Here is a 57,671-nt window from a genome sequence, read left to right on the forward strand (position 1 = left end):
CAGCCTTTCCCTGCCGTTGTCTCGCCGTAACAGCGAGCAGCGGCATCCCGTGCACGGCCAGTTCTGGATCGTTTCTCGACGTCCTTCTCATCGACGCTGAACCAAGCGTGATGGCGACCTCAGTCGTCATCGCAGCCTATCGACACGCCTGTCATTCCCGACGGGCGCGCTACGCCTTGCCGTGCCGGTTGTCCCGGTGCCAGGGCGCGGCGGTACCTGCTCGACGGTTTCCCGGCTGACCACAGGGGACACAGCCATGAAACTCACGCTCAAGGAATTTTTCGCAGGCTTTCTGCGCAGCCGCCACATCGCCCGGCACTTCCGTCGTCTGGCGCTGCTGGATTCGATCAATGACACATTGGTCAGCCGTGAAGTGCCGCCGACGCTGGCCAACACGCTGGTCGCTGCCGCCCATGAAGACAGCGCTGCGTTGCTGTCAGCGCTGGGCACGCACGGCGAGGGGCTTACCGAAGTCGAGGCCGATGCACTGCGCGCGCAACATGGCCTCAACGAGGTCGAACACGAGCAGCCGCTGCCGTGGTGGACCCATCTGTGGCACTGCTACAAAAACCCGTTCAACCTGCTGCTGACCTTACTCGCGGTGATCTCCTGGCTGACCGAAGACCTCAAGGCGGCCGTGGTGATTTTCTCCATGGTGGTGCTGTCGACGCTGCTGCGCTTCTGGCAGGAGAGCAAATCCAATCAGGCCGCCGATGCGCTCAAAGCCATGGTCAGCAACACCGCCACGGTGCTGCGCCGCGATGGCCCACGCCGGGAGCTGCCGATCAAGCAACTGGTGCCCGGCGATCTCATCGTGCTCTCGGCCGGCGACATGATTCCCGCCGATTGCCGCGTGCTCAGCGCCAAGGATCTGTTCGTCAGCCAGGCAGCGATGACCGGTGAATCGATGCCGGTGGAGAAATTCACCCGGCACACCGATCGCGACACGCGTAACCCGCTGGAGCTGGACAATATTCTGTTCATGGGCACCAACGTTGTCTCCGGCAGCGCGATTGCACTGATTCTCACCACCGGCAACAGCACCTATTTCGGTGCGTTGGCGCAACGGGTCGGCGCGACGGACCGGGCGGTGACCTCGTTTCAGCAGGGGGTCAACAAGGTCAGTTGGCTGCTGATCCGCTTCATGTTCGTCATGGCGCCGCTGGTGCTGTTCATCAACGGTTTCACCAAGGGCGACTGGACCGAAGCGCTGCTCTTCGCGCTGTCGATTGCCGTCGGCCTGACCCCGGAAATGCTGCCGATGATAGTCACCTCGACCCTGGCCAAAGGCGCCGTGTTCCTGTCGCGCAAAAAAGTCATCGTCAAACGCCTCGACGCGATCCAGAACTTCGGCGCCATGGACGTGCTGTGCACCGACAAGACCGGCACCCTGACTCAGGACAAGATCTTTCTCGCGCGTAATGTCGACGTCTGGGGTGAGGATTCTGACGCTGTGCTGGAACTGGCCTACCTCAACAGCTACTACCAGACCGGCCTGAAAAACCTGCTGGATGTGGCGGTGCTGGAACACGTGGAAATCCATCGCGAATTGAAAGTCGGCAGTGCGTTTCGCAAGGTCGATGAAATCCCGTTTGATTTCAATCGCCGGCGCATGTCGGTGGTCGTGGAGGGCCGCGCTCAGCCCCACCAATTGATCTGCAAAGGCGCGGTGGAAGAAGTGCTGGCGGTGTGCAGCCGGGTGCGTCACGGCGAAGTTGATGAGGCATTGAGCGATGAATTGCTGGCGCGGATTCGCCAGGTCACCGGCGCTTTCAATGCCGAAGGTCTGCGCGTGGTGGCGGTCGCGGCTCGCTCAATGCCAGCAGGCCGCGAGATTTACAGCCTGGCCGATGAGCAGGAACTGACGCTGATCGGTTACGTGGCGTTCCTCGATCCGCCGAAGGAAAGCACCGCGCCAGCGCTCAAGGCCTTGGCCGAGCACGGCGTGGCGGTGAAGGTGTTGACCGGTGACAACGAGCTGGTCACAGCAAAGATCTGCCGCGAGGTCGGCCTCGCGCAACAGGGTTTGCTGCTGGGCAATGACATTGAGCGCATGGGCGATGCTGAGCTTGCGGTGGCGGTCGAGACGACCAACGTCTTCGCCAGACTCACGCCGTCGCACAAGGAGCGCATCGTCCGTGTGCTCAAGGGCAACGGCCATGTGGTCGGGTTCATGGGCGATGGCATCAACGACGCGCCGGCGCTGCGCAGCGCCGACATCGGCATTTCCGTGGACAGCGCGGTGGACATCGCCAAGGAAGCGGCGGACATCATCCTGTTGGAAAAAAGCCTGATGGTGCTGGAGGAGGGCGTGCTCGAAGGGCGGCGTACCTTCGCCAACATGCTCAAGTACATCAAGATGACTGCCAGCTCCAACTTCGGCAATGTGTTCTCGGTGCTGGTGGCCAGTGCATTCATCCCGTTCCTGCCGATGCTGCCGATGCACCTGCTGGTGCAAAACCTGCTGTACGACATTTCGCAGATTGCCATTCCGTTCGATAACGTCGACGACGAGATGCTGAAACAGCCGCAGCGCTGGCAGCCGGCTGACGTCGGGCGCTTCATGCTGTTCTTTGGCCCGATCAGCTCGATCTTCGACATCACCACCTTCGCCTTGATGTGGTACGTGTTCGACGCCAATACCCCGGATCACCAGACGCTGTTCCAGTCCGGCTGGTTCGTGGTCGGGTTGCTGACCCAGACGCTGATCGTGCACATGATCCGTACGCCGAAGATTCCGTTCCTGCAAAGCCGTGCAGCCATGCCGCTGATGGTGATGACGGCGATTATCATGGCAGTCGGCATCTTCCTGCCCATGGGCCCGCTGGCGCATTACTTCAAGTTGCAGGCATTGCCGTCGCTGTATTTCGCGTTTCTGCCAATGATTCTGCTCGCGTACATGGCTTTGACCCAAGCGGTGAAAGGCTTCTACATCCGTCGATTCGGCTGGCAATAGCAGCCATGGAATGCTCTCCCCTGTGGGAGCGAGCCTGCTCGCGAAGGCGCCGTGTCAGTCAATACGTCTCTGACTGGTATAGCCCCTTCGCGAGCAGGCTCGCTCCCACAGGGGATATTGGTGCGTCTGGGGCGCCGGATGAATGGCCTGCTTTTTAGGAAAAGTCCTACAGAGCTATCCCCGACGCTTGCGTAGTCTTGCCCTCCCCAAACCTCACCGGGAGAATGACCATGAGCAACAAAGCGTTGCGCATCCTGATCGCCGACCCGCAGCATTTTCATCGCATGAAAATCGAGCGCCTGTTCAACTCGCTCGGCTACTACCGCGTCGCCCCGGTGCAGAATCTCGGCGAACTGTTGACGCTGGTCGACTACGGCTGCGAGCCGTTCGATGTATTGGTGATCAATGCCGAGCTGGCGGCAGGCTCCCTCGATCTGTCGGGCTTTCTGCTCGATCACCCACAGGTTCGCCACGCTCTGATCTACAACGAACCGTCGGCGCCCTTGCTGGCGGTTGCGGGGTTTGCTCAGGAAAACGCGCAGATCAGCCCGACGCCATTGCCCAATTCACAGCTCATCGGGCAGGTGATGGCGAGAGTCGAAGCTTGCGACGAACGCCAGGCACCGCCCGACTCTCACGCGTCGTTGCGCCATGCCAATGCATAAAAAACCACTCTGCACAACTGTCAGACCTGACAGGTGATTCTCTTGCTCATCCATGTAACAGTGCCGGCGCGGCCACCGACTCCGGGACAGACTGTTGCGGTGTCTTCGATTTTGCAGGAGTACCAATGAAGTCAGCGCTGATCGTCGATGATCACCCAGTCGTGCGCGCGGCCATTCGAATTGTCCTGCAGGCTCAAGGCTTCACGCAGATTCATGAAGCGTCCAATGGCAATGAAGTCGTGCCGTTGATTTGCGCGCATGATCCACACCTGGTCGTGCTCGATCTCGGCTTGGGGTCCATGGACGGGCTGGAAGTGCTGACGCGAATCCAGATCAAAGCGCCGACGGCACGCTGCCGGATCCTGGTGTTCAGCATGCATGAGCCCACGCATTACCAGGAGCGCTGTTTGCGCGCGGGCGCGCGGGGTTACGTGACCAAGAGCAATCATCTGACGCTGCTGCACGATGCTATCAAGGCGCTGATGTCCGGCCACACCTATTTCTCTGCGTTGCCCAATACCAGCGGTCTGTACAACGCGGTGCAACGCACTGAACAGGAGCTGATCGCTCAGCTGTCCGATCGAGAGTTATGCATTTTCGTGAACCTGGCGTTGGGCAAACCAAACAAAGCCATCGCCCAGGAGATGCACCTGAGTCACAAGACCGTCAGCACCTACAAGACCCGCATGATGGCGAAACTTGGCCTGGGTTCGCTGGTGCTTCTGCGTGAGTTCGCCAAGCGCAATCACTTGATCTGAGTACCTCGACATGACGCAGGGACTGCGGGTTTTAGGACTGTGGCTGGGGCTTGTTGCCTCGGTCGGGGCGAATGACCAACCGCAGACACTGGAGGTGCTGGCGCGCCTCGAACCTGGGTGTATCCAGGTCCGCCTCGATGATCGGGAGCGCCAGTGGCTGCGTGAGCATCCAGTTTTGCGCATGGGCATCTCCGGCCCGGATTACCCGCCCTTCGAAATCACCCGCCAACAGCATGAGCTGGAAGGGCTGACCGCCGATTACGCCGATCTGCTGGCGCAACTGCTCGGCATCAGGATCGAAGTGCGGCGTTTCGCCGATCGGCCGGCACTGATGGCCGCACTCAAGCGCGCTGACGTTGATCTCTTGGGCACCTCGAACAGTTTCGAAGCGGCGGATCCGGCCTTTGTTCTGTCGCGGCCGTATGCTGAAGATCAGCCTATGCTGGTCACGCGTCACGACGAGAAGCTGACCGCCGACCTGACGGCCAAACGCATCGCCATGGTCGAGGATTACCTGCCACTGGCCCATGTTCAGGCGTTCTACCCCGGCGCCCACGTGCAGCTTTATGCTTCGGCCATGGATGCACTCGGCGCGGTCGCCTTCGGTGCCGACGACGTGTACCTGGGCGACTTCATCAGCGCCAATTATCTGATCAACACCAACTATCGCAACGACCTGCAATTGGCCGGGCCGTCGGGGCTTGATGCCAATCCGTTCGCCTTTGCGTTGTTGCGCAGCGATGTGGTGCTCAAACGCATCGTCGACAAGGCCTTGCTGGCCGTGCCCATGGAACGTCGGCATCTGATCGAACAGCGCTGGAGCGTTGGCCTCGCCGAGATGGCCGAACAGTCGCGGGTACAGCTCAGCGCCGCTGAACAGCAGTGGCTTGATCTGCACCCGGTGGTGCGGGTGGGCGCGGTCGAAGACTTCGCGCCGTTGGCGTTTTTCGATGCCGATGGACGCTTCAACGGCCTGGCAGCGCAGTTGTTGAGCCTCATCGCTCAGCGCAGCGGGCTGAATTTCGAGATCGTGCGTGGCACCTCGTTGAACGATCAGTTCGAGCAGCTCCAGGCGGGTGAACTTGATGTCCTGCCGGTAGTGACGCCGAGCACCGAGCGGGAAGCGCAACTGCAATTCACCCGCGCCTATCTGAACAATCCGTTCGTGCTGGTCAGTGCGGCGAACGGGCCACATCCATTGCCGCTCGACGACCTGGCGGGCAAACGCCTGGCCATCTATCGCGGCCACCCGTTGCGCGAATACCTGTTGCAACGCGTGCCCGGACTACGTCTGGTCGAAGTGAAAAGCCCCGCCGAAGGCATGGCGCTGATTGCCCGAGGACAGGTCGACGTAACGGTGAGCTCGTTGCTGGTGGCGCGTTTTCTGATTGCCCGGCAGTACCGCGATCGCCTGCGAATTACCGGCACCGTTGGCGATCAGCCGGCGCGCATCGCATTGGCCACGGCGCCGCAATCGGCATTGCTGCACTCGATCCTGAACAAGGCGTTACTGAGCATTGCGCCGCAGCAAATGGATGAACTGGTGGAGCGCTGGAGCCACGATGTAGTGGTCGAGAACAGCTACTGGCTGCGCCACCGTCAGGAGATTCTGCTGGGTTTCGCCAGCGCAGCTGCCTTGCTTCTGTTGGCACTGCTGTGGATTGGCTGGCAGCGCCGGCAGATCCACCAGCGTCAGCAATGGTTGCTGCAACTGCAACAGGCCAAGGACGCGGCGGACGAAGCCAGTCGGGCCAAGAGCACTTTTCTGGCGACCATGAGCCACGAGATCCGCACGCCGATGAACGCCCTGATCGGCATGCTCGAACTGGCCCTCAAGCGCGCAGAGGAGGGCGTGACCGATCGACTCGCAATTCAGGTGGCGTCGAATGCCGGCCAGCAATTATTGGCGTTGATTGGCGACATTCTCGATATCGCTCGTATCGAATCGGGGCATTTGTCCCTCGCGCCCGAGCGGGCCAACCTGCGGGAGACGGTGTCGTCGGTATGTCGGGTGTTCGAAGGGCTGGCGCGGCAGAAACGGCTCTTGTGGCGCATCGAACTTGATCCGCGCGCCGACGTGGATGTGCTGGTCGATCCGACGTGCTTCAAACAAGTGCTGTCCAACCTGTTGAGCAATGCGATCAAATTCACCCAGTCAGGTGACGTCAGCCTGCGACTGCAGATCGTTGCGATATCGCACGAGCAAGTGAGTGTGCAAGTGCTGATCGAAGACAGCGGCATCGGTATAAGTGCTGAAGATCAAAAGCGCCTGTTCAGCCCGTTCGTTCAAGCGAGTAATAGCCTTCAAGCGGCGCGCAGCGGTTCCGGCCTGGGGTTGGTGATCAGCCGTAATCTCTGCGAAATGATGGGCGGCACGCTGGGTCTCGATAGTGATCTCGGGCAAGGCACGCGAGTAAAAATCAATATCCAGTTGTCGCTGCTGACGTCGGTGACGACCACACTGGCAACGCCCGAGGCGGCAGCCGCGACCTGTGTATTAAGCGTGTTGGTGGTGGACGATCACCCGGTCAACCGCTTGCTGATGTGCTGGCAATTGAGCGAACTCGGGCATCGCACGGTAGATGTGGGCGATGGCGAACAGGGGCTGGACCGCTGGCGAACCCAGGCCTTCGATGTGGTGATCACCGACTGCAACATGCCGCGACGCAATGGCTATGAACTGGCACAGGCGATTCGCAACGAAGAAGCCGCCAGCGGCCGCAGGCCCTGTCTGATCCTCGGCTTTACGGCCAACGCGCAGATCGAAGAGCGCCTGCGTTGTCTGGATGCCGGCATGGACGGCTGCCTGTTCAAACCGATTCGCTTGCACGATCTGGCTGAAGCCATGAACGGCGCCCGCCGTTGCGAGCTTCACGAAGATGAACCGCCTGGCGCCGAGTCGGTCGAGATTGACCTGAGTGCCTTGCAGCAGATGGCCGGGACCGATCACTCGTTGATCGAGCGTTTGCGCAACGAAGTCGGCAACAGCCTGCGCGATGATCTCCAGGCTCTGGATCATATCCACGTCGGCGACCGCAACGGCCTGCGTGAGCTGGCCCATCGCATCAGGGGCGGCGCGCAAATGGTCGGCGCTGCGCGGGTTGTTGCGGCGTGTGCAGATCTGGACACGGCGTGCCGAGACGGTGATAACGCGTTTATCGAGCGTGCCATCGGCAAGCTGCGCGACGCCATGCACGGCCTCGCACGGTGCCTCTGAACCGATGCAGTCTGCTGTGGGAGCGAGCCTGCTCGCGAATAGCGCATCACCAAATCAATTGTTCTGCCTATGGAACACTCAAGCCGATTTCCGCCATCTAGTCGAATATTCGATATGCCTTTAGGCTTAATCCAGTGCATTTACACATTGGAGACCCCATGAAAAATATCATCGGCATTTACACCAGCCCGCGCGGCCATTGGGTCGGCGATGGTTTTCCGGTGCGCACACTTTTCTCTTACGACAACCTGGGCAAGCACATCAGCCCGTTTCTGCTGCTCGATCACGCCGGTCCCGCCGAATTCACCCCGACCACCGAACAGCGTGGCGTCGGCCAGCACCCGCACCGTGGTTTTGAAACCGTGACCATCGTTTACGACGGCGAAGTGCAACACCGCGACTCCACCGGCAGCGGCGGCACCATCGGCCCGGGCGACGTGCAGTGGATGACCGCAGCGTCCGGCATCCTCCATGAAGAGTTTCATTCGGAGAATTTCGCCAGAACCGGCGGCAAGCTGGAAATGGTCCAGCTGTGGGTCAACCTGCCGGCCAAGGACAAAATGGCCGCGCCGGGTTACCAGACCATTCTCGACCGCGACATTCCGAACATCGCGCTCAAGGACAACGCCGGCAGCCTGCGTCTGATCGCCGGTGAATTCGACGGGCACACCGGACCTTCGCGCACCTTCACGCCGATCGACGTCTGGGATCTGCGCCTCAATGCCGGCAAGCTGCTGACGCTTGATCTGCACGAAGGACGCAACACCGCACTGGTGGTGTTGAAGGGTTCGGTGCAGGTCAACGGCGCGGAATCGGTAGGGGTCGGGCAGTTGGCGCTGTTCGAACGCGACGGTGATCGACTCACTCTCCAGGCCAGCGAAGACGCGGTGGTATTGCTGCTCAGCGGCGAGCCGATCGACGAACCGATCGTCGGCCATGGCCCGTTTGTGATGAACACCGAGCAGGAAATTCATCAGGCCTTCGCCGACTTCCAGTCCGGGCGTTTTGGCCGGATGCACGCCTGACCCCGAGCTTTACTGGCAACTGAAACTCCCCTGTGGGAGCGAGCCTGCTCGCGAATGCTCTGATTCAGTCGAAGAGGTAGTGACTGACAGGACGCCTTCGCGAGCAGGCTCGCTCCCACAGGTTTTTCAGCGTCTGATCGTTCCCACGCTCTGCGTGGGAATGCAGCCGGGGACGCTCCGCGTCCCACATCTTCAAGATCGCAGCCTTCGTCAGCTCCTACAGGGTTTCGCAGTGTTTTCAAGCGGCGGTTCATCCACCGAAATCAATTGCTCCTACACTGTGCCAATCTGTGCGATCTTCTCGCGATTGGCCTTTGTCGGAGTTGTTTGATGCTGTCTCTGCTGACCGAACACCCGTTGTTTAGCGCGTTGATCCTGATCCTGCTCGATCTTGGCCTGTGGCGGCTGATCAGCTCTCGCGGCAGCGAATGGAAGCTGCTGGTGCGGGTGCTGATTTTCGCCCTGTTCAGCATGGTGCTGTTCAACGAAGGTCTCAACCCGATGGAACCGGCGCCGTGGGCCGACAACGTGCCGCTGCATCTGGCGGCAACCGGGCTGCAGATCGGCTGGTGGCTGTTTGGTGCGCGCACCCTGACGGTGCTGATCGGCGCGGTGATGATGCAGCGGGTCGGCCATACCGGCCGGCTGTTGCAGGACTTGCTCGGCGCGGTGATTTTCCTCATCGCGATCATTGCGGCGCTGGCGTACGTGCTCGATCTGCCGGTCAAAGGCGTGCTGGCGACGTCCGGCGCGTTGGCGATCATCGTCGGTCTGGCCTTGCAGAGCACGTTGAGCGACGTGTTCTCCGGCATCGTCCTCAACACCACCAAGCCCTATCAACTCGATGACTGGATCTCCATCGACGGCACCGAGGGCCGCGTCACCGACATCGACTGGCGCGCCACGCGTCTGCAAACCAGCCAGGGCAGCATGGCCGTGATACCCAACTCGCTGGCGGCGAAAGCCAAAATCATCAACTTCAGCCGACCGAGCAATATGTTCGGCGTTTCCGTCAGCGTGTCCGTCAGCCCCCATGCCCGGCCCAGCTCAGTGATCGAGGCGCTGGAGCGGGCAATGCAGGGTTGCCGGCAATTGCTCGACACGCCGGCGCCGAGCGTATCGTTGAAGAGTTCTGCCAGCGGCGGCGCGGAATACGAAATCAGTGGATTTGTCGCCTCGATGGGCGAGAAGCGCGTGGTGCGCAATCAGTTGTTCGACCTCGCTTACCGGCATTTGCAGGCCTCCGGCGTCAACCTGCTGTCGAGCAACGAGACCAGCGCCGCACCGCAGTTGTCGCGGCCAAGGGCGTTGTTGGAAAGCTCACCGATCTTCTCGACTCTGCGTGAAGAAGAGAAAGACACCTTCAGCCAGAACATGACCCTGCAAACCTTCCGCGCCGGCGAAACGATTCTGGCGGGCGGGGAGGTCAGCGATCATTTGTTCATCATTGAATCCGGCGTGGTTTCGGTGACGCTCAAGCGCCATGGTGCACCCCTGGAATCCGGGCGCATGGGGCCGGGCGAGGTGATCGGCGAGGCCGGGATTCTCTCCGACACCGCGCTGCCGGCGGATTTTTCCGCGAAGACTTTCTGCGCCCTGTATCGCATCGAGAAGTCCTACCTGAAACCGTGCCTGGACGCGCGCCATGACATCCATGATGCGATGCAGGCGTTGCTCGATTTCCGCCTGCACAAGGCGCAGTCGCTGACCGAGGAAGCGCCCGTGGTCGCGCCGAAAAGAGGCTTCCTGCAATGGCTGCGTAATCGCGTCTGAGCTGTCGCATTGTCATTCGATGCAACCTGCGCGCCGTTCTCAGGGTCACAATTTGCAATCCCACCGGGCAGGAGTTGCAGACGATGAAAAACCTGCGAATCGCCACCTTCAACGTCAACGGCATGCGCGCGCGGCTGCCGAATCTGCTGGAGTGGCTCAAGCGCGAGCAGCCGGACATCGCCTGCCTGCAAGAGCTCAAGTCAGTCGACAGCGCATTTCCCGCCGCCGAACTGGAGGCCGCCGGTTACGGCGCGATCTGGCAGGGCCAGGCGTCATGGAATGGCGTGGCGATTCTGGCGCGTGATGCGCAGCCGCTGGAGAGTCGACGCGGTTTGCCCGGCGATCCCGATGACACGCACAGCCGCTATATCGAAGCGGCGGTGCACGGTGTGCTGGTCGGTTGCCTGTATCTGCCCAACGGCAACCCGCAGCCGGGGCCGAAATTCGATTACAAACTGGCCTGGTTCGAGCGTCTGATCAATTACGCCAAAGACCTGCAAAGCAGCGATCACCCGGTGGTGCTCGCCGGTGACTTCAATGTCGTGCCCACCGACATGGACATCTACAACACGCGATCCTGGCTCAAGGATGCTTTGTTGCAACCCGAAAGCCGCGAGTGCTATCAGCGCCTGCTGGGCCAGGGCTGGACCGATTCCCTGCGCCACGTGTATCCCGAAGAACGCATCTATACCTTCTGGGATTATTTCCGTAACCATTGGCAAACCAACTCCGGCCTGCGCATCGACCACCTGCTGCTCAACCCGGCATTGAGCCCGTATCTGCACGATGCCGGCGTCGACGCCTGGGTGCGCAACGAACCGCACGCCAGCGACCATGCACCGACATGGATTCGCATCGGCTCGCGGAAAAAGCGCTGACCAGGCGATTGGCGAAATCAATTGTCGGAAGCCGTGCTTGATCCCGTATACAGGGCAACATCCACGCAGTGTTCTGCGGCCCCACGCATAAGGATCGAGCAATGAGTGCGCCACGGCTGAGCAATACCAATCTGTATCTGCAACGTTTGGGTTTCGATGCGCCGCCGCCACCGACGCTGGATACGTTGCGTCAGTTGCAACTGCGCCATACCGCCGAATTTGTTTTCGAAAATCTGGCTACGATCATGGGTGAACCGGTGTCGATCGACCTGGACTCCATCGAAAGCAAGGTGCTGCACCAAGGGCGGGGCGGCTACTGCTATGAGCTCAATCATTTGTTTTATGCGCTTTTGCTTGAACTGGGATTTGAGGCGCGCGGCATCAGCGGGCGCGTGGTGATGAATCAACCGGAAGGCAGCTGGACGGCGCGCACCCATCGTTTGAGCCTGGTCACCATCGACGGCACTCGCTATATCGCCGACGTCGGCTTTGGCGGCATGGTGCCCACCGCGCCGCTTTTGCTCGACAGCGAACATGAACAACCCACCCCACACGAACCCTATTGCATCGACAAGCAAACCGATGGCTACCTGCTGCGCGCCAAGGTCGCAGGTGAATGGCGGCCGATGTACCTGTTTGATCTGCAGCGCCAGGAAGACATCGATTACACCGTCGGCAACTGGTACGTCTCGACGCATCCCGAGTCACCTTTTGCCCAGCGCCTGATGCTGGCGCGCACCGGCGCTGGTTGGCGCAAAACCCTGAACAACGGCAGTTTTGCCATTCATCACATGGGCGCGGACAGTGAGCGGCGCGAGGTGGCGGATGTCGACGAGCTGATGAAATTGCTGCGGCGTGAGTTTGATCTTCAAGTGCCTGATTCACCGCGTGTGCGGCAAGCGCTGGCTCGGGTCATCGCGCCAGCCTCCATCTAAGGCTTTACATCAGGCTCCAATACGCGACGGATCTCCCCGATTGCCGCTGAAAGAGCGCGACTGCACCGTCGGTCGCCTTGAACACTTCAGCCTGGTGGGCACTGGCGCGGACGCAGCGGGGATGTGTTGCCGAATTTGTTGGGGCAAGAAGCGCAGACTAGAAGGTTGGATGGCTACCTAACCATTATGTGACTGACAAGTTGTATACAACTCTATGGACATTTGTCCTGAGTATTGAATACAGTGTGCGCATAACAAAAACCAGGGAACCCCCCACCATGAAAACGCCCCATGTTTCACACCAACGGCCCGAGGACGAAAACCTCGGGGTCGGCGCGAATATGGCTTACGGCCTGCAACATGTTCTGACCATGTACGGCGGTATCGTTGCGGTGCCACTGATCATTGGCCAGGCGGCCGGTCTGTCGCCGGCGGACATTGGTCTGTTGATTGCTGCTTCATTGTTTGCGGGGGGGCTGGCGACGTTGCTGCAAACCCTGGGTCTGCCGTTTTTTGGCTGTCAGCTGCCGCTGGTCCAGGGCGTATCGTTCTCTGGTGTGGCGACCATGGTCGCGATCGTCAGCAGTGGCGGGGAGGGCGGTTTCCAATCGGTGCTGGGCGCGGTGATTGGCGCCTCGTTGATCGGCTTGCTGATCACGCCAGTGTTTTCGCGCATCACCAAGTTCTTTCCGCCGTTGGTCACCGGCATTGTGATCACCACTATCGGCCTGACGCTGATGCCAGTGGCCGCACGCTGGGCAATGGGTGGCAACAGCCACGCGCCGGACTTCGGCAGCATGCAGAACATCGGTCTGGCAGCGGTGACGCTGGTGCTGGTGTTGCTGTTGAGCAAGGTTGGCAGCGCGACCATTTCTCGGCTGTCGATTCTGCTGGCCATGGTCATCGGCACGGTGCTGGCGGTGTTCCTCGGCATGGCGGATTTCTCCAGTGTCACCACCGGCCCCATGTTCGGCTTCCCGACACCGTTCCACTTCGGCATGCCGACCTTCCATTTCGCCGCGATTCTGTCGATGTGCATTGTGGTCATGGTGACGCTGGTGGAAACCTCGGCAGACATCCTTGCCGTGGGCGAAATCATTGACACCAAGGTAGATTCCAAACGCTTGGGCGACGGCCTGCGCGCCGACATGCTGTCGAGCATGTTTGCGCCGATCTTCGGTTCGTTTACGCAAAGTGCTTTCGCGCAAAACGTCGGCCTGGTGGCGGTGACCGGGATCAAGAGCCGATTCGTGGTGGCCACCGGCGGTCTGTTTCTCGTCGTCCTCGGGCTGCTGCCGTTCATGGGCCGGGTGATTGCCGCCGTGCCGACTTCTGTCCTCGGCGGCGCAGGGATCGTGCTGTTCGGCACCGTGGCGGCGAGTGGCATTCGCACGTTGTCGAAGGTGGACTACCGCAACAACGTCAACCTGATCATCGTCGCCACTTCGATCGGTTTCGGCATGATCCCGATCGCAGCGCCGAACTTCTACGATCACTTCCCGAGCTGGTTCGCGACGATTTTCCATTCGGGCATCAGTTCATCGGCAATCATGGCGATCCTGCTCAATCTGGCCTTCAACCACTTCACGACCGGCAACTCGGATCAACAGTCGGTGTTCGCCGCAGCCGAAGAGCGCACGCTGCGTTATCGCGATCTCGCCGCGCTGCGTGAAGGCGATTACTTCAGTGACGGCAAGCTGCATGATTGCGATGGCAAGGAAGTGCCGGTGATCGAGCCGGATGACCATGATCATGGCCACGGCGCGCCGAAGGTGCAGGTGAAAAGCAGCGAACATGTCTGACCGCTGCGTCTGAAACAGGAAAGGCCGATATGCCCAAACAGATCGGCCTTTTGGTATTTTTAATGCGCCTACAAATAAAGCCCCTGAACCTTGCGATTCAGGGGCTTTGCTATTTGGCTCCACAACCTGGACTCGAACCAGGGACCCAGTGATTAACAGTCACTTGCTCTACCAACTGAGCTATTGCGGAATTGGTGCGTATGTTACTGATTCAAAAAGAGAAGTCAAGCGTCGCCTGGCGATTTATGTGATTCAGCGGGACGGACGGCATTTTGTCAGCGATTGACGGTTACCAGAAAGACTTCAGAGGTCTACCATGGCAGCCCGGAAGTGGTCACACGCGCTACCGGCCATTCGCCGCAAAGGTACGCGCCATGATTCAAATCACTCGCAACACCGAGGTGCTCGCATGAGCACCGCACAGATCAGCCTGCCCAAAGGGATCGGCCCGCACGCCGAAAAACTCTTCGATGCAATCACCGGCGCCAGTACCGCCGAAGAATTGAACCGCGCCGGCGGCAAGGCCGAAGGTTTCGTCCTCGGTCTCGAAAGCAGCAAGGCCATCAAAAGCCAGGTCGCCGAATCGCTGTATGTGATTTACGACGATGCCGCCACCCAGCGCTCGGCTGAACTGGCTTAACTGCCGAAAGTAATCGTGCCGAGCATCAGCTTGGCATAGGCCGCTGTCGCCGCCAGTTGCACCAGCCACAGGGCCAGGCCACCGAGGAATACCCCGGTGGCGACTTGCAGCACCAGGCTCTTTTCACGCTTGGCCGGAGCGCGCGGGATGAAATCATCCAGGTCGTCACGGTCGGCGCGCAGGTTGTCGTTTTTCATGTGGGTTCTCTTCAAAAATCTCGGGTGTACACAAAACCGGTAGGAGCTGCGGAACGCTGCGATCTTTTGATCTTGATCTTGGAAACAAGATCAAAAGATCGCAGCCTCGTTGCACTCGTCAGCTCCTACACTTTGAATTGTGTGCAGTCTAGAGGTTGCACGGCGGTTCCAGGGACAAATAAAAACGGGAAGCCCAAAGGCTTCCCGTTTTTCATCGCGCGGCGAAATCAGATGACCTGAACGATCGCGTCCGTCACAGCCTTGATGTTGCTCTGGTTCAAGGCAGCCACGCAGATGCGGCCGGTGTCCAGGGCGTAGATGCCGAACTCGTTGCGCAGGCGATGCACTTGTTCAGTGGTCAGGCCGGAGTAGGAGAACATGCCGCGCTGACGACCGACGAAGCTGAAATCGCGGCCCGGGGCTTTTTCCGCCAGCAGGGCAACCATCTGCTCGCGCATGCCGCGAATGCGCAGGCGCATCTCGGCCAGCTCGGCTTCCCACTGTGCGCGCAGTTCCGGGCTGTTCAGCACCGCAGCAACAATGCTGGCGCCATGGGTCGGCGGGTTGGAGTAGTTGGTGCGGATCACGCGCTTGACCTGCGACAGCACGCGCGCGCTTTCTTCTTTCGATTCGCTGATGATCGACAGTGCGCCAACGCGTTCGCCGTACAGCGAGAACGATTTGGAGAACGAGCTCGAGACGAAGAAGGTCAGGCCGGATTCGGCGAACAGGCGCACAGCGGCGGCGTCTTCATCGATGCCGTCGCCGAAACCCTGGTAAGCCATGTCGAGGAACGGCACGTGACCTTTGGCCTTGACCACTTCCAGTACCTTGTTCCAGTCCGCCGGGGTCAGGTCGACGCCGGTCGGGTTGTGGCAGCAAGCATGCAGGACAACGATCGAGCCGTTCGGCAGGGCGTTGAGGTCGTCGAGCATGCCGGCACGGTTCACGTCGTGGGTGGCAGCGTCGTAGTAACGATAGTTCTGCACCGGGAAACCAGCGGTCTCGAACAGCGCGCGGTGGTTTTCCCAGCTCGGGTCGCTGATCGCCACGACGGCGTTCGGCAGCAGTTGCTTGAGGAAGTCGGCACCGATCTTCAGCGCGCCGGTCCCGCCGACGGCCTGAGTGGTGATGACGCGACCGGCGCTGATCAGCGGCGAGTCGTTGCCGAACAGCAGTTTCTGCACGGCCTGGTCGTAGGCAGCGATGCCATCGATCGGCAGGTAACCGCGCGAAGCGTGTTGCGCGACGCGAATCGTCTCGGCTTCGATCACCGCGCGCAGCAGTGGAATTCGCCCCTCTTCGTTGCAGTACACGCCTACGCCCAGGTTGACCTTGGTGGTCCGGGTATCGGCGTTGAATGCTTCGTTGAGGCCCAGGATTGGATCGCGGGGTGCCATTTCGACAGCGGAGAACAGGCTCATTATTACGGCGGCTCTGAATGGAGAGTGGAGGGACGTGTAGCGCTCCAGCCGAATGCACTAGAGCGGTGCACAAACGGGGAGCTAGTATAGAGGCCATCACCGCGCAATGGCGACAGGCGAATCGGCTTTTGGGGTAAGTTTTTCCGATTATTTCTGGACCGTTAGTCGATTGACTTTGTCAGACTCTTTACCGGATGTAGGACGTTTGCCTTGAAAGGTCAGGCAATCGCCACCACATTCAGCACAATCCAGGTTTTTTCTTGCGCGACATCGGTCGTTTGCGGTCGTCCTCGTGGTGCTCCGTCTGACGCGGAGCGCCGCGAATCCAGAGGTGTGTATGTCGGAATTCCAGCTAGTCACCCGCTTCGAGCCTGCCGGCGATCAGCCGGAAGCCATTCGCCAGTTGGTTGAGGGCATTGACGCCGGACTGGCGCACCAGACATTGCTCGGTGTGACCGGCTCGGGCAAGACCTTCAGCATCGCCAACGTCATCTCCCAGGTACAGCGTCCGACGCTGGTTCTGGCGCCGAACAAGACCCTGGCCGCGCAGTTGTACGGTGAGTTCAAGGCGTTCTTCCCGAACAACGCCGTTGAATACTTCGTTTCCTATTACGACTACTACCAGCCCGAAGCCTATGTGCCGTCGTCCGACACCTTCATCGAGAAGGACGCGTCGATCAACGACCACATCGAGCAGATGCGACTGTCCGCGACGAAAGCGTTGCTGGAGCGCAAGGACGCGATCATCGTCACCACGGTGTCGTGCATCTATGGTCTGGGCAGCCCGGAAACCTATCTGAAAATGGTCTTGCACGTGGATCGCGGCGACAAGCTCGATCAGCGCGCGCTGTTGCGGCGCCTGGCTGACCTGCAATACACCCGCAACGACATGGATTTTGCCCGGGCGACGTTCCGCGTGCGCGGTGATGTGATCGATATCTTCCCGGCGGAATCCGATCTGGAAGCGATCCGCATTGAGCTTTTCGACGACGAGGTCGAGAGCATTTCCGCGTTTGATCCGCTGACCGGCGAAGTCATCCGCAAGATGCCGCGCTTCACTTTCTATCCGAAGAGCCACTACGTGACGCCTCGGGAAACCCTGCTCGACGCCATCGAAGGCATCAAGGTCGAATTGCAGGAGCGCCTCGAATACCTGCGCAGTAACAACAAACTGGTGGAGGCCCAGCGCCTGGAGCAGCGCACCCGTTTCGACCTCGAGATGATCCTCGAACTGGGTTACTGCAACGGCATCGAAAACTACTCGCGCTACCTTTCCGGGCGTCCATCCGGCGCGGCGCCACCCACGCTTTACGACTATCTGCCTGCCGACGCCTTGCTGGTGATCGACGAATCCCACGTCAGCGTGCCGCAGGTCGGCGCGATGTATAAGGGCGACCGTTCGCGCAAGGAAACCCTCGTTGAGTACGGCTTCCGCCTGCCTTCGGCGCTGGACAACCGGCCCATGCGTTTCGACGAGTGGGAAGGGGTCAGCCCGCAGACCATTTTCGTTTCGGCGACGCCTGGCAACTATGAAGCCGAGCACGCCGGGCGCGTGGTCGAACAAGTGGTGCGGCCGACCGGCCTGGTCGACCCGCAGGTTGAAGTGCGGCCGGCACTGACTCAGGTCGATGACTTGCTCTCGGAAATCACCAAGCGCGTGGCGATCGAAGAACGTGTGCTGGTCACCACGCTGACCAAGCGCATGGCCGAAGACCTGACCGATTACCTCGCCGACCACGGCGTGCGCGTGCGTTATCTGCACTCGGACATCGATACCGTCGAGCGCGTCGAGATCATCCGCGATTTGCGCCTCGGCGTGTTCGATGTGCTGGTCGGGATCAACCTGCTGCGTGAAGGCCTCGACATGCCGGAAGTGTCGCTGGTGGCGATTCTCGATGCTGACAAGGAAGGCTTCCTGCGTTCCGAGCGCTCGCTGATCCAGACCATCGGCCGCGCGGCGCGTAACCTCAATGGCCGGGCGATTCTCTACGCCGATCGCATGACCGGTTCGATGGAGCGGGCGATTGGTGAGACCGAGCGCCGTCGCGAGAAGCAGATCGCTTTCAACCTTGAGAACGGCATCACCCCGAAAGGTGTGATCAAGGACGTCGCCGACATCATGGAAGGCGCCACCGTACCGGGCTCGCGCAGCAAGAAGCGCAAAGGCATGGCCAAGGCCGCCGAAGAGAACGCCAAGTACGAAGCCGAACTGCGCTCGCCAAGCGAAATCACCAAACGCATCCGCGCGCTGGAAGAGAAGATGTACCAATTGGCGCGGGATCTGGAGTTTGAAGCGGCGGCGCAGATGCGTGACGAGATTGCCAAACTGCGCGAACGATTGCTTACGGTTTAAGGGATCGTTCCCACGCTCTGCGTGGGAATGCCGCCCGGGACGCTCTGCGTCCCATCGCTCGCGTGACGCAGAGCGTCACAGGATGCTTTCCCACGCAGAGCGTGGGAACGATCATTGTGTATCTCTGTAAGAGCGAGCCTGCTCGCGAATGGCCTTCACACCATCCGAAGGGCTTAGGGCATCTGGCTTAAATACCCTGCCCGCTGGAGCGGGGCGGGTGTCGCCTGTTACCATTCGCCGCTTGATTGTTCTGCTCTTCATTTTTTCGAGACAAGCCATGACCACCGTCCGCACTCGCATCGCGCCATCGCCTACCGGGGACCCCCACGTAGGTACCGCTTACATCGCATTGTTCAACTACTGCTTTGCCAAGCAGCATGGCGGTGAGTTCATCCTGCGCATCGAAGACACCGATCAGTTGCGTTCGACCCGCGAGTCCGAACAGCAGATCTTCGACGCCCTGCGCTGGCTCGGCATCGACTGGAGCGAAGGCCCGGATGTCGGCGGCCCGCACGGCCCGTATCGGCAGAGCGAGCGCGGCGACATCTACCAGAAGTACTGCCAGCAACTGGTCGACATGGGCCATGCGTTCCCGTGCTTCTGCACCGCTGAAGAACTCGATCAGATGCGCGCCGAGCAAATGGCTCGTGGCGAAACTCCGCGCTACGACGGCCGCGCGCTGCTGCTGTCGAAGGAAGAAGTCGCGGCGCGCCTGGCTGCTGGCGAACCGCACGTGATCCGCATGAAGGTGCCGAATGAAGGCGTCTGCGTGGTGCCGGACATGCTGCGTGGCGACGTCGAGATCCCGTGGGATCGCATGGACATGCAGGTGCTGATGAAGACCGACGGCCTGCCGACGTACTTCCTCGCCAACGTCGTCGACGATCACCTGATGGGCATCACCCACGTGCTGCGAGGCGAAGAATGGCTGCCATCGGCACCGAAACTGATTTTGCTGTACGAATACTTCGGCTGGGAACAGCCGGAACTGTGCTACATGCCGCTGCTGCGTAACCCGGACAAGAGCAAGCTGTCCAAGCGCAAGAACCCGACCTCGGTGACCTTCTACGAGCGCATGGGCTTCATGCCGGAAGCGATGCTCAACTACCTCGGCCGCATGGGCTGGTCGATGCCGGACGAGCGCGAGAAGTTCTCGCTGCAGGAAATGGTCGACAACTTCGACCTCAAGCGCGTTTCCCTCGGCGGGCCGATCTTCGATATCGAGAAGCTGTCGTGGCTCAACGGCCAGTGGCTGCGCGATCTGCCGGTGGAAGAGTTTGCCGCCCGCGTGCAGAAGTGGGCGTTCAATTCCGACTATATGATGAAAATCGCGCCGCACGTTCAGGGTCGGGTTGAAACGTTCAGCCAGGTCGCACCGCTGGCGGGGTTCTTCTTTGCCGGCGGCGTGAATCCGGATGCCAAGCTGTTTGAGTCGAAAAAGCTCTCCGGCGATCAGGTTCGCCAGTTGATGCAATTGATCCTGTGGAAACTGGAAAGCCTGCGGCAGTGGGAGAAGGACAGCATCACCGCGACGATCCAGGCGGTGGTCGAATCTCTGGAGCTGAAACTGCGCGACGCGATGCCGCTGATGTTTGCTGCGATCACTGGGCAGGCGAGTTCGGTGTCGGTGCTCGATGCGATGGAAATCCTCGGCCCGGATCTCACCCGTTTCCGCTTGCGCCAGGCGATTGACCTGCTGGGCGGCGTATCGAAGAAAGAAAACAAGGAATGGGAAAAGCTCTTGGGCGCCATCGCCTGATTGCTTTTGCTTCTTTGCAGGACTGCCGAAGGCTGTGATCTTTTGATCCTGCCTTCGGCGTTTCTCCCGAATTTACGGGGGAGGGCGGTAAGTGATTGTTATCCCGGCAAAAAATTTTGAAATTTTTCAAAAATAAGTTTGACAGGCTTTCGATACGCCCTTAAGATTCGCCCCGTCCTCAGCGATGAGGGGCTATAGCTCAGCTGGGAGAGCGCTTGCATGGCATGCAAGAGGTCGACGGTTCGATCCCGTCTAGCTCCACCAATTTACACTTCGAGGTCTGGCCACACCGGCCTTGAAGCGATCAACACTCAGCGTTGATCAGTTGTATAGAAGGGTTTGCGTCCCCTTCGTCTAGTGGCCTAGGACACCGCCCTTTCACGGCGGTAACAGGGGTTCGAGTCCCCTAGGGGACGCCAGTTTTACAGAAGTGATGTTGCAAGAGATCACTCCGCCGCGAGGCGAAAAATCCGGGGCTATAGCTCAGCTGGGAGAGCGCCTGCATGGCATGCAGGAGGTCAGCGGTTCGATCCCGCTTAGCTCCACCAATTTTACAGTTCAAGGTCTGGCCACACCGGCCTTGAATCGATCAGCTCTCAGCACTGATCAGTTGTATAGAAGGGTTTGTGTCCCCTTCGTCTAGTGGCCTAGGACACCGCCCTTTCACGGCGGTAACAGGGGTTCGAGTCCCCTAGGGGACGCCACGATTACCCGCTCTGCGGGATTTTATAAGGGTCATTCAATTATTGAATGGCCCTTTTGTTTGTCTGGCGTTTGGCCAACTCTCCTTTTTCCTTACACTGTGCTTCAGACCAGCGGTCATATTCATGACTTGCGGAATATTATTATGCGAATAATATTCTAGTCGTAATATTCGGAGGCAACGATGAACGATAAAAAAGCTCAAACCCGCGAACGCATCCTCAAGGCTGCCAGCGCCGCATTGATTCAACGCGGCCCGGCAGACCCGAGCGTGGGTGAAGTGATGGGCGCCGCCGGGCTGACTGTCGGCGGCTTCTATGCGCACTTCGAAAGCAAGGACGCGATGATGCTCGAGGCGTTCAAGCAGCTGCTGGGCCGCCGTCGCGACCTGATTGCCGACATGGACGCCGATCTGACCGGCGAAGAGCGTCGCGCTTTGGTGGCTGCGTTCTACCTGTCACGCAAACACCGGGATTCCAGCGAGGCCGCATGCCCGATCCCGGCCTCGATTGGGGAGCTGGGGCGTTTGCCGGAGTCGTTCCGCATTGCGCTGAACGAGCATTTGGAATTGATGGTCGCGCAACTGGCGGCCAGCCCTGAAGACACCGACAAGGCTTTGGCCGATGTCGCGTTGATGGTCGGTGGTCTGGCCTTGGCCAGAGCGCTGGGTCCGGGAGATTTATCCGATCGATTGCTGCGCGCTGCCAAGTCGGCGGTGCGTTGACCTGAAGGCAACAAGCCTGAGGAGAGTGCGATGAACGCGTTGAAGTGGGTTCGTGGCGTTAACGGTACCTTGGGCTGGTTTGCACCCAGACTGGTGGCAAGCAAAATGCGTCTGGCGTTCATGACGCCCCGCGCTCTACCGCTGCGCGATTGGGAGCTGCCGCTGTTGGCCAGCTCCGAACGCATCACATTGCGCTTCGGTCTGTCGGCGCTGCGTTGGGGCCAAGGTCCTGCAGTGTTGCTGATGCATGGTTGGGAAGGGCGGCCAACGCAATTCGCTTCGCTGATAAACGCTTTGGTTGATGCTGGCTATACCGTCGTCGCGCTCGATGGCCCGGCCCACGGTCGCTCCCCTGGGCGAGAAGCCAATGTAGTGCTGTTCGCCCGCGCCATGCTTGAAGCCGCTGCCGAATTGCCGCCGCTGCAAGCGGTTATCGGGCATTCCATGGGCGGCGCCAGCGCCATGCTCGCCGTGCAATTGGGGCTGCGCACCGAAACCCTGGTCAGCATCGCCGCACCGTCGCGGATTCTCGGCGTGCTGCGCGGTTTCGCGCGAATGGTCGGCATGCCGCCGCGCGCGCGTTCGGCGTTCATTCGTCAGGTCGAGCAGGACGTCGGCATGCGCGCCGCGACGCTGGACGTGGCCCACTATCAACTGGATATGCCCGGCCTGATCGTGCATGCCGAGGACGACAATTTTGTCTCGGTCAAAGAATCGCAATTGATTCACGAAGCCTGGTTCGACAGCCGCCTGCTGCGCCTGGAAAGCGGCGGCCATCAACGCGTGCTGGCCGACCCTCGAGTGATTGATGGCGTGTTATCACTGCTCGCCGGTCGCAGTCTTCAGACGCGCCAATCGGCCTGAGCTCCGTTACACTGCCTCGGTTGAATACTTTGACCGGGAGTGGGGCATGGGCTGGGATCGGGCAACGCCGTTTACCATTGATCTGCAAGTAGGCGCCGAAGACATCGACGGGCTCGGGCACGCCAATAACGCGGTGTACGTCACCTGGCTCGAGCGCTGCGCCTGGCGCCATTCGCAGCGCCTCGGCCTGGACCTGGTCGAATACCGGCGGCTGGATCGGGCGATGGCCGTTGTCCGCCATGAAATCGATTATCTGGCCGCCGCCTATGAAGGCGATGAACTGCAACTGGCGACCTGGATCGTCGATTGGGATCAGCGCCTGAAAATGACCCGGCATTTCCAGCTCAAACGCCCCAGCGACAACGCCACCCTGTTGCGCGCGCAGACCACATTTGTCTGCATCGAACTGTCGACCGGCAAGCCCAAGCGTATGCCGGCGGAATTTATCGAAGGCTATGGCCCGGCGATCCAGATTGCAGAAGCCATGTGAATCTCACCCTGTGGGAGCGAGCCTGCTCGCGAAAGCATCGCGTGAGTTACGCATGCGTCAACTGACAGACCGTCTTCGCGAGCAGGCTCGCTCCCACAGAGATATGTGTAGTTCTGCGGATTTGTGCGATATCCAGTAAACTGCCGCACGTTTTTTCTTCAAGTAGTGTTTCCCCATGCAAATTGCTCTGGCGCCCATGGAAGGGTTGGTCGACGACATCCTGCGCGACGTGTTGACCCGCGTTGGCGGCATCGATTGGTGCGTGACCGAGTTCATTCGGGTCAACGACCAGTTGCTCACGCCGGCCTATTTCCACAAGTTCGGCCCCGAGCTGCTCAACGGCGCTCGCACCGCGTCCGGCGTGCCGCTGCGCGTGCAATTGCTCGGGTCCGATCCGGTGTGCCTGGCGGAAAACGCCGCGTTGGCCTGCGAGCTTGGCTCGGAAGTGATCGACCTCAACTTCGGCTGCCCGGCCAAGACCGTCAACAAATCCCGTGGCGGCGCCGTGCTGCTCAAGGAGCCGGAGCTGCTCAACCAGATCGTCGAGCATGTCCGTCGCGCCGTCCCGGCGCACATCCCGGTCACCGCGAAAATGCGCCTGGGTTTCGACAGCCCGGACGGCTCGCTGGTCTGCGCCACGGCACTGGCCGAAGGCGGGGCAGAGCACATCGTCGTACACGCGCGGACGAAAATGGACGGCTACAAACCGCCGGCGCATTGGGAGTGGATCCCGCGTGTGCAGGATGTGGTCAAGGTCCCGGTCTTCGCCAACGGAGACATCTGGAGCGTCGAAGACTGGCGCCGTTGCCGCGAAATCAGCGGCGTCGAAGACATCATGCTCGGTCGGGGCCTGGTCTCCCGCCCGGATCTCGCTCGGCAGATCGCTGCGGCTCGCGCTGGTGAAGAGGTCGTCGAGATGACCTGGGCCGAGCTGATGCCGCTGATTCAGGACTTCTGGCTGCAGGCCAAGGCGCAGATGACCGCGCGCCAATCGCCCGGTCGCCTCAAGCAATGGCTGGCCATGTTGACGCGCAACTACCCGGAAGCCGCCGAGCTTTTCACCGTTCTGCGCCGTGAAACCGAGCCGGATCAGGTCTCGCGCTTGCTCGGATTGCCGCTCGTCGAAGCCGCATAAAAAATCTCAAAATATTCTCTTGAAATCAAAACAGCGGTCCCTATCTAAGGGTTACGCGATGCCGAATTCGGGTCGCGGAGACACAAAACCTTGCTGATTGTTTTCAGGAGATTTGAATCATGAGTACTGCATTTTCTCTCGCGCCACTGTTCCGTTCCTCGGTAGGTTTCGACCGTTTCAACGACCTGTTCGAAACCGCCCTGCGCAACGAGCCAGGCAGCAGCTACCCACCCTACAACGTCGAAAAACACGGTGATGATCAATACCGTATCGTCGTCGCGGCCGCCGGTTTCCAGGAAGAAGACCTGGACCTGCAGGTCGAGAAGGGTGTGCTGACCATCAGTGGCGGCAAGCGTGACACTGACGAAAGCGTCACGTTCTTGCATCAAGGCATCGCCCAGCGAGCCTTCAAGCTGTCGTTCCGTCTGGCCGATCACATCGAGATCAAGGACGCTGCGCTGCGCAACGGCCTGCTGAGCATCGACCTGCTCCGTGTGATCCCGGAAGAAGCGAAAGCCAAGCGCATCCCGATCAATGGAGCGCAGCAGCCGGCGTTGCAGCATTGATTCATGTGCTGACACACAATCGCCCGAATCGGCGATAAGCCGCTGAACGAAAGGCCCCGATACGTCGGGGCCTTTTTTGTGCGCGCAATCAAAGCGATGCAGGGTTTGCCGGTGTTGTCGGGGCTCTTTACAATCTGCGCAGTTTTGCCGACCCCCATTTCCCAGCGGTCGGCCTGGAGCCTTTTTTCATGGACGAGATTCAACAGCGCTGGCTGTGCGCGTTGTCCGCACCAATGGCCGCGCTCAACACCGGCGCCGGGTATGACGACCCGGCGTTCTGCAACGATCGTTACATCAACCTCAAGGAAAGTTGGGGTATCGATGATCGCCGACAGTTGTTCGACATGCTCGGATGGATGACCGACGACGGCCATGCCAAGCACCTCAGCGGGGCCTATCTGGCGTGGCAGCGATGCCTGCCGAGTGAATGGCAGTCGTTGCTCAATGATCTGAGCCCGCGCGAGCGCGTCCTGCATGAATTTGCCAGCCGTACCTTCGGCAGCTGTGGTCCCGGCGGCATTCTGTCCTGGGATTACGGCCGGATGGGCTTTCTGTTGCGCTGCGCCGTGCGTAATCAATGGATCGATCTGGCCGAGAGCAACTGGTTGCACAGTCGTCTGGCGTTGAGGGCGCAGTTTCATTACGGCAGCTGGATGGCTTATTTCAACGGCTTTCTGGTGGGACGAACTTTTTGGTGCTGCATGAGCAAAAGCGATGATGAACTGGCGGTCGAGATGAGTCGTGAGGGCACCAGCGCTTTCAACACCAGGATTGCCCGAGGCCTTGCGCAAAACATTCCACACTTTCTCGCCGATCTGCCTTGGCACATGGATATTGATCCGCCGTCTCGTCCGGCATCGCTTGGGGAGTTCGACTGGTCATGAGTTGCTGGATTCGACTGGGCATTGAACCGACTACTGACGAAACCCTGATTCGCAGCGCCTATCGCGCCCGTTTGCCGGCGCACCATCCGGAAACCGACCCGGAAGGTTTTCAGGCGCTGCGCATGGCCTACGAGAGTGCCCTGCGTCTGGCCCGTGAAGAGCAGCAGGAAGAGGCTGAAGACGAGATTGACGCTGCACAAGCCAATGTCGTTCGGGCGCCTCAAGCTTTCTTGGATTTCTGTGCGCTGCTGGATGATCCCGCGCGACGCTTCAATCACGCGGCGTGGCAGGCATTCGTCCGGACGCTGGATGACTTGTCACTGGAGGTTTTCGATGACCTCAACTGGGGCTTGTACCACCGACTGTCCGGCGCCGGTCCGTTGTCCTACCGTTGTGCGAATCTGTTGGCGCAACGCATGGCCTGGGACCAGCAACTGTTGGATTTGGCATTCGACGATGCGCAAGCGGTAGAAGGCTTTTTGCAGCGCATCAAGGCGCCCGACCCGTTCGACACGGATCTGATGAGCGCCTGGTCAGAGCCGGCACAGACCGAGTCGCTGTGGTATGCCCTTAGCCTCGATTTCATCTTTACTCAGCGTCCGCTTCACGAGTTCGCCGAGTTCGCCAGTCGGCACACGTGCTTGCCGTTGCCCAACGATGCCGCGTACCTCAAGCGGTTGCTGGTGCAGTTCACCCAAGCGGGGATGGGCGCGCCGACGTTCCTGCAGTGCTGTGCCGAACAGCACGATGCCGCGCCGGATAACGTCGACTGGCTGTACCTGCTGGCGTGTCAGTACAGTCTGTTGGGGCACGACGATCAAGCGTTTCCATGCTGGATTCGGCTCTGGAGCGAACATCGCCATCCCGCGGCAGAGAGTCGCTTGCTGGAGCTGTGTGCCAAGCGTCAGCCGACCTTTCTGCCGTTGCTGATTCAGGCGTTCGATCGTCTGGAGGACTGCGCCGTTTGGCCGGACGAGCTGGGTGCTGAGTGCCAGGTGTATGGCAGTCCGTCACAGCGGCCCGAGACCTTGACGCGTTGGTTGGGTGTCGGACGGCTCAAGCTTGATGCACTGGCGCAAAGCTTTGTTGATTGGCGCATGGCGGGCGACGAGCTGCCATTGCTCGCGCAGTTGATCGGCGAAAACCACGACAGCCGTTTGCTGCGTCTGTACCGGCACGCCTGGGCGCTGCATCGTGGTGATTCGGCCTTGTTGCAGCAGATTGTCGACGAACCGCTGCCGGTGGATGCGCTGGAATGCCTGGTTTTGAGCGGCCTGAAGTATCAGGCCAGGCAACATCTGCATTGGCTGGCCAAGGCGCCTGTTGCGCAGGCCATGAGCGCTTTCACTGACTCGCAAACACTTTCACCGCAATTGCCGCTCGCGTTGTCCGAAGGTACGCTGCACAAGGTTTGTCGTCTGTGGTTGCAGCGCTTGCGGCCCTATAGCGACACGGCGCTTGCACGCATTGCCGACGCGTTCGAGCTGAGTGCGGTCAAAGACGGCAATGACCTCTCGGAGCTTGATCTCATGCTCCAGTTGAATCGGCGCGCGACAGGTTTGCCGCCGATCGGGTTGGGAACGGCGATCTGGGATTGGCACGCTCAAACCGTGTTTTTGCTGGCATTGCTGGAACAACCCGAGCGCTGGTTGCAATTGATTGATGCGCAGTGTCTGGAGCGTTTGCCGTTCAATCCTGCGCATCCTTTGAGTCGCCTGCAGCCACTGTTGCGGCGCTTGCTGCGTGAGCAGGGCGATGGCGCCGGTTTGCTCGGCTGGCTGCAGGGTGACGATCCCGTACACGGTTTGCTGGTGCAACAGTTGTTCAGTGTCGAGCAGGCCCTCGACAGCGCCAGGCTGCCCGCCAATGCCCTGCTTTACACCTGCGTCGAAAGTGACCGTGCGGCGTGCGGTGATGACCTGCTGGGCTTGTTGATGTTCTGGGGCGTGCTCTACCACGATCCAAGCCTGAGCGCCGAGCAGCACCGGGCGTTGTTGCAGTCGATTGAAGCGGTCAGTTGCGAGGATGACTGGTTCGAAGGCTTTCGCGACGGTCTGATCAAGGGCGAACCGGTGTGGCCACCGCGCAAGGTGTTGACGGATTTCGGTGTCGACAAACTATTGGCCTATGAGGCGCTGGATGCGCTCAAAAGCTTGATTCGCTACGGCGCTGCCGGTGTGCCGAAAACGCGAGTATTGCGGCAACTGCAGCAGGGTAAGGATGACGTGCAGAACAGCGTCGGTTTGCGCTTGGCACTTTGCGCGTTGCTGTCGTGGTCGGAGCGGTTGCTGTTAGCCAACAGTGATGTCCAGCCAGTACCAGCGAAAGCTTTTTGGCGCCTCGGATCACGGCTGGGGCGCAAGGCTTTTATCGCTCAGGTCCTGGGATGCGTAGTGGTCACACCGATAGCCGGGCTGATAACGGGCACGACGATTGGCGGGATGGTCATCTTTTTGCTTGGCGTACTGCTGTTGTTCGCGGCAGTGCTACGGCGGTTGCACGATATGGGCCGGGGCATACCGACACTGCTGATATTTCTTGGATTGTCGCCGTTTCTGCCATTCCTGCCGCTGGTGCTCTTCGGTTTTCCAGGAGACAAACTGCCCAATCGCTACGGCGTGCCGCCGGACGGTGGGGCAGATATGTTGTCCGGCGGATTGCAGGCCGCTCTGCGGCGACTGAACGGCTAAAGACGCATCTGATCCAGCGCATCATTCAGCGCTGAGCGGTGGCTGGCGATTGCGCTGGGTTGCTGGCCGGCAAGCACGGTGTTGAAGGTATCCATCCACTCGGCAATGCGCGCACGCTCGTCGCCCAGACTTTGCATCCATGCTCGCTCCAGACGTGCGAGCAGGGTGCGGTTGGGCAGGGCGTCGCGAGGGTGGACTTTGAGCGTCGCGAGCCGGGCATGGCTGTCTCTGCGCGCCTGTTCATCCAGTCCGGTCGGGCTGCGGTCGATGCTGTGGCCGTAACGTTCGCCGGTTTCCAGAAGCGTGACGTCTACTTCCAGCAGGCCGTTGATGTCATAACTGAAACGCACATCGAGGCTCTGCAGCTGCTCACTAGGGGTGAACTGGATGTCGAAAGAATCGATGAAAATATTGTCGCGTACCCACGGGCGTTCCCCTTGGTAAACGGCGATACGGATTTCAGTCTGTTGCGCAAACGTCGTCGAGTAACGCTGCACCCGTGACGTTGGAATCACCGTGTTGCGCTCGATGATCGGCGAGAACGCGCCACTGACGCCTTCGCCACGATTAGTCGAAATCCCCAGCGTATACGGACAGACATCCGTCAGAATCAATTCCTCGACCGCACCGTCCCGCGCCTTGCATGCCGCCTGCGTCGCCGCCCCCAGCGCCACGATAGTGTCTGGATCAAGATGCCGATAAGGCAGGCGTCCAAACAACGTGGCGACCATTTGCTGTACCGCCGGCATGCGCGTGGCGCCACCGACCAGCACCAGGCTGTCGAGGTCGCGCGGTTTCAGTCGGGCATCGCGCAGAGCCTGTTCGATTGGCGCGCGCAAGCGGGCCAGCAACGGCTCCCATATTTTCACTGCAGCGGCTTCATCCAGTTCCCATTCGAATGTCTGCTCGGCATGCCGCCAGCTCAACTGCTGTGCGCCTTCGCCGAGTTTGCATTTCAGCTGTTCCAAGGCATCACCGAGGCTGGCCATGGCTTGTGCATCGATCGTTGAGGGTGTGAGCTGCCAGTCTTGCAGACAGGCCTGCAACAGGGCGGCGGTGAAGTCTTCGCCGCCGAGAAAGTTGTCGCCAGTGGAGGCATGCACTTCAATCAGCGGCAATGCGTATTCGAGCACGGTGACGTCGAATGTGCCGCCGCCGAGATCGAAAATCAGCGTGCGTTCGAACTTCTGTTCGTGCAGGCCGTACGCCATGGCGGCAGCGGTCGGTTCATTGATCAGGCGCGTCACGGACAGCCCGGCCAGTTCGGCGGCGAACAAGGTGCGCTTGCGCTGCTCGTCACTGAAATATGCCGGTATGGAAATGACCGCTTCTGTGACCGCTTGGCCGAGAAAGGCCTCCGCGTCCTGCTTGAGGGAGCCAAGTACCAGCGCCGACAACTCTTCCGGGCTGAACTGGCGAGAGCCGAGCTGGATTTGCCTGTCGCTGCCCATGAAGCGCTTGAACGCGGCGGCAGTGCGTTCCGGGTGCGTGGTCAGGCGGGCGCGGGCGGCTTTGCCGACCAGAATCGTGTCGTCTTCATCAAGGCTGACCACCGACGGTGTCAGCACATCGCCGAGGGCGTTAGGGATCAGTTCGGCGCGGCCTTCACGCCAGACGGCGATCAGGCTGTTGGTGGTGCCAAGGTCGATGCCCAGCAGGGCCGGGCGAGGAAGGGATGCATCCTGCATGGTTGATCTCGAAGCGGCGCAAAAAACGCGACCCTACAGGCTGAGGCAAAGCGTGGCAATTGTTGCTCTGTTGCCAGTCTGTGCGGCGGCCGGTTCAGGGCAGCAGTTTTTTCAGATCCTCCAACCCCACCGGCCGGCTGTGCAGATAGCCCTGATACAAATGGCACTCCAGCCCCTGCAAAAACGCCAGTTGCGCGGGCGTCTCCACGCCCTCGGCAATCACTTCCAATTCCAAGCTGCGGGCCATCGCGACAATTGCGCGAATGATCTCTGCAACATTGGAGTCAGTGGTTGCATCGCGGATGAACGACTGGTCGATCTTCAGGGTGTCTACCGGTAGCCGCTTCAAATACGTCAGCGATGAATAACCGGTGCCGAAATCGTCCATGGCGAAGCTCACGCCGAGCTTTTTCAGGCGGCGCATTTTGCTGATGGTGTCTTCCAGATTCTGAATGACAATGCCTTCGGTGATTTCCAGTTTCAGTAGCGAGCAGGGCAGGCCGTGGCTGGTCATGCTGTGTTCGATGCGTTCGACGAAATCGTTCTGGCGGAACTGCCGAGGGCTGATGTTCACGCACAGGCTGAAATTCAGCGGGTCGACGAGTTTCAGTGCGATCAATTGTTTGAACGCGTTGCAGGCTTCATCGAGGATCCAGGTGCCGACTTCGAGAATCAGGCCGCTATCTTCCAGCACCTTGATGAACTCGGTAGGCGATTGCGCGCCAAGTTCAGGATGGTTCCAGCGCACCAGGGCTTCGGCGCCGATGATGCGGTTGTCGCGGGCATCGACCTGTGGCTGAAAATGCACGTTGAACTCGCCGCGCGACAGCGCAAGACGCAGGTCGGTCTCCATGCGCAGGCGTTCGCTGGCCGCTTTCTGCATGGTGTTGTGATACATCTGCGTGGTGTTGCGCCCGGAATCCTTGGCCCGGTACAGGGCGATGTCGGCGCGTTTGAGCAGGTCGGTCGGGGTCGAGCCGTGATCGGGAATCAGCGCCACGCCAATGCTCGGCGTCACTTGCAGGCGCTGGCCATCGAGGAACATCGGCTCCGAAAGTAATTCGCGAATGGTGTCGGCCAGCGCGCGCACTTGTTCGCTGACTTCACTGCGCGAACCTTCGAGACCGCTGAGCAACACCACAAACTCATCGCCACCGAGGCGCGCCACCGTGTCTTCCATGCGCACGCTGGCTTCGAGCCGCGCGGTGATGATTTTCAGCACGGTGTCGCCGACCGGGTGACCGAGGGAATCGTTGATGTGCTTGAAGTGGTCGAGGTCGAGAAACAGCAAGGCGCCGCGCAGATTGTGGCGCTTGAGCAGGGCGATCTGCTGACTCAGGCGATCCATCAGCAGGGCGCGGTTGGGCAGGTTGGTCAGCGGGTCGTGATAGGCCAGGTGACGAATCTGCGCTTCGGCGTTCTTCAACAGGCTGACGTCACGCGCGGTCAGCAGCAGGCACGCGGTTTCATTGAGGGTGATCGGCTCGACCGAGACCTCAACGGTGAGCAACTCGCCGCGCTTGTTGCGCCCGAGCATTTCCTGATGATGCACGCGGCCCTTGATCTGCAACTCGGCGAGTAGGGTCGAGCGCTGTTTCTCTTCGGCCCAGATCCCCACCTGATAAACGGTTTTGCCCACTACTTCGTCGGCGCGGTAACCGGTGAGGCGACAGAAACCGTCGTTGACCTCCAGATAACGCCCGGTGTCGCGCTCGGTGATGGTGATGGCGTCGGGGCTGGAGTGAAACGCCTTGGCGAATTTTTCTTCGCTGGCCTTCAGCGCTGCTTCCGAGCGTTGTTGCTGGGTGATGTCGCGCAGGGTGGTGACGATGCACGGCTGGTCGCCGACGCTGATCTGCCGGCTGGAAATCACGCAGGTCAGCGACTGGCCGTCCTTGTGCTGGACGAGAATGGCCACGTTGCTCAGGCCTTGTTCGCGAATCACCCGTTCGATGCGTTGCAGGCTCTTTGCCGAGGCGTCCCACAGGCCGATTTCTTCGGCGGTGTGGCCAATCACATCGGCGGCGCTCCAGCCAAAGGTCTGGCTGAAGCTCGAATTGATTTCGATGAATTCCCCGGTTTCCTGGCGCGTGACGCAGATCGGATCGGGGCTGACCTGAAACAGCGTGGCGAATTTCTCTTCCGAGGCGACCAGCCGCTGCTCGCGCTCGACCTGATCGGTGATGTCCAGCAACGTGCCGGCCATGCGCAGCGGCGCGCCGTTGTCGTCGCGATAGAGACGCGCGCGGCTTTCCAGATAGCGCGAGCTGCCGTCGGGCAATTGCACGCGATAGGTCAGTTGATAATTGCCGGCGGGGCCTTCGCGCAGGCTGCGGTAGGCGTCGCGCATGCTGTCGCGCTCCTCGCCCGGGACGCCTTCGAAAAACTCCTCGAATGATTCATGGAATGGAATCGGCTCCAGCCCGTGCAATTGCGCAGCGCGCGCCGATCCGTAAAGCATGCCGCTGGGGATGTGCCAGTCCCAGGTGCCGAGTTGCGCCGAGTCCAGCGCCAGGTCGAGGCGCTCCTGGCTGTCCTTCAAGGCCAGTTCGGCGGCTTTGCGTTCGGTGGTGTCGAGGAACGTGCTGAGCAGATAGGGCTGGCCTTCGAGCTCGACCTTCTGCGCGCTGAGGATGCCGTCGTGCACTTGGCCGTTGCTGGCGCGAAACTGCACTTCCATGCTGATCAGCTCGCCCTTGGCTTTGGTTTTTTTCACCAGTTCGGCGCGTTGCTCGGGATGCACCCACAGGCCCAGTTCCAGGGTGGTGCGGCCGATTGCGCTTTGCACCGGCCAGCCGAACAGGCTTTGGAAATACTGGTTGGCCTCGCTGATCAGACCGTCATCCTGACGGGTCAGCAGAACCATGTTCGGGCACAGGTGGAAAAGTGTCGCGAAACGTTTCTCCGAGCTGCTCAGGGCCTGCTCGCGCTGGCGTTGGTGGGTGATTTCGCGAATCACCCCGATCATTCGGGGCCGGCCGTTCTTGTCTGGCAGCAGGCTGCCGCTGATCTCCAGCCAGTGCAGGCTGCCGTCGGGCCAGCGAATACGGTGATGCATCGCCTGCTCCAACGGGGCACCGGCGATCACCGCATGGAAAGCACGCACGGTTTTCGCACGGTCTTCCGGCGGCAACAGGTCGAGGTATTCCAAATCGGCGGGTAATGGCTGCCGTGGATCGAAACCGAATAACGCCTGAGTGCCCCGTGACCAGCTGATCTGCCCACGTTCGATGTCCCAATACCAGGCACCGAGCCGCGCGCCGTTGAGCGCGGCGAGCAATTGCGGCGCGCTTTCCCAGCTCTGCTCGGAGTGTCGCGGATCAACAGCCTGGATTCGCGGCATCGGCGGAATTCGGTCAACAGATTTCGGCATTGTCAGCGGGCCTTGAGCTGAGTGGCGTGAGGCACAGGAGCGGCTCTATAGGAGTAGCACAAGTCAGGCCGGGATCCCTGGCCGATCGATTTGTGCATCCAGCAGGGCCATGAAGGCGCGTGCTGCATTCGATAGCGTCCGTTCGGTGTGCAAGATATAGCCTAGCTGGCGAGTGAGCTGTATGCCCGGCAATGCGATGCTTGCCACTTGTTCGTCGAGCATGGTGCGCGGCAGCACGCTCCAGGCCAGGCCAATGGAGACCATCATCTTGATGGTTTCCAGATAGTTGGTGCTCATGGCGATGTTCGGCGTCAGGCCCTGAGCTTCGAACAAACGCTGGACGATGTGGTGGGTAAACGTGTTGCCGCCGGGGAAAACCGCCGGATGACCGGCGATGTCCGCCAGACTGACGGCGCCGTTGTTGATCAGCGAATGCTCCGGGGCGACGACGAAATCCAGCGGGTCGTCCCACACCGGCGTGGCTTTGACCAGGGTGTGCGGCTCTGGCGCGAGGGTGATGACCGCCAGTTCTGCGCGGCCGTGGAGAATTTCCTCGTAGGCCACTTCCGAATCAAGGAACTGAATATCCAGCGCAACCTGTGGGTAGCGGCGGGTGAACTCCCTTAATAGAGGCGGCAAGCGGTGCAGGCCGATGTGGTGACTGGTGGCCAGGGTCAGGCGGCCGCTGACCTCGCCGGTCAGGTTGGTCAGGGCGCGGCGGGTGTCGTCGAGCACATTGAGAATCTGATAGGCCCTTGGCAGCAGGGCGCGACCCGCCTCGGTCAGACCGACTTCGCGACCCAGTCGATCAAACAGGCGCACTTTCAATTGCTGCTCAAGCCCGGCGATGCGCTTGCTGATCGCCGGTTGTGTCAGATGAAGGCGTTCGCCGGCGCCGGAGAAGCTGCCGGTCTCGGCGATGGCAATAAAAGCATTCAGGTTAGCCAGATCCATGTCGCATTCCAGTTGGTTATCCAAAGCATAAAAAATATGAATTTGAGTTATTTAATCTAACCCCATAGGATCGGCCTCACAAGCCAAAGGGTTATTGATGAGCCCAGGGCATAGAAACAAGCTGATGAGGAACCGTCTGATGGCCGGCAAAACGCTCTACGACAAGCTCTGGGATTCGCATTTGGTCAAGCAGCGCGACGATGGCTCGGCGCTGATCTACATCGATCGTCACATCATCCACGAAGTGACTTCGCCGCAAGCTTTCGAAGGCTTGCGTCTGGCCGGGCGCAAGCCTTGGCGCATCGATGCCAACATTGCGACCCCGGACCACAACGTACCGACCACTCCGGAGCGCAAGGGCGGCATCGAAGCCATTGCCGACCAGGTTTCGCGTTTGCAGGTGCAGACCCTCGACGACAACTGCGATGAATACGGCATCGTCGAATTCAAGATGAACGACGTCCGTCAGGGCATCGTTCACGTGATCAGCCCGGAGCAGGGCGCGACCTTGCCGGGCATGACCGTGGTCTGCGGTGACTCGCACACTTCGACCCACGGCGCATTCGGGGCATTGGCCCACGGTATCGGTACATCTGAGGTCGAGCACGTGCTCGCCACCCAGTGCCTGGTCGCAAAAAAAATGAAAAACATGCTGGTGCGCGTCGAAGGCCAATTGCCGTTCGGCGTGACCGCCAAGGACATTGTCCTTGCGGTGATCGGCAAGATCGGCACCGCCGGCGGTAACGGCCATGCCATCGAGTTTGCCGGCAGCGCGATCCGCGATCTGTCCGTCGAAGGCCGCATGACCATCTGCAACATGTCCATCGAAGCCGGCGCCCGCGTGGGCCTGGTGGCGGCAGATCAGAAGACCATCGACTACGTCAAAGGTCGTCCATTCGCGCCGAAGGGCGAGCAGTGGGACATGGCCGTCGAAGCCTGGAAAGATCTGGTCTCCGACGCCGATGCCAAATTCGACACCGTGGTCGAGCTCGACGCCGCGCAAATCAAGCCGCAAGTCAGCTGGGGCACTTCGCCTGAAATGGTCTTGGCCGTGGATCAGAATGTGCCGGACCCGGCCAAGGAAATGGATCTGGTCAAGCGTGACTCGATCGTTCGCGCCTTGAAATACATGGGTCTGACCGCCAATCAGGCGATCACCGACATTCAGCTTGATCGCGTATTCATCGGTTCCTGCACCAACTCGCGCATCGAAGACTTGCGCGCCGCTGCGGTCATCGCCAAGGGCCGCAAGGTCGCCTCGACCATCAAGCAGGCAATCGTCGTGCCGGGCTCGGGTCTGGTCAAAGCGCAGGCTGAAGCCGAAGGGCTGGACAAGATTTTCCTCGAGGCCGGTTTCGAATGGCGCGAGCCGGGTTGCTCGATGTGCCTGGCGATGAACCCGGACCGTTTGGAGTCCGGCGAGCATTGCGCCTCGACTTCCAACCGTAATTTCGAAGGCCGTCAGGGCGCCGGTGGCCGTACCCACTTGGTCAGCCCGGCCATGGCGGCGGCAGCAGCGGTGAACGGCCGTTTCATCGATGTTCGTGAATTGATCCAAGGAGCACAGTAAAGATGAAGGCATTTACTCAGCACACTGGTCTTGTCGCGCCTCTGGATCGTGCCAACGTCGACACCGATCAGATCATTCCCAAGCAGTTCTTGAAGTCGATCAAGCGCACCGGTTTCGGTCCGAACCTGTTCGACGAGTGGCGTTATCTGGATGTCGGCCAGCCGTACCAGGACAACTCCAAGCGCCCGTTGAACAAGGATTTCGTCCTCAACGCCGAGCGTTATCAGGGTGCCAGCGTATTGCTCGCCCGCGAGAACTTCGGCTGCGGCTCGAGCCGTGAACACGCGCCGTGGGCGCTGGAAGAGTACGGTTTCCGCAGCATCATCGCGCCGAGTTACGCCGACATCTTCTTCAACAACAGTTTCAAGAACGGCCTGCTGCCGATCATTCTCAGCGATGCAGAAGTTGATGAACTGTTTAAGCAGGTTGAAGCCGAGCCGGGTTATCAATTGCAGATCGACTTGCAAGCGCAGACCGTGACCCGCCCGGATGGCAAGGTGTACAGCTTCGAGATCGATGCGTTCCGCAAGCACTGCCTGCTCAACGGTCTGGACGATATCGGCCTGACCTTGCAGGACGGCGATGCGATCGCGACGTTCGAGGCCAAGCATCGAGTTAGCCAGCCGTGGTTGTTTCGCGACGCGTGATTCGAGATTGATGTAGTCAGGGCTGGCCCCTTCGCGAGCAGGCTCGCTCCCACCTTGGAATGCATTCCCCTGTGGGAGCGAGCCTGCTCGCGAAGACGGCAGCGCAAACAACATAGATACCAGGATGTGCCCATGACCAGCACCGCCCAACACACTCAGGTCGTACAAAAGCAATTCGGTGAACAGGCCGCCGCTTACCTGAGCAGCGCGGTTCACGCTCAAGGCACCGAATTCGCATTGCTACAGGCTGAGCTGGCCGGGCAGGGCGAGGCTCGTTTGCTGGACTTGGGTTGCGGCGCAGGCCATGTCAGTTTCCATGTCGCTCCATTGGTCAAGGAGGTGGTGGCTTACGACTTGTCGCAGCAAATGCTTGATGTGGTTGCCGGCGCTGCCGTCGATCGCGGCTTGAGCAATATCATTACCGTCAACGGTGCTGCCGAGCGCTTGCCGTTCGCCGATGGCGAGTTCGATTTTGTGTTCAGCCGCTATTCGGCGCATCACTGGAGCGACCTCGGTCTGGCCTTGCGCGAGGTGCGCCGGGTGCTGAAGCCGGGCGGGGTGGCAGCGTTTGTTGATGTGTTGTCACCGGGCAGTGCGTTGTTCGACACTTACCTGCAAAGCGTTGAAGTGCTGCGCGACACCAGCCATGTCCGCGACTACTCCGCCGCCGAGTGGCTGCGCCAGGTCAGCGAGGCCGGTCTGCATGTGCGCAGTACTACCCGCCAGCGCCTGCGTCTGGAGTACAGCAGTTGGGTCGAGCGCATGCGCACACCTGACGTGATGCGCGCGGCGATCCGCCAGTTGCAGCAGTCGATGGGCAACGAAGTGCGTGAGTATTTTGAGATAGATGCCGACGGCTCGTTCAGTACCGATGTGATCGTGCTGATGGCCGAGCGATAGGAATTTTTCCCGGCGCGCCGTTCACTGGCGCACCGCTTGAAGACACGAGGAAAGCATGAGCAAGCAAATTCTGATTCTCCCGGGTGACGGTATTGGTCCGGAAATCATGGCCGAAGCGGTCAAGGTGCTGGAATTGGCCAATGACAAGTACAGCCTGGGCTTCGAGCTGAGCCACGACGTGATTGGCGGCGCGGCCATCGACAAGCATGGCGTGCCGCTGGCCGACGAAACCCTCGATCGCGCCCGCGCCGCCGACGCCGTGCTGCTGGGCGCGGTCGGTGGCCCGAAATGGGACACCATCGAGCGTGACATTCGCCCTGAGCGCGGTCTGCTGAAAATCCGCGCGCAACTGGGCCTGTTCGGCAACCTGCGCCCGGCGATCCTCTATCCGCAACTGGCCGACGCGTCGAGCCTGAAACCGGAAATCGTTGCCGGCCTGGACATCCTCATTGTCCGTGAGCTGACCGGCGGCATTTACTTCGGCGCGCCGCGTGGCACCCGTACGCTGGACAACGGCGAGCGTCAGTCCTACGACACGCTGCCGTACAGCGAAAGCGAAATCCGCCGCATCGCCCGTGTCGGTTTCGACATGGCCATGGTTCGTGGCAAGAAGCTCTGCTCGGTGGACAAGGCCAACGTCCTGGCATCCAGCCAGTTGTGGCGCGAAGTGGTCGAGCAAGTGGCCAAGGATTACCCGGAAGTCGAACTGAGCCACATGTACGTCGATAACGCCGCCATGCAGTTGGTGCGCGCACCCAAGCAGTTCGACGTGATCGTCACCGACAACATGTTCGGCGACATCCTCTCCGACGAAGCGTCGATGCTCACCGGCTCGATCGGCATGCTCCCTTCGGCCTCCCTGGACTCCAATAACAAGGGCATGTACGAGCCGTGCCATGGTTCGGCGCCGGACATTGCTGGCAAAGGCATTGCCAACCCGCTGGCGACGATCCTGTCGGTATCGATGATGCTGCGTTACAGCTTCAATCTGCACGACGCTGCCGATGCCATCGAAAAAGCCGTCAGTGTCGTGCTCGATCAGGGCTTGCGCACTGGCGACATCCACTCGGCCGGTTGTACCAAAGTCGGTACGCAGGAAATGGGCGACGCAGTAGTCGCCGCGCTGCGGAATCTGTAATCTCTCGGGCCCGCTGCGAAATTCAATACAAAGCAGCGGCCCACTTTTCAAGAAGGTGTAGTTGCGATGAAACGTGTAGGTCTGATCGGTTGGCGCGGGATGGTCGGTTCCGTGCTCATGCAGCGGATGCTGGAAGAGCAGGATTTCGATCTTATCGAGCCGGTGTTTTTCACCACGTCCAATGTCGGTGGCCAAGGCCCGTCCGTGGGCAAGGACATTGCTCCGCTCAAGGACGCTTACAGCATTGACGAGCTGAAGACCCTCGACGTGATCCTGACCTGCCAGGGCGGCGACTACACCAGCGAAGTATTTCCCAAGCTGCGCGAAGCCGGCTGGCAGGGTTACTGGATCGACGCGGCGTCGAGCCTGCGCATGAACGATGACGCGGTGATCATTCTCGATCCGGTCAACCGCAAGGTCATCGACCAGCAACTGGACGCGGGCACCAAGAACTACATTGGCGGCAACTGCACCGTCAGCCTGATGCTGATGGGTCTGGGCGGTCTGTTCGAGGCCGGTCTGGTCGAGTGGATGAGCGCCATGACCTATCAGGCGGCCTCCGGTGCCGGCGCGCAGAACATGCGTGAACTGATCAAGCAGATGGGCGCGACCCACGCCGCTGTCGCCGATCAACTGGCCGATCCGGCCAGCGCGATCCTCGACATCGACCGTCGCGTGGCCGAAGCCATGCGCAGCGACGCGTACCCGACCGAAAACTTCGGCGTACCGCTGGCCGGCAGCCTGATCCCGTGGATCGACAAGGAACTGCCGAACGGCCAGAGCCGCGAAGAGTGGAAGGCCCAGGCCGAGACCAACAAGATCCTCGGTCGCTTCAAGAGCCCGATCCCGGTCGACGGCATCTGCGTGCGCATCGGCGCCATGCGCTGCCACAGCCAGGCGCTGACCATCAAGCTGAACAAAGACGTACCGATCGCCGATATCGAAGGGCTGATCAGCCAGCACAACCCTTGGGTCAAGCTGGTACCGAACAACCGCGAGATCAGCATGCAGGAGCTGAGCCCGACCAAGGTCACCGGCACCCTGAATGTACCGGTCGGTCGTCTGCGCAAGCTGAACATGGGTTCGCAATTCGTCGGCGCCTTCACCGTCGGCGACCAACTGCTGTGGGGCGCGGCCGAACCGCTGCGCCGCATGCTGCGGATCCTGCTGGAGCGTTGATCGCTTGAAGCATTTAAGAAGCCCGTGCCTTGTGAGAGGTGCGGGTTTTTTTATGCCAAGGATTTCTCCGGTGTCTGTACTGCCTTTTTCGCGAGCAGGCTCGCTCCCACATTGAAATGCGGTCCCTGTGGGAGCGAGCCTGCTCGCGAAAGGGCCGGTCCAGCCGCCGCAAATCCTGCAGAAATTGCCTGCGCGCCACCCACCCGGTAAAGTGCCGCTCCCCCCGTTTTGCCAGAGGTAGCTCCATGACCCAGACTTTCGATATCGCCGTTATCGGCGCCACCGGTACTGTCGGCGAAACCCTCGTACAGATTCTCGAAGAACGCGACTTCCCGGTCGGCAACCTGCACCTGCTGGCCAGCAGTGAATCGGCCGGCAGCTCGGTGCTTTTCCGCAACAAAAACGTACGCGTGCGCGAGGTCGACGAGTTCGATTTCAGCAAGGTCAGACTGGTGTTCTTCGCCGCCGGCGCTGCGGTGTCGCTGAGCTACGCCGCTCGCGCCCATGCTGCCGGTTGCTCGTTGATCGACTTGTCCGGCGCCTTGCCCGCCGATCAGGCGCCACAAGTGGTGCCCGAGGCCAATGCCGATATTCTCGCCAGTCTGAAAAGCCCGTTCCAGGTCAGCAGCCCAAGCCCGTCTGCTACGACGCTTGCGGTGGTGCTGGCGCCGCTGCTCGATCTGCTCGATCTGCAATACGTCAACGTCACCGCCAATCTGGCCGTTTCGGCGCAAGGCCGCGAGGCGGTCACCGAGCTCGCGCGGCAGACCGCCGAGCTGCTCAACATGCGTCCGCTGGAACCGACGTTCTTCGACCGGCAGATGGCCTTCAACCTGCTGGCACAAGTCGGTACGCCTGATGCGCAGGGCCACACGCTGCTGGAAAAACGATTGGTTCGAGAGCTGCGCCAGGTCCTGGCGAAACCTTTATTGAAGATTTCTGCCACTTGCGTTCAAGCCCCGGTGTTTTTTGGCGATAGCTTTAGCGTGACCTTGCAGTCAGGCAGCGCTGTTGACCTGGAAAAGGTCAACGCCGCGCTCGAGGCTGCACCGGGCATCGAGCTGGTCGAGGCCGGTGATTATCCGACCGCGGTCGGCGATGCGGTGGGGCAGGACGTGGTCTACGTAGGCCGCGTGCGGACGGGCGTCGACGACCCGGCGGAACTAAATCTTTGGCTGACGTCAGATAACGTACGCAAAGGCGCGGCGCTCAACGCCGTGCAACTGGCTGAGTTGTTGATAAAAGACCTGCTGTAAAAGATACTTGGCAACAATTTGTCGACTGATTCTAGGTGAGCGCTATGCTTGCCCGAAGCGCGTCGATGACGAGTCACCCTCCGGGACTTTCCGGGGCAGCACAGAAATGATCGCGCGCGGCGACCCCCGTCGTCGCGCGCAATGCCTTACGGCAGCGGTATTCAAAAGCTTCTCGCTGGCCGAGGAACGTTCAAACAAAGGATGAGGCTATGGTTCAAGTTCGCAAACTGGTGTTAGCAATAGCGGCCGCCTCGGCGCTGTCCTCCGGTATGGCGCATGCCCTCGGGCTCGGGGAGCTGACCCTGAAGTCGACCCTGAACCAGCCGTTGGTGGCTGAAATCGAGCTGCTCGACGTCAAGGATCTCACCGCCGCCGAGGTGGTGCCGAGCCTGGCTTCCCCTGAAGATTTCGCCAAGGCTGGCGTTGATCGTCAGGCTTTTCTCAATGACCTGACGTTCACCCCGGTACTCAACGCCAGCGGCAAAAGCGTGTTGCGCGTGACCTCGAGCCAACCGCTGTCGGAACCGATGGTGAAGTTCCTCGTGCAGGTGATGTGGCCCAATGGCCGCCTGCTGCGTGATTACAGCGTGCTGCTCGATCCGTCGAAGTTCTCGCCGCAGACCGCAGACGCCGCCGCGCAACCGGCGCCGTCGCAGACCATCACTGCGCCCACCACTGGCGCCACCCATCGCAATCAATACACCACCACGCCGCGCGATACCCTGTGGGAAATCGCCGCGAAGGCGCGCAACGGCGGCTCGGTGCAGCAGACCATGCTGGCGATTCAGGCGCTCAATCCGAATGCCTTTATCGACGGCAACATCAACCGTCTGAAAACCGGCCAGGTGCTGCGTCTGCCGGACCCGGTACAAAGCACAGCGCTGCCGCAGTCGGCTGCCATTGCTGAAGTGGCGGCGCAGAACGAAGCCTGGCGCCAGGGCCGTCGTTACGTAGGCAAGCCTGGCACCGGTCAGCAGCAGCTGGATGCGACCAATCGTGGCCGTGGCAATACCGGTGCAGCGGCCAACACCCAGGACAATCTGAGCCTGGTCTCGGCGGAAAGCGCCAAGCCCGGTGCGAAAGGCCCGGCCGGCGACGCCAAGGCGCTGAGCAACAAACTGGCAATCACTCAGGAAAACCTCGACACGACCCGTCGTGACAACGAGGAACTGAAAAGCCGCATGGCTGATCTGCAGAGCCAGTTGGACAAGCTGCAAAAGCTGATCGAGCTGAAGAACAATCAACTGGCGAAGATGCAGGCCGACGGCGCCGGCGCTGCGCCTGGCGCCACTGCTGCTGTGCCGCCGGTGCCGGCGATCACTGCCGAACTGGCGGCGACCCCGCCAGCCACTCCGGCCGACGCCGCAGCGGCTTCACCGACTCCAGAGTCAGCCATCGCGCCGCCAGCGGAAACCCCGGTTGAGCCGGTCGTCGAGCCGGTGGTCGAAACCACGCCTGCTGCCGCCGATGACGACAAAGCCTTCAATGAACTGCTGACCAATCCGATTCTGCTCGGCCTGATCGGCGGCGGTGCGGTGGTTCTGCTGCTTCTGCTGTTGCTGCTGGCGCGCCGTCGCAAAGCCCAGCAGGAAGCCGAAAAGCACCTGCGCATGGCCCGCGCTCTGGCTGAAGAGCAAGAGTTCTCCGCTGAGCAGGATCTGCCGGAAAGCAGCTTCTCCGGCCTGGAAACCCCGGCAGCCAGCGTCAAGCTCAACACGCCAGCTCCGGCACCTGCGCCAGCCCCTGCACCGGTCGTCACTCCGGTGGTGATGGCTGCGCCGATTGCCGCACCACTGGTGGCCCCGGCCGGCGAACGCTCTGATGATGTGCTCGACAAAGCGCAATCGCACATCAATGCCGGCCGCCTTAATCAGGCCGCTGCGCTGCTGGAAGAGGGCGTCAGCCTTGAGCCGGAACGCAGCGATCTGCGCCTGAAGCTGATGGAAGTCTACGGTCAGCAGGGCGACCGCGATGCGTTCGTTGCGCAAGAGCGTCAACTGGTGGCCAATGGCGATAACTTCGCCAAGGTCGAAGCGCTGAAAAGCCGCTTCCCGGCCATGGCTGTGGTCGCTGCCGGTGGGCTGGCAGCTGCCGCCGTCGCTGCCGAACTGGACGCGCAGTACGTCAAGGAATTGCTGCAAGACGAGCCGCAAGCGCCCGAGGCTGCCGCTGACGATCTCGACACCGCGTTCGATTTGAGCCTGGACGACCTCGACAACATCACCCCGGTCGATCCTGCGCCAGCGGTCGAGCCAGAAGCGCCTGTCGAGCTAGACGCGTTTCCGGCCGAAGACGATCTGAGCTTCGCTTCGGTGCTGCAAGAGCAGACCGAGATGAAAGACAATCTCGACGATCTGTCGGACTTCGATCTGGACATGGATCTGGGCGCCGAACCATCGCCGGCCACGTTGGCTGAAGATGACTTCCTGCTGGATCTTGACGACGGCGTGAAGGACTTGCCACCGGTCGAGACGCCGGTAGTTGCTGACGTGCCGCAGGACGATCTGGAACTCCCAGCCGATTTCGACCTGTCGCTGGCCGACGAAATGGACACCAACCCAGCCGCCGAGCCGGATGCTTTCGCGGCCGAGCTCGACGACGTCAATGCCGAGCTGGATCGCCTGTCGCAAAGCATGGCCGAGCCGAGCTTCACCGAAGCGGACGCTGCGTTGGGCGATGATCTGGGCGAAGACGATTTCGACTTTCTCGCCGGCACCGACGAAGCAGCGACCAAACTCGATCTGGCCCAGGCTTACATCGACATGGGCGACGCTGACGGTGCGCGTGACATCCTCAACGAAGTGTTGACCGAGGGTGACGAGAAGCAGCGGGGCGAGGCCAAGGAAATGCTTTCCAACCTGGCGTAAGTTCAGCGGTAAACAACAAGCGGCAGCCCGGTGGGGCTGCCGTTTTTGTTTGTGTCGGATTCGGCGGTGTTTGATCGATTGCTTTCGCGAGCAGGCTCGCTCCCACAGGGGGGCGCATCGCAATGTGGGAGCGAGCCTGCTCGCGAAGGGGGCGGTACTGCCGATAGAGAACTCTGGCATCCCCGGCCCACCGCCTTATAATGCCCGCCTTTGCAAATCAGCAGGCTGTCCCACCTTGGCAAACATAGATAACCCGGTCGCCGAAATGGCGCCCGACGGCTTTTACCGCGTCGCGCTGGGCGTTGAGTACAAAGGCTCGCGTTACAGCGGTTGGCAGCGGCAGCTGACCGGAGTGGCGACTGTGCAGGAAGAGCTTGAAAAAGCCCTGTCGAAAGTCGCCAATTCGCCGGTTTCCCTGCAATGCGCCGGGCGTACCGATGCCGGCGTGCATGCCTGCGGCCAAGTGGTGCACTTTGACACCCAGGTTGATCGCTCGCTGAAAGCCTGGGTCATGGGCGCCAACATCAATCTGCCCCACGACATCAGCGTCAGTTGGGCCAGGGTCATGCCGGCGCATTTTCATGCTCGCTTCAAAGCCATTGCCCGGCGTTATCGCTATGTGATCTACAACGATCAGATCCGCCCGGCGCACCTCAATGAAGAAATCACCTGGAATCACCGTCCGCTCGACGCCGAGCGTATGGCCGAGGCCGCGCAGTACCTGATCGGTACCCACGATTTCAGCGCATTCCGGGCCGGTCAGTGCCAGGCAAAGTCGCCGATCAAGAAGATGCATCACCTGCGCGTGACCCGTCACGGCAAGATGATCGTGCTCGACATTCGTGCCAACGCGTTCCTGCATCACATGGTGCGCAATATCGCCGGTGTGCTGATGACCATCGGTGCCGGTGAGCGCCCGGTGGAGTGGATGAAGGAAGTGCTGGAAAGTCGCGAGCGTCGCTCCGGCGGGGTCACGGCGCATCCGTACGGGCTGTATCTGGTGCAGGTCGAGTATCACGACGAATTTCCGTTGCCCGAGCGCTTTATCGGGCCACATTTCCTTACGGGTTTCTCCGAACTTGACGGCTGACGCCCTCGGGCGCTTTTGTTACCATCCGGGACGTTTTCGGATTTTGCCTTGAGGTTTTCCTGACATGTCAGCTGTTCGCAGCAAGATCTGCGGCATTACCCGCATCGAAGATGCGCTGGCCGCCGTCGAAGCCGGTGCCGACGCGATCGGCCTGGTGTTTTACGCCAAGAGTCCGCGAGCGGTGAACGTGCAGCAGGCGCGGGCGATCATCAAGGCGCTGCCGCCGTTCGTTACCACCGTGGGGCTGTTCGTCAATGCCAGCCGTTGCGAGCTCGGAGAAATCCTCGATGCGGTGCCGCTGGATCTGCTGCAGTTCCATGGCGACGAAAGTGCGGAGGAGTGTGAAGGCTGGCATCGTCCGTACATCAAAGCGCTGCGGGTCAAGGCGGGTGATGACATTGCTGCTGCCTGCGATGCCTTTCCCGGCGCCAGTGGCGTACTGCTCGACACCTATGTCGAAGGGGTGCCCGGTGGAACCGGCGAGGCGTTTGACTGGTCACTGATTCCGCAACACTTGAGCAAGCCGCTGATTCTGGCCGGCGGCCTGACGCCGGAGAACGTTGCCGACGCGGTAGCACGGGTCAAGCCCTACGCGGTGGATGTCAGCGGCGGGGTAGAAGCGAGCAAAGGCATCAAGGATCACCACAGGATTCGCGCATTCATCAACGCGGTGCGCGGCAATACATCGTCGATGTGACGGCTGGCAGTCTGCCGCCGTCCATCAATGCACTTGCACAAAGCAGGCGCGGCTGAGGGTTGCTGAATCGTCGCAGGTCATGTTCCGCGCTGACCGCCACTGTTCGGCAACCATCGCCACACACATGAATTTAGCTCAAGGGCATACGCGGGGCTGCGAACCAGAGCGTTCGGGCCGCCGGTACTGGAGAAAGAAAGCATGAGCAACTGGTTAGTAGACAAACTGATCCCTTCGATCATGCGCTCGGAGGTCAAGAAGAGCTCGGTGCCTGAAGGTCTGTGGCACAAATGCCCGTCCTGCGAGGCGGTGTTGTACCGTCCGGAGCTGGAAAAGACCCTGGACGTTTGCCCCAAGTGCAACCATCACATGCGCATCGGCGCACGTGCCCGCATCGACATTTTCCTCGACCCGGAAGGCCGCAACGAACTGGGTGCTGACCTGGAGCCGGTTGACCGTCTGAAATTCCGCGACGGCAAGAAGTACAAGGACCGCTTGGTCGCTGCGCAGAAGCAGACCGGCGAGAAAGATGCGCTGATCTCGGTCAGCGGTACCTTGCTGGGCATGCCGGTAGTGGTTTCGGCATTCGAATTCAACTTCATGGGCGGTTCCATGGGCGCCATCGTCGGTGAGCGCTTCGTTCGCGCTGCCAACTACGCACTGGAAAACCGCTGCCCGATGATCTGCTTCGCCGCCTCCGGTGGTGCACGCATGCAGGAAGCGCTGATCTCGCTGATGCAGATGGCCAAGACTTCGGCCGTACTTGCGCGTCTGCGTGAAGAAGGCATTCCGTTCATCTCCGTACTGACCGACCCGGTCTACGGCGGCGTTTCCGCCAGTCTGGCGATGCTTGGCGACGTCATCGTCGGCGAGCCGAAAGCCCTGATCGGCTTCGCCGGTCCGCGGGTGATCGAGCAGACCGTGCGCGAGAAACTGCCGGAAGGCTTCCAGCGCAGCGAGTTCCTGCTGGAGCACGGCGCGATCGACATGATCATTCACCGTCAGGAACTGCGTCCGCGTCTGGGTAACCTGCTGGCACAGATGACCGGCAAGCCGACGCCGAAGTTCGTCGCCGCGCCGATCGAACCGATCGTGGTGCCGCCGGTGCCTGCCAACGTATGACCCAGCGCACCCTTGGTGAATGGCTCGCCTACCTTGAGCAGTTGCATCCGTCGGCCATCGACATGGGCCTGGAGCGTTCGCAACAGGTAGCGTCCCGCATGGGGCTGGGCCAGCCGGCGCCTCGGGTGATCACGGTCACCGGCACCAACGGCAAGGGTTCGACCTGCGCGTTCGTGGCTTCGTTGCTGCGTGCCCAGGGCCTGAGCGTTGGTGTCTACAATTCTCCGCACCTGCTGCGTTACAACGAGCGGGTGCAGCTCGACGGCGTTGAAGCCACTGACGCGCAGCTCTGCGAAGCCTTTGCTGCGGTCGAGGCGGGCCGCGGCGAGACTTCCCTGACTTACTTCGAAATGGGCACTCTGGCAGCGTTCTGGCTGTTCCAGCAGGCGGCGCTTGACGCTGTGGTGCTTGAAGTCGGGTTGGGCGGGCGTCTGGATACCGTCAATGTAGTCGATGCCGATATTGCGCTGGTCACCAGCATTGGCGTCGATCACGCCGATTATCTGGGCGATACCCGCGAATCCGTGGCCTTCGAGAAGGCCGGAATTTTCCGCCAGGGCAAGCCTGCTCTGTGTGGCGACCTGAATCCTCCGCAACCACTGCTCGACAAGGCGCACGAACTGGCTTGCCCATTCTTTCTGCGTGGACGCGATTTCGATCTCGGCATCACTGACCAACACTGGCAATGGCGCGGCACCGATGCCCTGGGCCAAGTGGTCGAGTTGCGCGACTTGCCGCTGCTCGATCTGCCGATGGAAAACGCCGCGCTGGCGCTGCAAGCTTATCTGCTGACAGGTTTGCCGTGGAATGCCGAACAGATTGTCGCGGCGTTGCAGGCGACGCGCGTGGTTGGGCGCCTCGATCGTCGGTCATTCGAATGGAATGGCAAGCGCCTGAACCTGTTGCTGGATGTTGGTCACAATCCGCATGCCGCTGAATATCTCGCCCGGCGTCTGGCCGCGCGGCCGCCGGTTGGCAAGCGTCTGGCGGTGTTCGGGTTGCTGGCGGACAAGGATCTGGATGGTGTTGTTGGCGAATTGAATGCTAGTGTCGCGCATTGGGCTGTCGCGCCGCTGGATTCGCCGCGCGCGCGTCCGGTGGCTGAACTTGAGGCGGCGCTGCAGAACCTTGGTGCTTCAGTAACGTCCTATGCCAGCGTTGCGGCCGCTCTGGAAGGGCAGTGCGCTATAGCAACCAGCGACGACGAGATTCTCTTGTTCGGATCATTTTATTGTGTCGCCGAGGCCCTTGAATGGCTGGCCCGGCGCTCCACGGAGGAAGCGGCAAATGGCTTTGCTGGATAAAGCGTACAAGCAGCGCATGGTTGGCGCGCTGGTGCTGGTGGCGCTGGCGGTGATCTTCCTGCCGATGCTGTTTTCCCGTCAGGACGAGCAGCGTCAGGTGACCGTCGAGGCCCCGGCTGCGCCTCAGCCTTCGGCCATGCCGCAGGTGCAAATTGACCCGGTGGCTGTGCCCGAGCCGCAAGCCTTGCCGCAAGAGCCTGTGCCGACTGACGAAGAAGTCGCTGAAGAAGCGGTGCCTGCGGCCCCGGCTGCACCGGCCGCCCCGGCACCGACCATCCCTGCGCAGATAGCCCGTCCGGCAACGCCGCCACCGGTGGCCAAGCCGATTCCGGCGCCGGCTCAGCCGATCACATCCGCAACCAGCAAGCCTGACACCACGCAGAGCCGCGTCGATGCCAACGGTCTGTCGGTGAGCTGGTCGGTGCAACTGGCCAGTCTGTCGAGCCGCGCCAGCGCCGAGAGCCTGCAGAAGAACCTGCGCAGCCAGGGTTATAACGCCTACATTCGTTCTGCCGATGGCAAGAATCGGGTGTTCGTCGGTCCGCTGATCGAGCGTGCCGAAGCCGATCGTCTGCGCGATCTGCTGAGTCGTCAGCAGAACCTCAAGGGCTTCGTTGTCCGTTTTCAGCCTGAACGTGGCTGAAATCTATCACCTCGATTGAAAAGCACTGACAATCGCAGCTTACCGACAGCCATGCGCTCTGCTAAAATGTGCCGCCTTATCCGTCTGTAGGCTGCACTGTGCCATTTACCTGGGTTGACTGGGCGATCGTTGCAATCATCGCCATCTCCGCTTTGATCAGTCTGAGCCGCGGCTTCGTAAAGGAAGCTTTATCGCTGCTGACCTGGATCATCGCAGGAGCGGTTGCCTGGATGTTTGGTGGCTCACTGTCCGAGTACCTCGCCGGATACATCGAAACCCCATCGGCTCGCGTGATCGCGGGCTGTGCCATCATGTTTGTCGCCACACTGATCGTGGGCGCAATGATCAATTATCTTATCGGCGAGTTGGTTCGCGTCACCGGGTTGTCCGGGACCGATCGATTCCTCGGCATGGCCTTCGGCGCAGCGCGTGGCGTGTTGCTGGTGGTCGTGGCGGTCGGGCTGTTGAGCCTGGGGCCGGTACAGCAGGACGGGTGGTGGAAAGAATCACAGCTCGTGCCCAAGTTTCTATTGGTCGCCGACTGGTCCAAAAACCTGATACTGGGGTGGAGCAGTCAGTGGCTTGCCAGCGGAATCAGCGTACCCGCTGAGATTCCGTTCAAGGAGCAGCTCTTGCCGACGGCGAAAACGCCTCAGTGAGTGTTGCTCAGTTCAGATCCATTAAGTAGGGGTTGCGTCGCATGTGTGGCATCGTCGGTATCGTCGGTAAGTCGAACGTCAATCAGGCGCTGTATGACGCGCTAACCGTGCTCCAGCACCGCGGCCAGGACGCTGCCGGTATCGTGACCAGCCATGATGGCCGGTTGTTCCTGCGCAAGGATAATGGCCTGGTGCGTGACGTGTTCCAGCAGCGTCACATGCAGCGTCTGGTCGGCCACATGGGTATCGGCCACGTCCGTTACCCGACTGCCGGCAGCTCGACGTCGGCCGAAGCCCAGCCGTTCTACGTCAACTCGCCGTACGGCATCACACTGGCGCATAACGGTAACCTGACCAACGTTGAACAGTTGGCCAAAGAGATTTACGAATCCGATCTGCGTCACGTCAACACCAGTTCCGATTCGGAAGTGCTGCTCAACGTATTCGCCCACGAGCTGGCCCAGCGCGGCAAGCTGCAGCCGACCGAAGAAGACGTGTTCGCCGCCGTGACCGACGTGCACAACCGTTGCGTTGGTGGTTACGCCGTTGTGGCGATGGTCACCGGTTACGGCATCGTCGGTTTCCGCGATCCGCACGGCATCCGCCCGATCGTGTTTGGCCAGCGACACACCGACGAAGGCGTCGAGTACATGATCGCCTCGGAAAGCGTTTCGCTGGACGTGCTCGGTTTTACCCTGATTCGCGACCTGGCCCCGGGTGAAGCGGTCTACATCACTGAAGACGGCAAGCTGCACACCCGTCAGTGCGCAACCAACCCGTCGCTGACCCCGTGCATTTTCGAACACGTCTACCTGGCGCGTCCGGACTCGATCATCGACGGCGTGTCGGTTTACAAGGCGCGTCTGCGCATGGGCGAGAAGCTTGCCGAGAAGATCCTGCGCGAGCGCCCTGAGCACGATATCGACGTGGTCATCCCGATTCCGGACACCAGCCGTACCGCAGCGCTGGAGCTGGCCAATCACCTGGGCGTGAAATTCCGCGAAGGTTTCGTCAAGAACCGTTACATCGGTCGCACCTTCATCATGCCCGGCCAGGCTGCGCGCAAGAAGTCGGTACGCCAGAAGCTCAATGCCATCGAGCTGGAATTCCGTGGCAAGAACGTCATGCTGGTCGATGACTCGATCGTGCGCGGCACCACCTGCAAGCAGATCATCCAGATGGCCCGCGAAGCTGGCGCGAAAAACGTCTACTTCTGCTCGGCGGCACCTGCGGTGCGCTTCCCGAACGTGTACGGTATCGACATGCCGAGCGCCCACGAACTGATCGCGCACAACCGTTCGACTCAGGACGTGGCCGACCTGATCGGTGCAGACTGGCTGATCTATCAGGACCTGCCTGACTTGATCGAAGCGGTCGGCGGCGGCAAGATCAAGATCGAGCACTTCGATTGCGCAGTGTTCGACGGCAAGTACGTGACCGGTGACGTCGACGAGGCTTACCTGAACAAGATCGAGCAGGCGCGCAACGATGCCTCGAAGGTCAAGACCCAGGCAGTCAGTGCGATCATCGATCTGTACAACAACTGAGTTTCCAACGGCCCTGAGGGGCCGGTTTTGTATCTGATATTTATTGTTTGAGAACAGCAAGGAGAGACAGCATGAGTCAGGAATGGGATGCCGGTCGGCTGGACAGCGACCTCGAAGGCGTAGCGTTCGATACCCTGGCCGTCCGTGCCGGTCAGCACCGCACGCCGGAAGGCGAACACGGTGACCCGATGTTCTTCACCTCCAGTTACGTATTCCGCACCGCTGCCGATGCAGCGGCGCGCTTTGCCGGCGAAGTGCCTGGCAACGTCTATTCGCGCTACACCAACCCGACCGTGCGCGCGTTTGAAGAACGCATTGCCGCGCTGGAGGGCGCCGAGCAAGCCGTCGCCACGGCAACCGGCATGGCCGCGATCATGGCGGTGGTGATGAGCCTGTGCAGTGCTGGCGATCATGTGCTGGTGTCGCGCAGCGTGTTCGGCTCGACCATCAGCCTCTTCGAGAAATACTTCAAACGCTTCGGCGTCGCAGTCGATTACGTCCCGCTGGCCGATCTGTCGGCCTGGGACGCGGCGATCAAGTCCAACACCAAGCTGCTTTTTGTCGAATCGCCGTCCAACCCGTTGGCCGAGCTGGTGGATATCGCCGCGCTGGCAGAAATCGCGCATGCCAAGGGCGCGCAGCTGGTGGTCGACAACTGCTTCTGCACCCCGGCGTTGCAGCAGCCGCTGAAGCTCGGCGCGGATATTGTCGTGCACTCGGCGACCAAGTTCATCGACGGTCAGGGCCGCTGCATGGGCGGCGTTGTCGCCGGTCGCGGTGAACAGATGAAAGAAGTGGTGGGTTTCCTGCGGACCGCCGGGCCGACCCTCAGCCCGTTCAACGCGTGGATCTTCCTCAAAGGCCTCGAGACCCTCAACCTGCGCATGAAAGCGCATTGCGCCAACGCTCAGGCGCTGGCCGAATGGCTGGAGCAGCAGGACGGCATCGAGAAAGTCCATTACGCCGGCCTCAAGAGCCATCCGCAGCACGAGTTGGCCCAGCGCCAGCAGAAGGGTTTTGGTGCGGTGGTCAGCTTCGAGGTCAAGGGCGGCAAAGAAGGCGCCTGGCGCTTTATCGATGCTACTCGGTTGATTTCGATCACCGCCAACCTCGGCGACAGCAAAACCACGATCACCCATCCAAGCACCACCTCCCACGGCCGTCTGGCGCCGCAGGAGCGTGAAGCAGCGGGGATTCGCGACAGTCTGATCCGCGTCGCGGTTGGTCTGGAAGATGTCGCTGACCTGCAGGCTGACCTGGCGCGCGGTCTGGCGGCATTGTGATCGAGTTGTCCACACCGGCAGCCAATACCCATGGCCGCGTGGCGCTGGTCACTGGCGCTGCACGCGGTATCGGCCTCGGAATCGCCGCTTGGCTGATCAGCGAAGGCTGGCAGGTAGTGCTGACCGATCTTGATCGGGTGCGTGGTTCGAAAGTGGCGAAGGTGCTGGGCGAGAATGCCTGGTTCATCGCCATGGACGTCGCCGAGGAAAATCAGGTCGCACTGGGCGTGGCCGAGGTGCTGGGGCAGTTTGGTCGCCTTGATGCGCTGGTCTGCAACGCGGCGGTGGCCGATCCGCACAACATTACTCTGGAAAGCCTCGATCTCGCCTATTGGAATCGAGTGCTGGCGGTGAATCTGAGCGGGCCGATGTTGCTGGCCAAGCACTGTGCGCCTTATCTGCGTGCGCACAACGGTTCGATCGTCAATCTGGCCTCGACCCGTGCGCGACAGTCGGAGGCGGACTCCGAGGCGTATGCGGCGAGCAAGGGTGGGCTGTTGGCGCTGACCCATGCGCTGGCAATCAGCCTTGGACCGGAAATCCGCGTGAATGCGGTCAGTCCGGGCTGGATCGATGCGCGTGATCCCTCGGTGCGTCGCGCCGAACCGTTGGCCGATGCCGATCACGCCCAGCATCCGGCGGGCAGGGTGGGGACGGTCGAAGACGTGGCGGCGATGGTGGCGTGGTTGCTGTCGCGCAATGCGGTATTTGTCACCGGGCAGGAATTCGTCGTCGATGGCGGCATGACCAAGAAGATGATCTACACGGAATAACAAGCGAAGCCGCGTCCTGTGGGAGCGAGCCTGCTGGCGAATGCGGTCCATCGGTCGATGGCTTCTTCAGGAATGAAGCAATTTCGTCTTTTTCAGAAAAACTCCAATCCTGCTATTGACTTAGCTTCGCCACCTGCGTAAATTTCGCGGCCTCGGAGATGCAAACGGGTGATTAGCTCAGCTGGGAGAGCGTCTGCCTTACAAGCAGAATGTCGGCGGTTCGATCCCGTCATCACCCACCACTACCGAGAAGCTTGCGCAAGCAAGAGAGTAGGCTGAAAGTGCCTGCACCGACGCGCAGCGGTAGTTCAGTCGGTTAGAATACCGGCCTGTCACGCCGGGGGTCGCGGGTTCGAGTCCCGTCCGCTGCGCCATATTTTACGAGTCAGATTCATCTGGTTCGCGATTGCAAGGCACCGAAGCCGGCAATCAAAACGAGTTACTTGAGCGCAAGCTCAAAGCGATACGCAGCGGTAGTTCAGTCGGTTAGAATACCGGCCTGTCACGCCGGGGGTCGCGGGTTCGAGTCCCGTCCGCTGCGCCATATCTGTTTCAAGGACCACTGAACGCCTTGAAGCGCCGACATAAGCCATTGGCTGAATCGGATCGATAGCAAAGACCCTGGTCGAAAGACCGGGGTTTTTTGTGTCTGAAATTTAGCTATTCCTCTCTCGAACTCCTACGCAATTCGTCCTGTAGGAGCTGCGGCACGCTGCGATCTTTTGATCTTGATTCTAAAAAAGCAAGATCAGAAGATCGCAGCCTCTTTTGACTCGACAGCTCCTACAAGAATCTCTGCAAGCCTTCTGCGGTGCTACGTCGCATTGATTTTTTGATTATTTAGTCAGGTTTTTGTAACTGGTTGTTTGCTGTGGGCGCAGAAACCTTTAAAGTTAACCTTTCGGTCAGCTTTGCACTGTCAACACAGCTCTTTGCTTCGCCAGAAAGAGCTTCTGCACGACTCGAGATCCCCAGTAGATAACCACAAGGGCGGACCTATAACCGCCCAGAGGATGATCCATGTCCAACCGTGAAATATCCCGGCGCTCGTTCCTCCAGGGCGGGCTGGTGGCGGGTGTGAGCGTTACGCTTACGCCGCTCAGCAGTCAGGCGCTGGCTGCCTTGATGGAAAACAGCGTCACCGTGCCGTCCGAGAAATGGCTCGGCACTAACGGCAAGGCCCGTCAACGCAACGATGCCATGTCCAAGGTCTGCGGCGGCAAGGTGTTTGCCCGCGACATCCGCGCCAAGGACATGCCTGGCTGGCCTGAGCAACAAGGCCACGCCATGCTGCTGAAAACCATCAAGGCCAATCGTATCTACGCAGGCTACGACCTGTCGTGGCTCGGCGCGGATCTGCAGCCGGACCGCATCGTCACCGCTGCCGATCTGGACAAGGACGGTATCCACTTCCCCGAAGAGCACGCGCCTGATCCATTGCTGCCCGAAGGCAAGGTGCCGATGTTCATCGGTCACCCGGTGGCGATCCTGATCTGGAACGATTTCGAGCGTTTCCGTCGGGCCAAGAACCAACTCAAATTCAATGACAAAGCGATTCGTTACGGCGCCAAAGTGCCGTTCTACGAAGGTGATCCCTACGGCAGCTTCCGCTATGTGCGCGTCGGTGGCGCGACCTCGGCGGATGAAGACGAGTTCGCCAGCCTCAAGGATTCGATTCTGTTCCCGATGCTGAAGAACCGCCGTCCAGTGTGGAACGCATCGCCGAACCTGCATGGCAACCTCACCGAGCGCGGTCTGTTCTACGCCGACCGCATGAAGCAGGAGATCGACACGCCGCCAGACAACTGGCTGGTGTTCGATGAGCGCTACAAGACGCCGTCGATCGAACCGGCCGCCCTCGAGCCGGACAACGGCAACGGCTGGTACGACCCGAAAACCAAAACCCTGCATTTCGTCGTGGCGACGCAGTGCCCGCTGGAAGTCGCGACCGAGACTGCGAAGATGATCGGGCCGTCGCGTTTCGGCCTGGCCAACCTGAACATGCATCCGGGCTATACCGTCGGCTATGGCTCCAAAGACCACAACATTTTTGTCTACTATGCAGCCCTGGCCGCGCTGTACGGCGCCGGTGTGCCGGTGCGTCTGGCCAACGACCGCTATGAGCAATTCCAGAGCGGCATCAAGCGTCACCCGTTCGACATCCGCTACCAGTTGGCCGTGGACAAGAATGACTACACCTTCAAGATTTTCCGCGCGGAAATGAGCGTCGACGGCGGCGGTCGGGTCAACTACAGCCCATCGGTGGCAGCGGTTGGCGCCACGGCTGCGCAGTCGATCTACTACATGCCGCAGAACGATCTGCAGGTCACCGCCTATCACTCGCGCGCAGTCGAAGCGGGTTCGATGCGCGGTTACGGCACCCTGCAAAGCATGGCGGCGACCGAAATGATGGTCGACGAGATCGCCGATCGTCTGGGTGTCGACGCCATCGATTTGCGCCGCAGGAATGCCCTGCGTTCCGGTATGAAAAATACCCAGGGCGCAATCCCGGCCGGTGCATTGCGCCTGCACGAAATTCTCGACAAGGCCTCGGTGCACGAAGTCTGGAAAAACCGCGACACGATCAAGCAACAACGTGAAGCGGCAGACCCGGATAACTGGTACGGCGTCGGTTTCGCCATTTGCCAGAAAGACTTCGGTACCGGCTCCGAAGCACCGATGGCCAGCATCGAATTCACCGCTGACGGGCGCATCACCCTGCGCCATATCGGTATCGAAATCGGCACCGGCATGTCCACTTCGCAAGCCTTGGTCGTCGCCGATTTCCTCGGCAGCCCGGCGCATGATGTGAAGACCGGAGAAACCGAGTGGCAGGAAATGCAGCTGATCACCAGCGGCAACCCGTACATCATGAGTCAGGCCGAACAGGACAATCTGCTGCGTAATCCGCGCTGGGTCGGCAAGCTGGCGTCGGCGTCTTCGGCGACCAACTCCGCCTATTACTTCAGCCATGCAACCCGTGAAGCGGCGCGGGTGCTGTTCAACCATGGTTTGTGGCCGGCGGCGCTGGAGATATGGCGTCAGGGGCCGTACGGCGGTCAGGCCAACCCTTACGTGGTGCGCCGCGAAGATGCGCATTGGGTCGATGGCAAGCTGACCGCCAACGGTATGCAGCCGCTGAGTTTCGAGGAGCTGGCCAAGCGCGCCCACGAACGCGGGCTGGTGACGGGCGCCACGGTGCACGGTTTCAACCGTTGGAGCTGGGCCGAAGCCGAATACAGCATCGACGGCGTGCGCGAGCGCTTGCCGCTCGACGGTCTGGCGGTGAAATACGGCGATGGCGCGCCACAAGCGAAGAAAGCGCAGATGAACAGCGCCGGCTTCCACTTGCTTGATCGGCAGAACGTCAACTACCCGGTAGTCCAGTTGAACAACGCTGCCGTGACCTATTACAGCCCGGTCGCCACGTTGGTCGAGCTGAAGGTCAACAAAGGCTCGGCGGAGGTTCAGGTGCTCAACCACCATTCTTGGATCGAGTGCGGGCGCGTGTTGGTTGAAGAGTTGGTCAAGGGCCAGCTCGAAGGCGGTATCGCCATGGGCATCGGCCACGCCTTGATGGAAGAGATGCCGCTGTACGAAGGCGGGCCGGGGGAGGGTGACTGGAACTTCAACCGTTACCGTCTGCCGATGGCCCGTCACGTAGCGGTGTGGAAGCAGACTGCGGAGATCCTGCCGCCGCTGTCGCCGAGCGATCCGTCCAAGGGCATCGCCGAAGTGGTGATGATCCCGATTGTCGGTGCCATCGGTAACGCCGTGGCGCACGCCATCGGCAAACGTGTTCGCGACCTGCCCATCACTGCTGCGCGCATCAAGGAGGCCCTCAATGGCTAACCGTCCGCTTCAACTGACCCTCAATGGTCAATCCGTCGGCCCGGTGGACATCCCTGATGACCTGCCGATGATCGACTATCTGCACGAATACAAAAACCTCACCGGCTCGCGGCTGGGCTGCGGTCAGGGGATCTGCCACGCCTGCGTGGTGATCGTCGATAACCCCGACGGTACCAGCGAAGAAGTGCGCACCTGCATCACCGGCGCGCACTACTTCGAGGGCAAGAAAGTCCGCACCATCGAAGGCCACGCCACTCGCGACGAGCAGGGCCAGGTCACTGAGCTCAATCCGATCCAGCAGCGCTTTGTCGACGAGTTTGCCTTCCAGTGCAGCTACTGCGCGCCAGGCTTCGTCAACGCCGCGACGGTGTTGGTCGAGAAGCTGCAGCGCCAGCCGATCGTCAAAAGTCAGCTGGAACAGGTGATCGAGGACAGCCTCGGCCATCACGTCTGCCGCTGCACCGGGTACGTGCGTTATTACAACGCCACGCGCAACGTGCTGACCGATCTTGGTCTGGTCAAGGAGGGTTGAGCATGAAGCGTTTACTGACCCGCCTGACTTTTGCGGTCGGACTGGCTGCGCCGTTTTTGGCGGTCCACGCCGATGATCAGGTCAAGCGCGGCGAATACCTCGCCCGCGCCGCTGACTGCATGGCCTGCCACACCGCACCGGGTGGCGCGCCCTATGCCGGCGG

General features: G+C 60.7%; 43 protein-coding genes and 8 tRNA genes (1 of these 51 cut by a window edge). 45 read left to right on the forward strand and 6 right to left on the reverse strand.

Annotated elements, in window-relative coordinates; all coding sequences use genetic code 11:
* Positions 1 to 256 precede the first annotated feature (256 nt).
* The 9 genes from mgtA (at position 257) to CKW30_RS00300 (ending at position 14,009) form a co-directional block, all read left to right on the forward strand.
* Complete coding sequence (gene mgtA, locus CKW30_RS00260; protein ID WP_095179481.1) at positions 257 to 2,956, forward strand: magnesium-translocating P-type ATPase; 2,700 nt, start codon at positions 257 to 259, stop codon at positions 2,954 to 2,956.
* 230 nt (positions 2,957 to 3,186) lie between these two features.
* Entirely contained in the window at positions 3,187 to 3,621 is a 435-nt protein-coding gene (locus CKW30_RS00265; protein ID WP_041478514.1) for a hypothetical protein, read from the forward strand.
* 125 nt (positions 3,622 to 3,746) lie between these two features.
* Positions 3,747 to 4,379, forward strand: a complete 633-nt coding sequence (locus CKW30_RS00270) for a response regulator transcription factor (RefSeq protein WP_056784337.1) — start codon at positions 3,747 to 3,749, stop codon at positions 4,377 to 4,379.
* Positions 4,380 to 4,389: 10 nt separating this feature from the next.
* Positions 4,390 to 7,596 carry a transporter substrate-binding domain-containing protein gene (locus CKW30_RS00275; protein WP_095179482.1) on the forward strand — a complete coding sequence of 1,069 codons (3,207 nt, stop codon included), beginning with the start codon at positions 4,390 to 4,392 and terminating at the stop codon, positions 7,594 to 7,596.
* Positions 7,597 to 7,754: 158 nt separating this feature from the next.
* Positions 7,755 to 8,621 carry a pirin family protein gene (locus CKW30_RS00280; protein WP_095179483.1) on the forward strand — a complete coding sequence of 289 codons (867 nt, stop codon included), beginning with the start codon at positions 7,755 to 7,757 and terminating at the stop codon, positions 8,619 to 8,621.
* A 330-nt stretch (positions 8,622 to 8,951) separates the two neighbouring features.
* Positions 8,952 to 10,394 carry a mechanosensitive ion channel family protein gene (locus CKW30_RS00285; protein WP_095179484.1) on the forward strand — a complete coding sequence of 481 codons (1,443 nt, stop codon included), beginning with the start codon at positions 8,952 to 8,954 and terminating at the stop codon, positions 10,392 to 10,394.
* Positions 10,395 to 10,477: 83 nt separating this feature from the next.
* Positions 10,478 to 11,272 (forward strand): exodeoxyribonuclease III, encoded by a 795-nt coding sequence (xth, locus tag CKW30_RS00290; protein WP_095179485.1) that lies wholly within the window; start codon positions 10,478 to 10,480, stop codon positions 11,270 to 11,272.
* Between the two features lie 101 nt (positions 11,273 to 11,373).
* Positions 11,374 to 12,207: an arylamine N-acetyltransferase gene (locus CKW30_RS00295; protein WP_095179486.1), complete on the forward strand. Its 834-nt coding sequence runs from the start codon at positions 11,374 to 11,376 to the stop codon at positions 12,205 to 12,207.
* 278 nt (positions 12,208 to 12,485) lie between these two features.
* Entirely contained in the window at positions 12,486 to 14,009 is a 1,524-nt protein-coding gene (locus CKW30_RS00300) for a nucleobase:cation symporter-2 family protein (protein ID WP_095179487.1), read from the forward strand.
* A 114-nt stretch (positions 14,010 to 14,123) separates the two neighbouring features.
* Here CKW30_RS00300 and CKW30_RS00305 read toward each other — a convergent pair.
* Positions 14,124 to 14,199 (reverse strand) — tRNA-Asn (locus tag CKW30_RS00305).
* Positions 14,200 to 14,418: 219 nt separating this feature from the next.
* Here CKW30_RS00305 and CKW30_RS00310 point away from each other — a divergent pair.
* Positions 14,419 to 14,649 carry a hypothetical protein gene (locus tag CKW30_RS00310; RefSeq protein WP_024012377.1) on the forward strand — a complete coding sequence of 77 codons (231 nt, stop codon included), beginning with the start codon at positions 14,419 to 14,421 and terminating at the stop codon, positions 14,647 to 14,649.
* Here the strand turns inward: CKW30_RS00310 and CKW30_RS00315 are convergent.
* Both CKW30_RS00315 and CKW30_RS00320 read right to left on the reverse strand, forming a co-directional pair.
* Complete coding sequence (locus CKW30_RS00315; RefSeq protein WP_016773917.1) at positions 14,646 to 14,846, reverse strand: hypothetical protein; 201 nt, start codon at positions 14,844 to 14,846, stop codon at positions 14,646 to 14,648. The genes CKW30_RS00310 and CKW30_RS00315 overlap by 4 nt on opposite strands.
* 227 nt (positions 14,847 to 15,073) lie before the next feature.
* Entirely contained in the window at positions 15,074 to 16,270 is a 1,197-nt protein-coding gene (locus tag CKW30_RS00320) for an amino acid aminotransferase (protein WP_016773918.1), read from the reverse strand.
* A gap of 337 nt (positions 16,271 to 16,607) precedes the next feature.
* Here CKW30_RS00320 and uvrB point away from each other — a divergent pair, with 337 nt between their 5' ends.
* The 13 genes from uvrB to CKW30_RS00385 all read left to right on the forward strand — a co-directional run bounded on the left by uvrB (position 16,608) and on the right by CKW30_RS00385 (position 28,437).
* Positions 16,608 to 18,623: an excinuclease ABC subunit UvrB gene (gene uvrB, locus CKW30_RS00325; protein WP_016773919.1), complete on the forward strand. Its 2,016-nt coding sequence runs from the start codon at positions 16,608 to 16,610 to the stop codon at positions 18,621 to 18,623.
* Positions 18,624 to 18,900: 277 nt separating this feature from the next.
* Positions 18,901 to 20,382 (forward strand): glutamate--tRNA ligase, encoded by a 1,482-nt coding sequence (gltX, locus tag CKW30_RS00330; protein WP_095180271.1) that lies wholly within the window; start codon positions 18,901 to 18,903, stop codon positions 20,380 to 20,382.
* A gap of 188 nt (positions 20,383 to 20,570) precedes the next feature.
* A tRNA-Ala gene (locus tag CKW30_RS00335) sits at positions 20,571 to 20,646 on the forward strand.
* Positions 20,647 to 20,725: 79 nt separating this feature from the next.
* A tRNA-Glu gene (locus CKW30_RS00340) sits at positions 20,726 to 20,801 on the forward strand.
* 53 nt (positions 20,802 to 20,854) lie between these two features.
* A tRNA-Ala gene (locus tag CKW30_RS00345) sits at positions 20,855 to 20,930 on the forward strand.
* 80 nt (positions 20,931 to 21,010) lie between these two features.
* Positions 21,011 to 21,086 (forward strand) — tRNA-Glu (locus tag CKW30_RS00350).
* 182 nt (positions 21,087 to 21,268) lie between these two features.
* Complete coding sequence (locus CKW30_RS00355; RefSeq protein WP_041478525.1) at positions 21,269 to 21,808, forward strand: TetR/AcrR family transcriptional regulator; 540 nt, start codon at positions 21,269 to 21,271, stop codon at positions 21,806 to 21,808.
* 30 nt (positions 21,809 to 21,838) lie between these two features.
* Entirely contained in the window at positions 21,839 to 22,672 is an 834-nt protein-coding gene (locus tag CKW30_RS00360; RefSeq protein WP_095179488.1) for an alpha/beta fold hydrolase, read from the forward strand.
* Between the two features lie 46 nt (positions 22,673 to 22,718).
* On the forward strand, positions 22,719 to 23,162 hold the full coding sequence (locus CKW30_RS00365) for a thioesterase family protein (protein WP_016773923.1): 444 nt from the start codon (positions 22,719 to 22,721) through the stop codon (positions 23,160 to 23,162).
* 175 nt (positions 23,163 to 23,337) lie between these two features.
* Positions 23,338 to 24,297 carry a tRNA-dihydrouridine synthase gene (locus tag CKW30_RS00370; protein ID WP_016773924.1) on the forward strand — a complete coding sequence of 320 codons (960 nt, stop codon included), beginning with the start codon at positions 23,338 to 23,340 and terminating at the stop codon, positions 24,295 to 24,297.
* A gap of 119 nt (positions 24,298 to 24,416) precedes the next feature.
* A complete protein-coding gene (locus tag CKW30_RS00375; RefSeq protein ID WP_016773925.1) occupies positions 24,417 to 24,863 on the forward strand; it encodes an Hsp20 family protein in 447 nt (148 codons plus the stop codon).
* Between the two features lie 188 nt (positions 24,864 to 25,051).
* A complete protein-coding gene (locus CKW30_RS00380) occupies positions 25,052 to 25,747 on the forward strand; it encodes a DUF1266 domain-containing protein (protein ID WP_095179489.1) in 696 nt (231 codons plus the stop codon).
* Positions 25,744 to 28,437, forward strand: coding sequence for a DUF805 domain-containing protein (locus CKW30_RS00385; protein ID WP_095179490.1), 2,694 nt, complete (start codon positions 25,744 to 25,746; stop codon positions 28,435 to 28,437). The genes CKW30_RS00380 and CKW30_RS00385 overlap by 4 nt, the downstream gene beginning before the upstream one ends.
* Here the strand turns inward: CKW30_RS00385 and CKW30_RS00390 are convergent.
* The 3 genes from CKW30_RS00390 to CKW30_RS00400 all read right to left on the reverse strand — a co-directional run bounded on the left by CKW30_RS00390 (position 28,434) and on the right by CKW30_RS00400 (position 34,452).
* Positions 28,434 to 30,125, reverse strand: a complete 1,692-nt coding sequence (locus tag CKW30_RS00390; RefSeq protein WP_095179491.1) for a molecular chaperone HscC — start codon at positions 30,123 to 30,125, stop codon at positions 28,434 to 28,436. The genes CKW30_RS00385 and CKW30_RS00390 overlap by 4 nt on opposite strands.
* Before the next feature lie 94 nt (positions 30,126 to 30,219).
* Entirely contained in the window at positions 30,220 to 33,498 is a 3,279-nt protein-coding gene (locus CKW30_RS00395; protein WP_095179492.1) for a PAS domain S-box protein, read from the reverse strand.
* A gap of 63 nt (positions 33,499 to 33,561) precedes the next feature.
* On the reverse strand, positions 33,562 to 34,452 hold the full coding sequence (locus tag CKW30_RS00400; RefSeq protein ID WP_024012384.1) for a LysR family transcriptional regulator: 891 nt from the start codon (positions 34,450 to 34,452) through the stop codon (positions 33,562 to 33,564).
* A 139-nt stretch (positions 34,453 to 34,591) separates the two neighbouring features.
* Between CKW30_RS00400 and leuC the strand changes: the two genes are divergently transcribed.
* The 22 genes from leuC to CKW30_RS00510 form a co-directional block, all read left to right on the forward strand.
* A complete protein-coding gene (leuC, locus tag CKW30_RS00405; protein WP_041478531.1) occupies positions 34,592 to 36,022 on the forward strand; it encodes a 3-isopropylmalate dehydratase large subunit in 1,431 nt (476 codons plus the stop codon).
* A gap of 2 nt (positions 36,023 to 36,024) precedes the next feature.
* Positions 36,025 to 36,669 carry a 3-isopropylmalate dehydratase small subunit gene (gene leuD / locus CKW30_RS00410; RefSeq protein ID WP_024012386.1) on the forward strand — a complete coding sequence of 215 codons (645 nt, stop codon included), beginning with the start codon at positions 36,025 to 36,027 and terminating at the stop codon, positions 36,667 to 36,669.
* A 132-nt stretch (positions 36,670 to 36,801) separates the two neighbouring features.
* Positions 36,802 to 37,569 (forward strand): class I SAM-dependent methyltransferase, encoded by a 768-nt coding sequence (locus CKW30_RS00415; protein WP_095179493.1) that lies wholly within the window; start codon positions 36,802 to 36,804, stop codon positions 37,567 to 37,569.
* Positions 37,570 to 37,624: 55 nt separating this feature from the next.
* The gene (leuB, locus tag CKW30_RS00420) at positions 37,625 to 38,707 is read left to right on the forward strand and encodes a 3-isopropylmalate dehydrogenase (protein WP_016773933.1); all 1,083 of its coding nucleotides are present in this window, start codon (positions 37,625 to 37,627) and stop codon (positions 38,705 to 38,707) included.
* A gap of 66 nt (positions 38,708 to 38,773) precedes the next feature.
* Positions 38,774 to 39,886: an aspartate-semialdehyde dehydrogenase gene (asd, locus tag CKW30_RS00425; RefSeq protein ID WP_016773934.1), complete on the forward strand. Its 1,113-nt coding sequence runs from the start codon at positions 38,774 to 38,776 to the stop codon at positions 39,884 to 39,886.
* 245 nt (positions 39,887 to 40,131) lie between these two features.
* Positions 40,132 to 41,142, forward strand: coding sequence for an aspartate-semialdehyde dehydrogenase (locus CKW30_RS00430; RefSeq protein ID WP_095179494.1), 1,011 nt, complete (start codon positions 40,132 to 40,134; stop codon positions 41,140 to 41,142).
* Between the two features lie 209 nt (positions 41,143 to 41,351).
* Positions 41,352 to 44,009: a FimV/HubP family polar landmark protein gene (locus CKW30_RS00435; protein ID WP_095179495.1), complete on the forward strand. Its 2,658-nt coding sequence runs from the start codon at positions 41,352 to 41,354 to the stop codon at positions 44,007 to 44,009.
* A gap of 265 nt (positions 44,010 to 44,274) precedes the next feature.
* A complete protein-coding gene (truA, locus tag CKW30_RS00440; RefSeq protein WP_016773937.1) occupies positions 44,275 to 45,099 on the forward strand; it encodes a tRNA pseudouridine(38-40) synthase TruA in 825 nt (274 codons plus the stop codon).
* A gap of 64 nt (positions 45,100 to 45,163) precedes the next feature.
* Complete coding sequence (locus tag CKW30_RS00445) at positions 45,164 to 45,796, forward strand: phosphoribosylanthranilate isomerase (RefSeq protein WP_095179496.1); 633 nt, start codon at positions 45,164 to 45,166, stop codon at positions 45,794 to 45,796.
* 198 nt (positions 45,797 to 45,994) lie between these two features.
* On the forward strand, positions 45,995 to 46,915 hold the full coding sequence (accD, locus tag CKW30_RS00450; RefSeq protein WP_016773939.1) for an acetyl-CoA carboxylase, carboxyltransferase subunit beta: 921 nt from the start codon (positions 45,995 to 45,997) through the stop codon (positions 46,913 to 46,915).
* Positions 46,912 to 48,219 (forward strand): bifunctional tetrahydrofolate synthase/dihydrofolate synthase, encoded by a 1,308-nt coding sequence (folC, locus tag CKW30_RS00455; RefSeq protein WP_095179497.1) that lies wholly within the window; start codon positions 46,912 to 46,914, stop codon positions 48,217 to 48,219. Before accD ends, folC begins: the two co-directional genes overlap by 4 nt.
* Entirely contained in the window at positions 48,203 to 48,862 is a 660-nt protein-coding gene (locus CKW30_RS00460; protein WP_041478538.1) for an SPOR domain-containing protein, read from the forward strand. Before folC ends, CKW30_RS00460 begins: the two co-directional genes overlap by 17 nt.
* A 98-nt stretch (positions 48,863 to 48,960) precedes the next feature.
* Entirely contained in the window at positions 48,961 to 49,521 is a 561-nt protein-coding gene (locus tag CKW30_RS00465) for a CvpA family protein (RefSeq protein WP_016773942.1), read from the forward strand.
* Positions 49,522 to 49,562: 41 nt separating this feature from the next.
* A complete protein-coding gene (gene purF, locus CKW30_RS00470) occupies positions 49,563 to 51,068 on the forward strand; it encodes an amidophosphoribosyltransferase (RefSeq protein ID WP_016773943.1) in 1,506 nt (501 codons plus the stop codon).
* Between the two features lie 71 nt (positions 51,069 to 51,139).
* Complete coding sequence (locus CKW30_RS00475; RefSeq protein ID WP_056784395.1) at positions 51,140 to 52,351, forward strand: O-succinylhomoserine sulfhydrylase; 1,212 nt, start codon at positions 51,140 to 51,142, stop codon at positions 52,349 to 52,351.
* Entirely contained in the window at positions 52,348 to 53,124 is a 777-nt protein-coding gene (locus tag CKW30_RS00480) for an SDR family oxidoreductase (RefSeq protein WP_095179498.1), read from the forward strand. The genes CKW30_RS00475 and CKW30_RS00480 overlap by 4 nt, the downstream gene beginning before the upstream one ends.
* 166 nt (positions 53,125 to 53,290) lie before the next feature.
* Positions 53,291 to 53,366 (forward strand) — tRNA-Val (locus tag CKW30_RS00485).
* A gap of 55 nt (positions 53,367 to 53,421) precedes the next feature.
* Positions 53,422 to 53,498, forward strand: a tRNA-Asp gene (locus CKW30_RS00490).
* A gap of 93 nt (positions 53,499 to 53,591) precedes the next feature.
* Positions 53,592 to 53,668, forward strand: a tRNA-Asp gene (locus tag CKW30_RS00495).
* 476 nt (positions 53,669 to 54,144) lie between these two features.
* On the forward strand, positions 54,145 to 56,976 hold the full coding sequence (locus tag CKW30_RS00500; RefSeq protein ID WP_095179499.1) for a xanthine dehydrogenase family protein molybdopterin-binding subunit: 2,832 nt from the start codon (positions 54,145 to 54,147) through the stop codon (positions 56,974 to 56,976).
* Complete coding sequence (locus CKW30_RS00505; protein WP_016773947.1) at positions 56,969 to 57,508, forward strand: (2Fe-2S)-binding protein; 540 nt, start codon at positions 56,969 to 56,971, stop codon at positions 57,506 to 57,508. Before CKW30_RS00500 ends, CKW30_RS00505 begins: the two co-directional genes overlap by 8 nt.
* Before the next feature lie 2 nt (positions 57,509 to 57,510).
* Positions 57,511 to 57,671, forward strand: the 5' end (the start) of a protein-coding gene (locus CKW30_RS00510; RefSeq protein ID WP_095179500.1) for a cytochrome c. It continues 1,075 nt past the right edge of the window; only the first 161 of its 1,236 coding nucleotides appear in the window; the start codon lies at positions 57,511 to 57,513; its stop codon lies beyond the right edge, outside the window.

Origin of the sequence: Pseudomonas sp. Irchel 3F6 (assembly GCF_900187595.1) — a bacterium.
Lineage (GTDB): Bacteria > Pseudomonadota > Gammaproteobacteria > Pseudomonadales > Pseudomonadaceae > Aquipseudomonas > Aquipseudomonas siliginis.

Excerpts from the sequence above, each read along its gene's own strand:
- CKW30_RS00395 (WP_095179492.1), bottom strand. The coding sequence starts at position 33,498 with ATGCCGAAATCTGTTGACCGAATTCCGCCGATGCCGCGAATCCAGGCT.
- CKW30_RS00320 (WP_016773918.1), bottom strand. The coding sequence starts at position 16,270 with ATGAGCCTGTTCTCCGCTGTCGAAATGGCACCCCGCGATCCAATCCTG.
- CKW30_RS00415 (WP_095179493.1), top strand. The coding sequence starts at position 36,802 with ATGACCAGCACCGCCCAACACACTCAGGTCGTACAAAAGCAATTCGGT.
- accD (WP_016773939.1), top strand. The coding sequence starts at position 45,995 with ATGAGCAACTGGTTAGTAGACAAACTGATCCCTTCGATCATGCGCTCG.
- mgtA (WP_095179481.1), top strand. The coding sequence starts at position 257 with ATGAAACTCACGCTCAAGGAATTTTTCGCAGGCTTTCTGCGCAGCCGC.
- CKW30_RS00380 (WP_095179489.1), top strand. The coding sequence starts at position 25,052 with ATGGACGAGATTCAACAGCGCTGGCTGTGCGCGTTGTCCGCACCAATG.
- uvrB (WP_016773919.1), top strand. The coding sequence starts at position 16,608 with ATGTCGGAATTCCAGCTAGTCACCCGCTTCGAGCCTGCCGGCGATCAG.
- folC (WP_095179497.1), top strand. The coding sequence starts at position 46,912 with ATGACCCAGCGCACCCTTGGTGAATGGCTCGCCTACCTTGAGCAGTTG.
- CKW30_RS00310 (WP_024012377.1), top strand. The coding sequence starts at position 14,419 with ATGAGCACCGCACAGATCAGCCTGCCCAAAGGGATCGGCCCGCACGCC.
- CKW30_RS00375 (WP_016773925.1), top strand. The coding sequence starts at position 24,417 with ATGAGTACTGCATTTTCTCTCGCGCCACTGTTCCGTTCCTCGGTAGGT.
- CKW30_RS00275 (WP_095179482.1), top strand. The coding sequence starts at position 4,390 with ATGACGCAGGGACTGCGGGTTTTAGGACTGTGGCTGGGGCTTGTTGCC.
- CKW30_RS00355 (WP_041478525.1), top strand. The coding sequence starts at position 21,269 with ATGAACGATAAAAAAGCTCAAACCCGCGAACGCATCCTCAAGGCTGCC.
- CKW30_RS00475 (WP_056784395.1), top strand. The coding sequence starts at position 51,140 with ATGAGTCAGGAATGGGATGCCGGTCGGCTGGACAGCGACCTCGAAGGC.
- leuD (WP_024012386.1), top strand. The coding sequence starts at position 36,025 with ATGAAGGCATTTACTCAGCACACTGGTCTTGTCGCGCCTCTGGATCGT.
- gltX (WP_095180271.1), top strand. The coding sequence starts at position 18,901 with ATGACCACCGTCCGCACTCGCATCGCGCCATCGCCTACCGGGGACCCC.
- CKW30_RS00285 (WP_095179484.1), top strand. The coding sequence starts at position 8,952 with ATGCTGTCTCTGCTGACCGAACACCCGTTGTTTAGCGCGTTGATCCTG.
- CKW30_RS00370 (WP_016773924.1), top strand. The coding sequence starts at position 23,338 with ATGCAAATTGCTCTGGCGCCCATGGAAGGGTTGGTCGACGACATCCTG.
- CKW30_RS00385 (WP_095179490.1), top strand. The coding sequence starts at position 25,744 with ATGAGTTGCTGGATTCGACTGGGCATTGAACCGACTACTGACGAAACC.
- CKW30_RS00365 (WP_016773923.1), top strand. The coding sequence starts at position 22,719 with ATGGGCTGGGATCGGGCAACGCCGTTTACCATTGATCTGCAAGTAGGC.
- CKW30_RS00430 (WP_095179494.1), top strand. The coding sequence starts at position 40,132 with ATGACCCAGACTTTCGATATCGCCGTTATCGGCGCCACCGGTACTGTC.
- CKW30_RS00360 (WP_095179488.1), top strand. The coding sequence starts at position 21,839 with ATGAACGCGTTGAAGTGGGTTCGTGGCGTTAACGGTACCTTGGGCTGG.
- CKW30_RS00445 (WP_095179496.1), top strand. The coding sequence starts at position 45,164 with ATGTCAGCTGTTCGCAGCAAGATCTGCGGCATTACCCGCATCGAAGAT.
- CKW30_RS00460 (WP_041478538.1), top strand. The coding sequence starts at position 48,203 with ATGGCTTTGCTGGATAAAGCGTACAAGCAGCGCATGGTTGGCGCGCTG.
- CKW30_RS00500 (WP_095179499.1), top strand. The coding sequence starts at position 54,145 with ATGTCCAACCGTGAAATATCCCGGCGCTCGTTCCTCCAGGGCGGGCTG.
- CKW30_RS00295 (WP_095179486.1), top strand. The coding sequence starts at position 11,374 with ATGAGTGCGCCACGGCTGAGCAATACCAATCTGTATCTGCAACGTTTG.
- CKW30_RS00435 (WP_095179495.1), top strand. The coding sequence starts at position 41,352 with ATGGTTCAAGTTCGCAAACTGGTGTTAGCAATAGCGGCCGCCTCGGCG.
- CKW30_RS00270 (WP_056784337.1), top strand. The coding sequence starts at position 3,747 with ATGAAGTCAGCGCTGATCGTCGATGATCACCCAGTCGTGCGCGCGGCC.
- CKW30_RS00505 (WP_016773947.1), top strand. The coding sequence starts at position 56,969 with ATGGCTAACCGTCCGCTTCAACTGACCCTCAATGGTCAATCCGTCGGC.
- CKW30_RS00400 (WP_024012384.1), bottom strand. The coding sequence starts at position 34,452 with ATGGATCTGGCTAACCTGAATGCTTTTATTGCCATCGCCGAGACCGGC.
- purF (WP_016773943.1), top strand. The coding sequence starts at position 49,563 with ATGTGTGGCATCGTCGGTATCGTCGGTAAGTCGAACGTCAATCAGGCG.
- CKW30_RS00390 (WP_095179491.1), bottom strand. The coding sequence starts at position 30,125 with ATGCAGGATGCATCCCTTCCTCGCCCGGCCCTGCTGGGCATCGACCTT.
- leuB (WP_016773933.1), top strand. The coding sequence starts at position 37,625 with ATGAGCAAGCAAATTCTGATTCTCCCGGGTGACGGTATTGGTCCGGAA.
- CKW30_RS00300 (WP_095179487.1), top strand. The coding sequence starts at position 12,486 with ATGAAAACGCCCCATGTTTCACACCAACGGCCCGAGGACGAAAACCTC.
- xth (WP_095179485.1), top strand. The coding sequence starts at position 10,478 with ATGAAAAACCTGCGAATCGCCACCTTCAACGTCAACGGCATGCGCGCG.
- CKW30_RS00315 (WP_016773917.1), bottom strand. The coding sequence starts at position 14,846 with ATGAAAAACGACAACCTGCGCGCCGACCGTGACGACCTGGATGATTTC.
- truA (WP_016773937.1), top strand. The coding sequence starts at position 44,275 with ATGGCGCCCGACGGCTTTTACCGCGTCGCGCTGGGCGTTGAGTACAAA.
- CKW30_RS00280 (WP_095179483.1), top strand. The coding sequence starts at position 7,755 with ATGAAAAATATCATCGGCATTTACACCAGCCCGCGCGGCCATTGGGTC.
- asd (WP_016773934.1), top strand. The coding sequence starts at position 38,774 with ATGAAACGTGTAGGTCTGATCGGTTGGCGCGGGATGGTCGGTTCCGTG.
- leuC (WP_041478531.1), top strand. The coding sequence starts at position 34,592 with ATGGCCGGCAAAACGCTCTACGACAAGCTCTGGGATTCGCATTTGGTC.
- CKW30_RS00265 (WP_041478514.1), top strand. The coding sequence starts at position 3,187 with ATGAGCAACAAAGCGTTGCGCATCCTGATCGCCGACCCGCAGCATTTT.